General features: G+C 65.5%; 40 protein-coding genes. 22 read left to right on the forward strand and 18 right to left on the reverse strand.

What is annotated here, in order from left to right; genetic code table 11:
• Window positions 1-204 precede the first annotated feature (204 nt).
• The 5 genes from KF791_17745 to KF791_17765 are packed head-to-tail and all read left to right on the forward strand — an operon-like array spanning window position 205 to window position 5,210.
• Window positions 205-930: a CerR family C-terminal domain-containing protein gene (locus tag KF791_17745; GenBank protein ID MBX3734423.1), complete on the forward strand. Its 726-nt coding sequence runs from the start codon at window positions 205-207 to the stop codon at window positions 928-930.
• A 6-nt stretch (window positions 931-936) separates the two neighbouring features.
• The gene (locus KF791_17750) at window positions 937-2,076 is read left to right on the forward strand and encodes an ABC transporter permease (protein ID MBX3734424.1); all 1,140 of its coding nucleotides are present in this window, start codon (window positions 937-939) and stop codon (window positions 2,074-2,076) included.
• A gap of 1 nt (window position 2,077) precedes the next feature.
• Window positions 2,078-2,845 carry an ABC transporter ATP-binding protein gene (locus KF791_17755; GenBank protein ID MBX3734425.1) on the forward strand — a complete coding sequence of 256 codons (768 nt, stop codon included), beginning with the start codon at window positions 2,078-2,080 and terminating at the stop codon, window positions 2,843-2,845.
• Between the two features lie 7 nt (window positions 2,846-2,852).
• Complete coding sequence (locus KF791_17760; protein MBX3734426.1) at window positions 2,853-3,833, forward strand: efflux RND transporter periplasmic adaptor subunit; 981 nt, start codon at window positions 2,853-2,855, stop codon at window positions 3,831-3,833.
• A gap of 18 nt (window positions 3,834-3,851) precedes the next feature.
• The gene (locus KF791_17765) at window positions 3,852-5,210 is read left to right on the forward strand and encodes a TolC family protein (GenBank protein ID MBX3734427.1); all 1,359 of its coding nucleotides are present in this window, start codon (window positions 3,852-3,854) and stop codon (window positions 5,208-5,210) included.
• A gap of 71 nt (window positions 5,211-5,281) precedes the next feature.
• Here the strand turns inward: KF791_17765 and queD are convergent, their stop codons facing one another.
• Genes queD through KF791_17780 form a run of 3 tightly spaced genes read right to left on the reverse strand, consistent with a single transcriptional unit; the run spans window position 5,282 to window position 8,236 of the window.
• Entirely contained in the window at window positions 5,282-5,635 is a 354-nt protein-coding gene (queD, locus tag KF791_17770) for a 6-carboxytetrahydropterin synthase QueD (GenBank protein ID MBX3734428.1), read from the reverse strand.
• A 35-nt stretch (window positions 5,636-5,670) separates the two neighbouring features.
• A complete protein-coding gene (locus tag KF791_17775; GenBank protein MBX3734429.1) occupies window positions 5,671-7,098 on the reverse strand; it encodes a hypothetical protein in 1,428 nt (475 codons plus the stop codon).
• A gap of 4 nt (window positions 7,099-7,102) precedes the next feature.
• Complete coding sequence (locus KF791_17780) at window positions 7,103-8,236, reverse strand: hypothetical protein (GenBank protein MBX3734430.1); 1,134 nt, start codon at window positions 8,234-8,236, stop codon at window positions 7,103-7,105.
• A 200-nt stretch (window positions 8,237-8,436) separates the two neighbouring features.
• On the opposite strand from KF791_17780, the gene KF791_17785 reads away from it, so the two are divergent.
• The 4 genes from KF791_17785 to KF791_17800 all read left to right on the forward strand — a co-directional run bounded on the left by KF791_17785 (window position 8,437) and on the right by KF791_17800 (window position 12,075).
• Window positions 8,437-9,375: a bile acid:sodium symporter family protein gene (locus tag KF791_17785; GenBank protein MBX3734431.1), complete on the forward strand. Its 939-nt coding sequence runs from the start codon at window positions 8,437-8,439 to the stop codon at window positions 9,373-9,375.
• Window positions 9,376-9,453: 78 nt separating this feature from the next.
• Window positions 9,454-10,839, forward strand: coding sequence for a tRNA (N6-isopentenyl adenosine(37)-C2)-methylthiotransferase MiaB (gene miaB, locus KF791_17790; protein MBX3734432.1), 1,386 nt, complete (start codon window positions 9,454-9,456; stop codon window positions 10,837-10,839).
• A gap of 17 nt (window positions 10,840-10,856) precedes the next feature.
• A complete protein-coding gene (locus tag KF791_17795) occupies window positions 10,857-11,399 on the forward strand; it encodes a hypothetical protein (GenBank protein MBX3734433.1) in 543 nt (180 codons plus the stop codon).
• Between the two features lie 43 nt (window positions 11,400-11,442).
• Window positions 11,443-12,075, forward strand: a complete 633-nt coding sequence (locus KF791_17800) for a redox-sensing transcriptional repressor Rex (protein MBX3734434.1) — start codon at window positions 11,443-11,445, stop codon at window positions 12,073-12,075.
• Between the two features lie 16 nt (window positions 12,076-12,091).
• Here KF791_17800 and KF791_17805 read toward each other — a convergent pair whose 3' ends face one another.
• A complete protein-coding gene (locus tag KF791_17805) occupies window positions 12,092-13,513 on the reverse strand; it encodes a phosphoglucomutase/phosphomannomutase family protein (GenBank protein ID MBX3734435.1) in 1,422 nt (473 codons plus the stop codon).
• A gap of 190 nt (window positions 13,514-13,703) precedes the next feature.
• Between KF791_17805 and glgA the strand changes: the two genes are divergently transcribed.
• The 4 genes from glgA to KF791_17825 all read left to right on the forward strand — a co-directional run bounded on the left by glgA (window position 13,704) and on the right by KF791_17825 (window position 16,856).
• Window positions 13,704-15,161, forward strand: a complete 1,458-nt coding sequence (glgA, locus tag KF791_17810; GenBank protein ID MBX3734436.1) for a glycogen synthase GlgA — start codon at window positions 13,704-13,706, stop codon at window positions 15,159-15,161.
• Window positions 15,162-15,281: 120 nt separating this feature from the next.
• Window positions 15,282-15,785: a glutathione peroxidase gene (locus KF791_17815; GenBank protein ID MBX3734437.1), complete on the forward strand. Its 504-nt coding sequence runs from the start codon at window positions 15,282-15,284 to the stop codon at window positions 15,783-15,785.
• 118 nt (window positions 15,786-15,903) lie between these two features.
• Window positions 15,904-16,659, forward strand: a complete 756-nt coding sequence (locus KF791_17820) for a hypothetical protein (protein ID MBX3734438.1) — start codon at window positions 15,904-15,906, stop codon at window positions 16,657-16,659.
• Window positions 16,660-16,691: 32 nt separating this feature from the next.
• Window positions 16,692-16,856, forward strand: coding sequence for a hypothetical protein (locus tag KF791_17825; GenBank protein ID MBX3734439.1), 165 nt, complete (start codon window positions 16,692-16,694; stop codon window positions 16,854-16,856).
• A gap of 46 nt (window positions 16,857-16,902) precedes the next feature.
• Here the strand turns inward: KF791_17825 and KF791_17830 are convergent, their stop codons facing one another.
• The gene (locus KF791_17830; GenBank protein MBX3734440.1) at window positions 16,903-17,397 is read right to left on the reverse strand and encodes a hypothetical protein; all 495 of its coding nucleotides are present in this window, start codon (window positions 17,395-17,397) and stop codon (window positions 16,903-16,905) included.
• Between the two features lie 98 nt (window positions 17,398-17,495).
• Here KF791_17830 and KF791_17835 point away from each other — a divergent pair, with 98 nt between their 5' ends.
• The gene (locus tag KF791_17835; GenBank protein ID MBX3734441.1) at window positions 17,496-18,059 is read left to right on the forward strand and encodes an EamA family transporter; all 564 of its coding nucleotides are present in this window, start codon (window positions 17,496-17,498) and stop codon (window positions 18,057-18,059) included.
• Window positions 18,060-18,084: 25 nt separating this feature from the next.
• Window positions 18,085-19,314: an AMP-binding protein gene (locus KF791_17840; GenBank protein ID MBX3734442.1), complete on the forward strand. Its 1,230-nt coding sequence runs from the start codon at window positions 18,085-18,087 to the stop codon at window positions 19,312-19,314.
• A 26-nt stretch (window positions 19,315-19,340) separates the two neighbouring features.
• Here the strand turns inward: KF791_17840 and KF791_17845 are convergent, their stop codons facing one another.
• The 4 genes from KF791_17845 to KF791_17860 form a co-directional block, all read right to left on the reverse strand.
• Window positions 19,341-19,655 (reverse strand): Rieske 2Fe-2S domain-containing protein, encoded by a 315-nt coding sequence (locus KF791_17845; GenBank protein MBX3734443.1) that lies wholly within the window; start codon window positions 19,653-19,655, stop codon window positions 19,341-19,343.
• Window positions 19,656-19,687: 32 nt separating this feature from the next.
• The gene (locus KF791_17850; GenBank protein MBX3734444.1) at window positions 19,688-20,173 is read right to left on the reverse strand and encodes a hypothetical protein; all 486 of its coding nucleotides are present in this window, start codon (window positions 20,171-20,173) and stop codon (window positions 19,688-19,690) included.
• 94 nt (window positions 20,174-20,267) lie between these two features.
• On the reverse strand, window positions 20,268-21,002 hold the full coding sequence (locus KF791_17855) for a hypothetical protein (protein ID MBX3734445.1): 735 nt from the start codon (window positions 21,000-21,002) through the stop codon (window positions 20,268-20,270).
• Window positions 20,993-21,556, reverse strand: coding sequence for a YqgE/AlgH family protein (locus KF791_17860; protein MBX3734446.1), 564 nt, complete (start codon window positions 21,554-21,556; stop codon window positions 20,993-20,995). The genes KF791_17855 and KF791_17860 overlap by 10 nt, the downstream gene beginning before the upstream one ends.
• Before the next feature lie 247 nt (window positions 21,557-21,803).
• Between KF791_17860 and KF791_17865 the strand changes: the two genes are divergently transcribed.
• Window positions 21,804-24,290, forward strand: coding sequence for a hypothetical protein (locus tag KF791_17865; GenBank protein ID MBX3734447.1), 2,487 nt, complete (start codon window positions 21,804-21,806; stop codon window positions 24,288-24,290).
• A 36-nt stretch (window positions 24,291-24,326) separates the two neighbouring features.
• Here KF791_17865 and KF791_17870 read toward each other — a convergent pair whose 3' ends face one another.
• From KF791_17870 to KF791_17900, 7 genes are all read right to left on the reverse strand, one after another.
• On the reverse strand, window positions 24,327-25,121 hold the full coding sequence (locus KF791_17870) for a ParA family protein (GenBank protein MBX3734448.1): 795 nt from the start codon (window positions 25,119-25,121) through the stop codon (window positions 24,327-24,329).
• A 53-nt stretch (window positions 25,122-25,174) separates the two neighbouring features.
• Complete coding sequence (rplI, locus tag KF791_17875) at window positions 25,175-25,741, reverse strand: 50S ribosomal protein L9 (protein ID MBX3734449.1); 567 nt, start codon at window positions 25,739-25,741, stop codon at window positions 25,175-25,177.
• A gap of 38 nt (window positions 25,742-25,779) precedes the next feature.
• Window positions 25,780-26,241, reverse strand: coding sequence for a single-stranded DNA-binding protein (gene ssb, locus KF791_17880; GenBank protein ID MBX3734450.1), 462 nt, complete (start codon window positions 26,239-26,241; stop codon window positions 25,780-25,782).
• A gap of 44 nt (window positions 26,242-26,285) precedes the next feature.
• Window positions 26,286-26,612 carry a 30S ribosomal protein S6 gene (locus tag KF791_17885; GenBank protein MBX3734451.1) on the reverse strand — a complete coding sequence of 109 codons (327 nt, stop codon included), beginning with the start codon at window positions 26,610-26,612 and terminating at the stop codon, window positions 26,286-26,288.
• Window positions 26,609-27,268 (reverse strand): aminoacyl-tRNA hydrolase, encoded by a 660-nt coding sequence (gene pth / locus KF791_17890; protein MBX3734452.1) that lies wholly within the window; start codon window positions 27,266-27,268, stop codon window positions 26,609-26,611. Before pth ends, KF791_17885 begins: the two co-directional genes overlap by 4 nt.
• A 9-nt stretch (window positions 27,269-27,277) precedes the next feature.
• On the reverse strand, window positions 27,278-27,958 hold the full coding sequence (locus tag KF791_17895; protein ID MBX3734453.1) for a 50S ribosomal protein L25: 681 nt from the start codon (window positions 27,956-27,958) through the stop codon (window positions 27,278-27,280).
• A gap of 161 nt (window positions 27,959-28,119) precedes the next feature.
• Window positions 28,120-29,064 (reverse strand): ribose-phosphate pyrophosphokinase, encoded by a 945-nt coding sequence (locus KF791_17900; GenBank protein MBX3734454.1) that lies wholly within the window; start codon window positions 29,062-29,064, stop codon window positions 28,120-28,122.
• A 268-nt stretch (window positions 29,065-29,332) separates the two neighbouring features.
• Here KF791_17900 and accD point away from each other — a divergent pair, with 268 nt between their 5' ends.
• Window positions 29,333-30,271 (forward strand): acetyl-CoA carboxylase, carboxyltransferase subunit beta, encoded by a 939-nt coding sequence (gene accD / locus KF791_17905; protein MBX3734455.1) that lies wholly within the window; start codon window positions 29,333-29,335, stop codon window positions 30,269-30,271.
• A gap of 29 nt (window positions 30,272-30,300) precedes the next feature.
• Here accD and KF791_17910 read toward each other — a convergent pair whose 3' ends face one another.
• A complete protein-coding gene (locus KF791_17910; protein ID MBX3734456.1) occupies window positions 30,301-31,089 on the reverse strand; it encodes an MBL fold metallo-hydrolase in 789 nt (262 codons plus the stop codon).
• 129 nt (window positions 31,090-31,218) lie between these two features.
• Here KF791_17910 and rpoN point away from each other — a divergent pair, with 129 nt between their 5' ends.
• From rpoN to KF791_17925, 3 genes are all read left to right on the forward strand, one after another.
• The gene (rpoN, locus tag KF791_17915) at window positions 31,219-32,715 is read left to right on the forward strand and encodes an RNA polymerase factor sigma-54 (GenBank protein ID MBX3734457.1); all 1,497 of its coding nucleotides are present in this window, start codon (window positions 31,219-31,221) and stop codon (window positions 32,713-32,715) included.
• 132 nt (window positions 32,716-32,847) lie between these two features.
• Entirely contained in the window at window positions 32,848-34,254 is a 1,407-nt protein-coding gene (locus KF791_17920) for an NCS2 family permease (protein ID MBX3734458.1), read from the forward strand.
• Window positions 34,255-34,309: 55 nt separating this feature from the next.
• Window positions 34,310-35,209, forward strand: coding sequence for a prepilin-type N-terminal cleavage/methylation domain-containing protein (locus tag KF791_17925; GenBank protein MBX3734459.1), 900 nt, complete (start codon window positions 34,310-34,312; stop codon window positions 35,207-35,209).
• Window positions 35,210-35,262: 53 nt separating this feature from the next.
• On the opposite strand, the gene KF791_17930 is transcribed toward KF791_17925, so the two are convergent.
• The gene (locus KF791_17930) at window positions 35,263-38,625 is read right to left on the reverse strand and encodes a UTP--glucose-1-phosphate uridylyltransferase (protein MBX3734460.1); all 3,363 of its coding nucleotides are present in this window, start codon (window positions 38,623-38,625) and stop codon (window positions 35,263-35,265) included.
• 232 nt (window positions 38,626-38,857) lie between these two features.
• Here KF791_17930 and KF791_17935 point away from each other — a divergent pair, with 232 nt between their 5' ends.
• Both KF791_17935 and KF791_17940 read left to right on the forward strand, forming a co-directional pair.
• The gene (locus tag KF791_17935; protein ID MBX3734461.1) at window positions 38,858-40,171 is read left to right on the forward strand and encodes a mechanosensitive ion channel family protein; all 1,314 of its coding nucleotides are present in this window, start codon (window positions 38,858-38,860) and stop codon (window positions 40,169-40,171) included.
• A gap of 194 nt (window positions 40,172-40,365) precedes the next feature.
• A partial coding sequence (locus tag KF791_17940; GenBank protein MBX3734462.1) for a putative Ig domain-containing protein occupies window positions 40,366-47,631 on the forward strand: 7,266 nt, incomplete at its 3' end.

Here is a 47,631-nt window from a genome sequence, read left to right on the forward strand (position 1 = left end):
ATTCTACAAAGTTCATCTTCCCAATCCACCAGTCCGAAGGACTGGTGGGATTCTCCCGACGAGCCGTGCGCGCGTGGAGTCTCCACCATGTTCGTTCGCGGTTCCACGTACGGCTCGCGAGGACCCTCGTACCCACCGCCGCCCCCCCAACAGACCGCCCCCGCGGTTGACATTTCAAACAACCGTTTCAAACTGTTGCTTGAAATGAGTGTTTCAACGGGCAGTGCGCCCGGAGCGTCCCCTTCGCATGCGGCGACCCGCCGGGCGCTCCTGGATGCCGCGGCCGACGTGTTTGCAGCGCGCGGCTTCCAGAATGCCACGGTGCGCGAGATCTGCCGACGGGCGGGGGCCAACATCGCGGCGGTCAACTACCATTTCGGCGACAAGGCCTCCCTGTACGGCGCGGTGCTGGTCGAGTTGAGCAATCTGGCCCGGGACCGGTACCCGGCCGACGCGGGTCTGCCGGCGAACGCCACCCCGCGGCAGCGGCTCGCCGCGTTCATCCGTTCGTTCCTGCAGCGGGTCCTGTCCGAGGAACTCTCCGCGCGCCACGGCCGCATCATGGCACGGGAGATGGTGGAGCCCACCGGGGCGCTGAACCGCATGGTCCGCGAATACATCCAACCCCAAGCCGACCTCCTCCGCGACCTGCTGCGCGACCTGCTGCCCCCGGGCACCGATCCCTCACAAACGCGACTGTGCGGACTGAGCATCGTCGGCCAGATCCTGTTCTATGCCCATTGCCGGCCGGTCCTGCAGCGGTTGCAGCCGTCAGGAGCCTTCACCCATCCGCCGCTCGACACGCTCGCCGAGCACATCACCGCCTTCAGTCTCGCCGCCCTCGACGCGTTCGCCCGCGGCAAATCCGGGATCCCGGCCCCGGGCCCGGAACCGCGCCGCAAACGCCGCCCATCAGGGCTTCATGCCTGAGGCCCCATGTACCATCTCGCCCTCAAGATGTTGATGGCCGACCGGGCCAAGTACGCGATGCTGGTGGGCGGTGTGGCGTTTGCGTCACTGCTCATGACCCAGCAGAACGGCGTGTTCCGTGGCCTGCTCTCGTGGACCACCTCCCACATGCGCAACATGCGCGCCTCCATTTGGGTCGTGGAACGAAATGTCGAGCAGGTCAACGAGACCAAGGCGCTGCGGGACACCGATGTGAACCGAGTCCGCTCCGTGGACGGTGTGGATTTTGCGGTGCCGCTCTATTTGAACGTCCAGAAGGCCCGTGCGGCCGACGGCTCGGACAAGCCGATCCAGCTGGTGGGGCTGCATGGGGCGACCCTGGTCGGGCGTCCCCCGGTCGTGTTGCGTGGCCGCCTGGAGGAACTGCGGCTGCCAAACGCCGTGTTCATAGACGAACTCGCGGCGCAGCGGCTCAGCGCGGGACGCGAGCGTCCGCTCGACATCGGTGACACGTTCGAAATCAATGACCGGGAGGCCCGCATCGTGGGGGTGTGTCGCACGGAGCGGCAGTTCTTCGGATACCCCTATGTATTCACCGCCTATGATCAGGCCCTGCAATACGCCCCGCGGCAGCGCAAGATGCTGTCCATCATCCTCGCGGAGCCGAAAGCCGGCCTCGCCCCGGAGGAGGTGGCACGGGCCATCGAGCGGAGCACCGGGTTGAAAGCGTTCACCGTTCCAGAGTTCTCGGTGGCGACGATTGACTTCATCTGGCGCAACACCGGCATCCCCGCCTCGTTCATGACCACCATCATCCTGGGCTTCATCGTCGGCATCGCCGTATCCGCCCAGACGTTCTATTCGTTTGTCCTGGAGAACCTGCGGAATCTGGGGGCCCTCAAGGCGATGGGAGCCACCAACGGGCTCCTGGCGCGACTGCTCCTCCTGCAGGCGCTCGCGGTGGGCGCCATCGGCTATGGCATTGGCGTGGGCCTTGCCGCGGTGTTTGGGTTCGCCGTCCTCCCCATCGGCCAGCCGCCATTCTTCCTCGACCTGACCAGTCTTGCCGTGACCGGGGCGGCGGTCGTCTGCATCTGCGGGGCGGCGGCCCTGCTGGGGATTCTCAAAGTGTCCCGCCTCGAGGCAGCCATCGTGTTCCGTGCCTGATATGCCCGCAACGCCCCAGACTCCTCCCGACGCTGATGCCGTTGCCGGAACCCGGCCCGCCGTCCGGGTCCACGAGGTGACGAAAACCTACGGGACGGGTGACAGCCGCACGGTCGCGCTCAAGTCCGTGGGATTTGAGGCCCGGGCCGGTGAACTGCACCTGGTGATCGGCCCCAGCGGCTGCGGCAAGACGACGCTGCTCTCGGTGGTGGCGGGGACCCTGCGGTGGGACTCCGGCGAGATCGAGGTGCTCGGCACACGGTTGAACGGACTTCCCGATGCGCAGATCGCGCGATTCCGCGGACGCCACATCGGCTTCATCTTCCAGCAGTTCAACCTGATTCCCACCCTTGATCTCATCGAGAACGTGAGCGTTCCCCTGATCCTCAACGGGAGCCGCAGGTCCACCGCCGAGGCACAGGCGCGGACGGTGCTCGAGCAGGTGGGACTGGGTGACCGCGTGCGGCGGCGTCCCCGCGACCTCTCCGGGGGACAGCAGCAACGCGTGGCCATCGCCCGCGCGCTGGTCCATGAGCCCCGGCTGATCATCTGCGACGAGCCGACCAGTGCGCTCGATTCGCGGACCGGTCACACCATCATGGAACTGCTCGCCGCCATCGCACGGACTCCCGGGCGCTGCGTGCTGCTCGTCACCCACGATCCCCGCACCTACGGCTTCGCCGATCGCATCACCGAAATGGAGGACGGGCGGGTCCGGAAGGTGATCTCGGGAGCCGCCATACAGGACTTCATCGCCACCCACCACTGAATCCGACATGATCTTTCGTCGCCTGAGTTTCTACTGCGCCGTCGCCGGCATCGTTGCCGCGCTCGTGCTGGTCCGCCGCATGGACCGCAAGCCCCCCGCCCCGCCGCCGGTCACGGCGCCCGCCCGCTCCCCCTACGACAGCACCGTCGCCGCCACCGGTCTCATCGAGGCCGCGCGGGAAAATGTCCGAATCGCCTCCCCCAAGGGTGGTCTGGTGACGCGGGTGTTTGTCACGGTGGGCGACACAGTCCGGACCGGCGATCCACTCTTTCAGCTGGATGACCGCGAGGCCGCTTCCCGGGTCGTCACCATGGAGGCGCAACTGGAGGCGATGCGGGCCACGCAGGCGGCCGAGGAGGTGGCCCTTGCGGATGCCCGCGACCAGCTTGCCCGGGCCGAACGATTGCGACAGGACAACGTGACCACCGAGGAGGAGTTGAAGCGCCGCTGGTTTGGCGTTGAGGCGTCGCGGGCGCGGCTGGAGTCCACCCGGGCCCAGATCGCCGCGGCCCAACGGCAGCTGGAACAGGCCCGGACCGACCTGTCCGTGCTGACGGTCCAGGCACCCCGCGATGGCGAGTTGCTGCAGGTCAACGTGCGGGCGGGCGAATTCGCGCCGGCCGCCGCGCTGGCCGAGCCGCTCATGCTCCTGGGCGACGTCGGGAAGCTCCAGGTGCGGGCGGATGTGGATGAACAGGACGCCATCCTCGTCGAGCCGGAGGCGCCCGCCACGGCAACGTTGAAGGGTAATCCGGACCTGCGCATGCCCTTGCGCTTTGTCCGGGTGGAGCCCTACGTCATCCCCAAGCGCAGTCTGACCGGCGACAGTCTGGAACGGGTGGATACGCGGGTGCTCCAGGTGATCTACGAGTTCGATCGCCCCGCCTTTGCAGTCTATGTGGGCCAGCAGGTGGACGTCTTCATCCGGCGCGAAACCACTCCCAGGCCCCTTGAGACGCCGGTGGCCCCGATGGCGGCACATCGCTGATTTCATCACTCCCACACCATGACCAACCGAATCATTTCCCTGGGACTTCTGGCCCTGCTCCTCCTGCTGGACGCCCGCGCCCAAACCCGCGCCGCGGCGCCCTGGCCCGAGCATCCGCTCACGTTGAACGAGGCGCTCGACATCACGCTGCGCCAGAGCCCGGCCATCCTCAAGGCCAAGCAGGATGTCGAAGAGGCCTACGGCCTATCGCTGGAGCTGCGATCGGCGGTCCGTCCCCGCCTGACGGCCTCCGGTGCCTACCAGGCGGTGGACGAGGCCTCCATCGAAATCCCGCCGGGATTCGATTTCCGGTTTCAGAACGAACAGTCCTGGAACGCCAACATCCTTGTTTCCCAGCCGGTTTTTGCGGGTGGAAAGCTGCGCTCACAGGTCCGTGCCGGGATGCTGACCGAAGAGGCCGCCCTCGCCCAGTTCCAGGCCACGGTGGCCGATGCCGTGCTCGAGGTGAAGGTCAACTACGATGACGTTCTGCTGGCGGTCGAACAGATCAAGACCCAGGAGGCCTCGGTCGCCCTGCTGGAACAGGAGCTCACGGACCAGAAGCGTCGTTACGATGCCGGCACGGCACCCCGGTTCAACGTTCTGCGTGCCGAAGTGGAGCTCGCGAATGCCAGGCCGCGTCTGATTCGTGCCCAGAATTTCTTTCGCATCGCGAAAAACAACCTGGCGACCCGTCTGGGATGGGATATCCCCCCGGACACCAGTGAGGACATCCCACTGGAACTCGCGGATCGCCTGGAGGCGCCGCCCTTCGATCTGAGCCTGCCGGTGGCGATCGCCAAGGGACTGCAGCAGCGTCAGGAACTGGTGGCCCGGAAGACCGACGTCCGTCTCCGGCGCGAAGGGGTCAAGCAGGCCCAGGCGGACTACTACCCGGCTGTTGGCATTGGAGGCGGTTACCAGTGGCGCAGCACCATCTTTCGGGACGATCTCAGCATCAACTTTGACGGCTGGACCGCGGGCGCCCAGGTGAACTGGAACGTCTGGGACTTCGGGGCCACGCGCGGACGGGTGAAGGCGGCGAAGGCACGACTGGAGCGGTCGGAGGTCGTGGTGGACGACACCGCGCGCCAGATCGAGACGGAGATCCGGACTGCCTACTCGACGGTGATCGAGGCGCAGCAGGTCCTGGAATCGCAGCAGAAGGTCATCGAACAGGCCGAGGAGGCGGTGCGGCTCGCGATGGCCCGCAATGACGCCGGAAGTGGTACCCAGCTCGATGTCCTGTCGGCACAGACGGCGCTCACGGACGCGCGGACGATTCACGCCCTCGCGCTGCGCGACTACTCGGTGGCGCTGGCCAGGCTCGAACGGGCTGTCGGCGATGGCGCGCACCTCGTGCCGCCCAAACCGTAGCCGGCCGGCGGCGAGGGGAGGGCGACACGTTTGACGCACGGTCCGCGGAACGCGGCCGTGCGATGTTCCCTTCACCCTCTGTAGATGCAGGCCGCCGTGCAGGTTTCCGCAACGACGACCTCGGTGAGCAGCGGGAGGGCCGCTTTGAGGTGCGACCAGATCCATTCGGCAATCCGCTCGCTGGTGGGATTCTCCAGACCGGGGATTTCGTTCAGGTACTGGTGGTCGAGCTCCCGGTACAGCGGCGCAAATGCCGCCTTGATGTCGGCATAGTCCATCACCCATCCCAGTTCCGGATCCACCGGGCCCTCAATCACCAGGTCCACCCGGAAGCTGTGCCCGTGGAGCCGCGCACACTTGTGGTCTGGCGGGACGCGGGTCAGACGGTGGGCGGCTTCAAATTGGAACGTGCGACGGAGTTGCATGCGATGGAGCAGGAGGCGCCGGTCGGGAAGGGCGTTCAGGGACCCAGTTCGACGTCTGTCCAGGTGACCAGGCTGGCGAGGGGCGGGCGCCCGTCATGCCGCCACGCGAGCGGCGGCTGCTGCATGCGTCCCAGCGGACACACCCGCGTCACCCCCCAGCGGGCGAGGGCCGCGGCCAGTTCCTGCATCCGACCCTCTGGCGCGGCGACGCCCACCGTGCTCACCCGCCCGTGGACAACCTCTGCGGCTTGCAGGATCCGCGAGAGATCCGCACAGGGTTTGACGTAGATAAACCGGTTCAGGCAGGAGGGTCGAAATGACAGGTCGTCCTCGTACACCACCGTCCAGGCCGTTGAGTCCGTCGGACCCCAGACGCGGGTTCCCTGCCCTGGTGGATCAAAAAACGCACCGCGAGGCATCGTTTCCGCCCCTTCACGCTCCTGCAGATGACGACGGGCCCGCAGTTCGTGCAACGATCGCCGGGTCCGGATCTCAGCCGCCTCCTCCACGGTCAGGTTTCCGCGCGGCTCCGCCGCTTCGCGTTCCTCCAGGGCCCCCGCCAGCAGTTCCGCGAAGCCCTCGGGGGACATGGAGCCCCGTTCCTCCACATAAATGACATGGGGAGACAGGCATCCAAGCTGGTTCCAGGCCGTCACATCGGCAGCGGCCCGCGCCGCGACCTTGCGGGCGAGATAGCCTGAGAGCGCCTCATGGGCGACAAACCCGAAGCTGAGCCGATGGCCGTGTCCGATAAAACGCGTGCGGCTCCCAACCCGCGCCCGGATCGCCGCCACGGCCTCATCGGAACCCTCCACACGCAGGCAGTCGGCCTGCTCCCAAAGGGCCGCCTCAAGGGATTCGGTGCCCCCGGGCCATGTCGCCATCTCCAGACACCGGCCAAGCTTGGGCTCCAGATCCGCAAGGGAATGGGCAAAAAGTCGCGTCACGATGTTGCATCGCGAGGACAACTTAAGGAACTGCGCGGACTTCGTGAGCACGCCAAGAACCAGCCCCATGAGGCTCGAACTGGGGAGGGTGCCGGCGGCCACGTGCACGAGGAGTTCCGGCCCGCTTGCGAACGCCGTACGTCCCTGCCGGAGCTCGGGCGCCGGACCGCAGAACTCATCCAGACGCCGGACGTCGCCCAGGTCCTGGGTCAGCAACGCCGTCTGCCCCTCCACCGTCAACTGATGCAGGAAGTCGTCCAGTCCACGGGCCAATGTGGCCACCCCCATGCCGAGTTCGGCCGGTCCGCGCTCCAGTGCGAGGCGGCGAAATCCAAACTCCGGCTCCCGCCAGCGCTCCGCGGCATACGCGAGGAGTTCGACGAGCTCCTGAACCGGCCGCGTCGCCAGCCACGCGGCCCGGTTGCGCTTGACCGCAATGCAGGCATCGCGGACCAGCGACGGCGTCAGCACCGCCTCGCGGGGCAGGTCGGCAAGGAAAAGGTTTGGCAGGTTCATCGGATCAGTTTTCCCCGATCGAGCGCAGCGAACAACCCCGTGGCTCCGCCGATGGCGCCCGGCCGACCAGCTCGAACGCACCGCCACGTCGCACGGCAAGATCCTCCGTCTGGATCGCCAGCACCGACCAGACATTGGCAAGATCCATCAAGCGCAGGAGGCCGCTGCCCCCGTCCGGAACCTCGCGCCCGTCTTCGGGAGAAACCACCCATGCCCGCGCCCACGGCGGCATCTGAAACCGGCGGGGAACCGTCCGCCCTGCCACCCGGTCGTACCCCTGGGAACTGAGCTCGCTCATGCCGTACTCGCCGACAATCCAGGCCGGCGGAACACCCAGGATGTCGGTCAGGGCATGGTGAAGCTCCGGGCGGGCCAATTCGCGGGACCTCCCCTTGTAACCGCCCGTTTCCAGCACCCGCGATCCCGGAGCCAGTTCGAAGCGACGTCCAACCGCCGCCAGATGATCCAGCAGATGGACGTGGTTGAAGGCCGTTCCCAGCAGGAGGACCGGACGCCCCGTCGCGACGGCCTGCTCGAGACTGGCAACCACGGCTTCAACCTCCAGCCGCCACCCGCCCTGTCCGTCCACCCTTCCGTGGAACGTCGGCTCCCCGGGTCCCGCCCCGCGCCGGTTGAGGTGTTCCGCCACACATGTGAACATGTGCGCCAGTGAGGAGTGGGGCGCCTCAGGGACCCGGGGTGTCAGCGAGACCACCTGCCACGGAGGCAGCCGTGGTGCGCCGATTTCCGGCAGCAGGTGCCGCTGAAACCAGGCCCACAGCGAGGCCTCGTACAACGCGAGTGACGCCGGGTGGTGATGGTGCCGGCTGGGAACCTGGGCCGTGGTGCCGCTGGAAAAAAACGTGCGGGACCGCTGCCCGGCGGGAATGGCCGTCAGATCCCGCTCCTTGAACGCCGCCGCCGGAACCGCCGGAATGCGGCGCCAATCGTCCGGGCCCGGACCGGGCGTGAAAAATCCCGCGCGGTAGGTCTGATTCCGGTCCCTCTGGAGCCTGAAGAGCCGCAGCGCCTGCCGCGCAAAGGAATCGTCCTGCCCGAAGACGTCCTCCCAAGCCGCAGGCCCCCGGCGGATGACCGCCTGCAAATCGTCTGCGAATTTTTCGAGGGAATCGTCCATGCGCGGTTTGTTCTGGCCGGGACCACCGCCCCGTCCGGCTGGTTTGCCGCCACAGCCTGTGACCAAGGGAAGCGGAGCCAGCGCCTCCGGGCAAGCCGGACCCTGCCAACTCCCCGCGAAGACACCCGGAACTTCCTGACGGGGAAGCCCGACGTCACCTTGACCCGCAGCCCCGGCCTCCGTCTTCATTCGCCTCTTCCGTGCTGGCACGCCTCACGAATCTCTTCCCAGTGTGGGTCCTGGTCGGAGGCACCCTCGCCCTGGTGCATCCGCCAGGCTTCACGTGGTTCACCCCATACATCGTGCCGGGCCTTGCGGTCATCATGCTCGGCATGGGATTGACCCTCACCCTCGATGATTTCCGCCACGTGGTTTCGATGCCACGGGCGGTGGCGGTGGGCTTCGCAGCGCAATTCACCCTCATGCCCCTGCTCGGATGGTCGGTGGCGCGATGGATGAACCTGCCCATCCCCCTGGCCGTCGGGCTGATTCTCGTCTCATGTTGTCCCGGCGGCACCGCCTCCAACATCGTGGCCTACCTCGCGCGCGCCCATGTGGCCCTCTCGGTGGTGATGACGCTGTGCTCGACCTTCGGTGCCATCCTCCTCACGCCCTTGCTGACCAAGGGCCTCGCGGGCTCGCTCGTGCCCGTGGACGCCTGGCGTCTCTTCTTGGACACCGTGCGGGTGGTCTTGTTGCCGGTGATTGCCGGGGTCCTGCTGAACCGAAGTGCACCTGGCCTGGTCCGCCGTGTTCTCCCGGTGGCTCCGCTTCTGTCCGTCCTGGTGGTGGCGATGATCTGTGCCAGCATCATCGGCCAATCCTCCCAGGCGATCCTGGAGTCCGGAGGACGGCTGCTCGTGGGGGTGTTGCTGCTGCATGTCGGAGGATTTGCCGCCGGATATGCCCTGGCGCGGGTCCTGGGTTATGACGTCCAAGTCTCGCGGACCGTGTCCATCGAGGTCGGAATGCAGAACTCCGGGCTCGGGGTGGTCCTCGCAAGGGGCAATTTCGCCGACCCCCTCACGGCGGTGCCCTGTGCGATCTCCAGCGTCTTTCACTCGGTGATCGGAAGCCTCCTCGCGGGGCTCTGGCGCCTGCGACCGGTGCCCCGCGAGGTCATGAAACCGCTGCGCTAATCCCAGGGGAGCCGCGCCCGGGAAAAATGCCGTTGGCTCCATCGGCTTGTTTTCCTAGGTTCCCGGCGCTCGCGTTCGATGCCCAGCGTTTTCATCAAGACTTACGGCTGCCAGATGAACGAGCGGGACAGCGAAGCGGTGGCCGCCCAGTTGCTCGCTCGGGGTTACTCCCTGGCCCCCAGTGAACACGGCGCCGACGCGGTGCTGCTGAACACCTGTTCCGTCCGGGACCTCGCGGAACAAAAGGCGCTCGGCAAGATGCAGGCGCTGGCCGGTGCGGCCACACGGCGGGACCGCCCGCAGATCTTCGGGTTCATGGGATGCATGGCCCAGAGCCGGGGTGCCCAACTCCTGGGAGAGCAATCGCGGATCGGCCTCGTCCTGGGAACCCGCAAGCTCCACCGGGCCGGTGACCACCTGGATGCCCTGCTGGCCGGCCGCGAACGCCAGATCGTGGACACCGGAGACGAGCCCGGCTCCCTCGATGCCCTCCGCGAGCATCTGCCGCCGGGAACCAGCGGGCCCGTCACCGCCTTCGTGAGCATCATGCAGGGCTGCAATCAGCACTGCACCTTTTGCATCGTGCCCCACACCCGCGGCGAGGAGCGCAGCCGCGCCATCGCCGACATCGTAGAGGAGGTGCGAGGGTTGGTCTCCCGCGGTGTCAAGGAAGTCACCCTGCTGGGCCAGATCGTGACGAGCTTTGGTCGCCGCGAGGTGCCGGTCCGCAACGGACAATCCGGTTTTGTCCAGTTGCTAGGAGCATTGCAGGCGGTGGATGGCCTCGAGCGAATCCGGTTCACGTCACCGCATCCCAAGGGGTATGGCGACGACCTGATCGGCGCGTTTGGCCGCCTTTCGAAGCTTTGCGAGCACGCCCACCTGCCGGTACAGAGCGGGTCCGACCGCATCCTGCGTCGCATGCACCGGGGCTACACCCGGGAGCGCTACCTCGGAATTGTCCGGCGGTTGCGGGCGGTCCATCCGGATTTGGGGGTGACCACGGACCTGATCGTGGGATTCCCCGGGGAAACGGAGGCTGATTTCTCCGAGACGCTGTCGTTGTGCGAGGAGGCCGCCTTTGACCAGGCCTACCTGTTCAAGTACTCGCCACGCCGCGACACCCCCGCCGCCTCCCTGCCCGACCCGGTGCCGCAGGAGGTCATCGAGGAGCGGCACGCGCGATTGCTGGAGCGGATCAACGGCATCGCCATGGAGCGCTTTGTTCAGCGGGTCGGACGCACCATGGAAATCCTGGTTGAGGGTCCCAGTCGGAGGAATCCGTCACGATTCGAGGGGCGGACCCGCGACAACCGGATCGTCGTGTTCCCCGGATCCGAACGGCATCGCGGTGCGTTGCTTCCAGTATTCATTGAACGCTGCGGCGCATTCACCCTCTACGGGAATCCCGCGATCCCCGGAAGGGACGGGGATACGCCTTCGCCCACCCCAGTGCCTGCCTGAAAGTCCGCCCCCCGTTCATGACGTTGTCCCAGCTTTGTCTCTTGATGGCCGCCTTGATGGTCGTCACCCACGGTTTCGCGCTGCTCCGCCCGGACGCAACCGCCGACTGGCTGCAGCGGTTCCCGCGAAACGCCGCCCTCGGGGTGCCGCTCATGCTGCTGGGCACGGCGTGGTTCGAGTGGAATTTGTGGCACGAGACGCTGTCCGACATCGCGCCATGGAAGAACCTGATGCTGGTGGGGTTTGCCGTGGTCGGCATCGGGTCCTGTGTTTTCGTCCGCGACTACCTGTCGGTTCGCGGGTTGAGCGTCCTGCTGCTGATGGGCGCCTGGTATGTCTGCGAGAAGGCGCGGTGGCATCCGAGCCTGTGGCGGGATGCCCTGATCGCGTGGGCGTACGTCTGGGTCTTCCTGGGACTATGGTGGTCCCTGTCGCCCTGGCGGCTCCGCGACTGGATTCGTTGGGGGGTGGCCCGTCCGGACCGGCTACGGCTCGCGGCCGCCGCCGGAGTGGCCTGGGGTCTGCTGGTGGCCGGGCTTGGGCTGACCGTATTCCGCTGACGCCTCCTCCGGGCGTCCTTCGCAACCGTTGCCGACCGTTCCCGTGAAGAAGGCGCCGCGTCCCGTCATCCCTCCAAAGACCATCTACCGCATGTCGGTGTACCTGCGGTGTCTGCAACGGTTGAAGTCCAACGGCATTCAGACCGTGAGCAGCGAGGCGCTGGCCGGCGCGGCAGGGGTCAAGCCGACCCAGCTGCGCAAGGACCTCACGCACTTCGGTCAATTCGGCACCCGGGGACTGGGCTACGATGTCGCCCAGCTTTCCAAGATGATCTCCGACTTGCTCGGCACCAACCGGCTCCAACCGGTGGTGCTGATCGGCGCGGGCCACCTGGGCACGGCCCTGCTGAGCTATCGCGGCTTCGAGGAGGAGGGGTTCGAAATTGTCGCCGCCTTTGACGCGGATCCCGACCGGCTTCGGGACCGCGGACGAAAGGTCCCGGTGCTTGCGATGGACCGCTTGGCACGGACAATCCGCGATGCCGGGGTGCGTATGGCCATCCTCACGGTGCCCGCGGCGTCGGCCCAGGAGGTCGCCAACGCGCTGGTGGACGCCGGCATTGCCGGCATCCTCAACTTCTCCCCGGCGATGCTCTCGGTTCCCGACCATGTGATGGTCAAGAACGTCAATCTCGCCATCGAACTGGAGAATCTGAGCTATTTCCTGCAGCAGTAGCCGGGGGGGAGATGCGCTAGACCTGACGGGTGAATTTCACCCCCAGCTGGAGGAGTTTGTCGGCGTCCTCAGGTGATCGGGCCTCGGCGTAGATCCTGAGGATCGGCTCGGTCCCGGATCCCCGGAGCATCAACCACGTGCCGTCGGCGGCGACCATCTTCACGCCATCAAAGGTTTTGAGTCCCGCAACGGGTGATTTGAGGAGCTTCCCCGGGGTGTTCAGCTTGCAGTACTCCATCAGGGAGGTGCGTTTCTCCAGGGGAAACTGGGTGTCCGCCCGGGCATAGGCATGGGGCCCGAATTGGGCCTCCAGTTCGGCAAGCAGCACCGGGAGGGGGCGTTGCTCCACCGCCAGCAACTCCAGAAGCATCAGACCGGCCAGGATGCCGTCGCGCTCGGGGATGTGTCCGGGAAACCCGATGCCGCCGCTTTCCTCGAACCCCAGCAACACGCCACCGCGGATCATCTCCGCCGCCACATATTTGAATCCGACCCCGGTCTCGACGAGTTCGAGGCCGTAATGTGCGCACATGCGGTCCACCATGCTGGTGGTCGTCAAGGCCTTGACCACACGGCCGGTCTGTTTGCGATGAACCACAAAGTGCCGGAGTAGCAGACAGATGATCTGGTGGGTCGTGAGCGTGCCCCCGTCCCCAAGCATCCCTCCGACGCGATCGGCATCGCCATCGGTCACAAGGCAGAGGTCATGCGGATGCTCCCGGAGCCACGCGGCGGACCGCGCGTAATTTTTCGCGATCGGCTCGGGGTTCACCCCGCCGAACAGCGGGTTGTGGTCCGCGTTGAGCGTCGTGACCGTGCAGGTCGTCCCGGCCAGCAGCTCCTCGAAGCAGCCGGCACCCACGCCGTGCATGGCGTCGTGGGCAAACCGCAGGCCGGAGGCAGCAATCCGGTCAAAATCCACCAGCTTGCGGCAGGCCGCGTAGTGCGGCTGACGGAGATCCCGGACAACAATCTGTTTCCCCTTGATCGCGTGGTCATAGGCGGTCCACTTGACCGGGGAGGCGTCCACCAGTTCCTCAATGCCCTGGCAGACGGCGGTTTCCGCGGAGCCACCGTAGGCGGCCTTCACCTTGAATCCGTTGAACTCGGCCGGGTTGTGGCTTGCGGTGATCATGACCCCGCCAACGGCCTTTTGCATCCGGACCGCGAGGGACACAGCGGGAGTGGGCACCGGATCCGCGGAAAGGATCACAGAGAACCCGTTGCCCGCCATCACCTCGGCGGTGCGCCGCGCAAATCGGTCGGAGAGGAACCGGCGGTCGTACCCGATGACCACCCGGCGCTCGGCGCCGGGTTCCGGATGCTGCTTCCAGCGGTCCGCAGTGGCCTGAGCCACCCGGGACAGGTTTTCGAAGGTGAATTCGTCGGCGATGACGGCACGCCAGCCGTCGGTTCCAAACTTGATCTTTGCGGGCATATAAACTGTCCGGACGCAGATGAAAGCACATCCACGCCCGCTTTGGGAAGGGGCAAGCAGACGCGAGGACGGCGGCGTCCGCCACAGCCGTCCGAGGGGGTGCCCCCGCCCCTCCGGCGTATGGCGTTGCAGAATCCCGCGCTTTTCCCGCTTGTTCCGGTGAATCTTCGCCGGTGATGGTCTGCGCGCGATGCGCGTGTTGCACGCAGCGAGCGAGCTGCATCCATTTTCCAAGACCGGCGGTCTGGCGGACATGGTATCGGCGCTGGCGCACGCGCTGGCCAGTGCAGGACATTCGGTGGATGTCGTGACGCCCCTCTATCGCGGCCTGAAGGCCCGATTCCCCGGGCTGCAACCCGCCGGCTGGCAATTCGACGTGCGATTGGGCGGCTCGCTGGTTTCCGGGAGATTTCTGCGGCTGGACCCCGCGCCCGGACTGCGACTGTGGTTCGTCGAGCAGTCGGACTTCTTTGACCGGCCGGGGCTCTACAACGAGCACGAGGTGGACTACCCGGATAACGCCGCACGTTTCGCTTTTCTCAGCAAGGCGGCCCTCCTGCTCGCACGGCATGTGTCGCCACGGATGGATCTGATCCAGTGCCACGACTGGCAGACGGGCCTCCTGCCGGTCCTGGTGCATCACGCCCGGGTGACCGGTGGATGGCCGGCGGCGCCACGCACCTTGTTTACGATCCACAACCTCGCCTACCAGGGGTCGTTTCCCCCGGAGCAATGGGCGCTGAGCAACCTGCCCGGAAACTGGTTTCACCTCGAAAGCGCCCTCCACCATGGGTTCTGCAACTTCCTGAAGGGGGGGCTCGCACTGGCGGATGCCCTTTCGACCGTGAGCCCCACGTATGCTCGGGAGATCTGCACCCCGGAGTACGGGTGCGGCCTTGACGGCCTGCTGCGCCGTCGGGAGTACGAGCTGACCGGAATCCTCAATGGGGTGGATTACGGTGAATGGACCACGGTGAACAATCCGGCGCTGCCGCACGCCTACGATGCCGACCACATGGAAGGGAAGACCGCCAATAAGCAGGCGCTTCAGGAGGAGCTGGGCCTGGCCGTCCGGCCGGATCTGCCGCTCCTGGCGAATATCACCCGGCTGACCGGACAGAAGGGAGCGGATCTGCAATGGGACGCCATCAATGACCTGCTGGCTTCGGGCGGACGCTTCCAGTTTGCGTTGCTGGGGAGTGGGAATCCAGCGATGGAGGCTGCCTACGGCGATCTGGCCCGCCGATATCCCGGAGTGGTGGCCGCAACCATCGGCTTTGATCCCCAGCTTGCCCATCGCATGGAGGCAGGAGCCGATTTCTACCTCATGCCGTCGCGATTCGAACCGTGCGGCCTGAACCAGCTTTATTCGCTGAGGTACGGAACCATTCCCGTGGTGCGGGCCACCGGCGGGCTTCAGGACTCCGTGGTGGATCCCCGGGACAGCCCGGAGCGCGCCACTGGGATCAAATTCCAGGATCCCACCGCCCCCGCACTGGCCACCGGCATCCGCAAGGCCCTCCGACTCCACCGGGAGGCGGACCTGCTCCTGCATTTCCGCCGGAACGGCATGGAGGCCGACTTTTCCTGGGAGAAGCAGGCCCGCGAGTACGTTGAACTCTATGAGCACGTGATCCATGGGGTGTGATGTCTGCGGGCAGGACGCACTTCAGCGGGGTCGCACGGCCGTTTGACATTCGGCCCCGCCGGCAGGACGATCTCCTCCGTGAAACGACTCCGATTCCTCGCGCTGATCACCCTAGCCGCCATGTCCCCCGCCCTTGCCGCCAGCATTCAGGAGATTCCGGTCAAGGACATTGATGGCAAGGACACGTCGCTCAAGGCCTACGACGGCAAGGTCGTTCTGGTCGTCAATGTCGCCTCCAAATGCGGCCTGACGCCGCAATACACCGCGCTGGAGGCCCTGTACCGGAAGTACAAGGACCAGGGGCTCGTGGTTTTGGGCTTCCCCTGCAACGATTTCGGTGGCCAGGAACCGGGAAGCCCCGCCGAGATCAAGGAATTCTGTTCGACCAAATACGACGTCACGTTTCCGCTGATGGGCAAGCTGCACGTCAAGGGACCGGAACAGCATGCCCTCTACGCACAGCTCACCGGGAAGGACGCCCGATTCCCGGGCGATATCGAATGGAATTTCGGCAAGTTCCTGATTGGTCGGGATGGCGCCGTGCTCGTGCGGTTCAGCCCGCGAACCGCACCGGATGCTCCCGAGGTGACCCAAGCCATCGAGGAGGCTCTGAAGGCAAAGTAGGTGGTCGTCGTCACCCCGGGGATCGGGTTTCCGGCCTTCGACCGTTCACGCAGGGCAACGTTGACACCCCCGGCCAGACTCCCTAGCGTTTTTCGAAACAGCAATTCCTTCGCCGATCATGCTTCGCATCGCTCTTGTTCTTGCACTCCTGGTCGCCATCGGTGGCCTCGCGGTCAGTCAGTTCGTCGCCAAGCCGAAAGTGGATGAACTGAAGGACAACCTGGACACCACGACCCAAACCCTCCAGGAGACCACCGCGGCCCGCAACGCGGCAGAGACGGAGGCGCGCAACCAGAAAGCTTTGGCTGAAAAGGTGTCGCGTGAACTCACCGACACGCGGGACGCCTTGGAAGTCGCCGCCACCGACGCGCAGCAGCAGCGCGGCCGGGCGGAACGGCTCCAGACCGATCTGACGCGCATCACCGTGGAGCGCAATGAGGCCCAACAGGCCCTCGCGGCTTGGAACGTTCTCGGCATCGAGCCCGGCCAGGTCGCCCAGATCCGGGCTGAACTTCGTGCCGTGTCCGAGGAACGCGATACCTACGCCAGCCAGGAGAAAATCTTCCTTCGCAACATCGAGCTGCTTCAAAACCGTCTTTCCCGCTATGAGGGGGATCGCGAAAAACCGGTGGAAATGCCGGGGCTCAAGGGATCGGTCGTCGCCGTGGATCCTGACTGGGATTTCGTCATTTTGGACGTCGGTGAGGAACAGGGCGCCAAAGAGCGTGGCGTCGTCATGGTCCGGCGCGGCGACAAATTGATTGGGAAGGCCCGAATCGTCACCGTCGAGCCCTCCCGTAGCGTGGCGAATCTGCTCCCCGGATGGAAGCAGGGCGACCTCGCGATCGAGGTCGGCGATGCCGTTCTCTACTGAACACACCTCAGATTCTCCAGCCGTCCCGCCCCATGACTTCCCAGCATCTGAAAGTACTCTTTGGTGCCCTGCTCGGTGCACTGATGCTGGGGGTGACCGGCTGCAAAACGACGGATGACGACTACGTCGAGCGTCCTTGGAACGCGCCCAAATCCTGGGAGACAGGGCTGCCTGCCGGCATGATGGAAGGTCGGTGAGGAGGTCGAGGGTGGGCTGAAGGATGGCTGGGACGTCGGCTTGGATTCAAAACCGGTTCACGGGTCCGGAGGGAATCGGACCGGGGGAAAAAATGGTGTTGGACGGTGGGCTCGGGAGCATTTCCCACGAGGTGACCCGGCCGTCTCGAAAGACCAGCCGGGCGCTGATGTAATCCCGAAACGCGTAGTCTGTGGTCGTGAACCGGTCGAGGTAGCGGCGCCCATCGGGCCCCGGCACCTCCACGTAGGTCCAGCTGATGTACTGGTCGGTGGTGCTGCCTGTGTACAGCCAGAGTGTTTCCTCTCCCGAGGCGTCCCCGCGGCGGAGCGCCTGCGCCGGAGCGCCCCAGGCGATATAAACAGCGTCCTCGGGCATGCCGACCTGAACCTGGCCTCGATCCACGAGCGCCCGCTGTTCGCCGGGGAGTGCCGCATAGGCGGCGGGCCGTTCGGCACGCCGCTTCGCAATGTTTCTTGGGTCCGTGGGACTGCTCGCGCAACCCGCCAGACCCACCAGCAAGAACCACACTGCGGAGGACACCTTGCGAGCGCTTCCCGTTCCAAACTCCATGCGACTTCGCCAGTGAACGCGACAAACCGGTTGCTGACAAGGGGCACCACCGTAAGATCGGGGGCCGAATGAATCCGACCTCTTCGCCCGCCGTGGGAAACACGTGGTTCTACTACACGCTGATCACCGTGTTTTCGTGGGGGGTGTACGGGATCCTGCTGCACAAGGGTCAGGTGACGATGAACGACCCGGTGAACGGCCGCTACAAGGCGTTCCTGTTTGTCGGCATCGCCTACTTCCTCACAGCAGTCCTGGCTCCGCTGGTGCTGCTGATCGCCCGTGGTGCCGCATTCAGCGGATACACCACGCCCGGCTGGTCCTGGTCCCTGCTGGCTGGAATCCTCGGAGCCATCGGCGCCTTTGGCACGCTGCTGGCTTTCGGCGCCCGGGGCACCCCGGCCGTGGTGATGTCCATCGTCTTCGCCGGTGCGCCGGTGGTCAACGCGCTGGTCTCCCTATGGTTGTACCGGCATGACATTGACTTCGCCCGCGTGAACCCTGCGTTCTACCTCGGCATCGTGCTCGCCGTGGTGGGCGGTGGCCTGGTGATGAAGTACAAGCCCAATCCGATCCCAATGAAGCCGGCGGCCAGCCAGCCGGCGGTACCCGCCTCCACGACGGTCCGGGCCTGAGCGTTGCGACGCGCCCGCCTGAATCATGCGCATCGAGACGGCGCTCTCCGGTCTCCCGCAGCTTTGGGAGGCGGCGCTCTGCAGCCCGTTTCACCGCGACCGCCTCCTCAATGCCGGCCTCGGAACGCCTCCGACGGAATGGTCCGATTTCCAGACCCGGGTCCCGTTCACGACCAAGGGCGAGCTGGTTGCCGAGCAGACGGCGCATCCGCCCTACGGACGGTTCCTCACCGGGCCGTTGAATCGTTACACGCGCTGCCACCAGACCAGCGGCACGGCCGGCAGCCCTCTGCGATGGCTCGACACCCCGGAATCCTGGGACGCCATGGTCGCCGACTGGAACACGGTGCTCCGATTTGCCGGGGTGGGTCCCGGGGATCGGGCCTTGTTTGCCTTCAGTTTCGGCCCCTTCCTCGGGTTTTGGCTGGCCTTCGAAGCGGCCCAACGCGTCGGAGCGCTTTGTTTTGCCGGAGGCGGCATGAGCAGCGCAGTCCGGTTGCGGCTCCTGCTGGAGAACGGGTGCACGGTCCTCTGCTGCACACCGACCTACGGGCTTCATCTGCCCGCCGTTGCTGCGGCCGAAGGGCTCGACCTCTCGCGTGGACGGATCCGCACGTTGATCGTTGCCGGCGAGCCCGGCGGAAGCCTGCCTGCCGTCCGCAACCGCCTCTCCTCCGCGTGGCACGGGGCCCGGGTCTTCGATCACCACGGAATGACGGAAACCGGGCCGGTGACCCACGAGGATCCCGACGCTCCGGGAACTCTCAATGTGTTCGAAGGCAGCTTTCTTGTAGAAGTCATTGATCCGGCAGCCGGAACGCCCTGCCGTGCGGGGGACATCGGGGAACTGGTGCTGACAACTCTCCGTCGCCTCGGATCCCCCCTGATCCGCTACCGGACCGGCGATCTCGTCCGTTGCGACCCGGAACCCGATGGCCGCATTCGTCGCCTTCCCGGGGGAATCCTGAGTCGCCTCGATGACATGGTGATTGTCCGGGGCGTCAACGTCTTCCCGAGTGCTGTCGAAGAAATCGTACGTAGCGCGCCGGAAGTCGCGGAGTACCGGGTCACACTTGATTCCCGGAGCCCGATGGTGGAGCTCCACCTCGAAGTCGAGGCTCCGGCGTCGGTTGCCGAAGAGCTGGCACGCCGATTCCAGAACGCATTGTCATTGCGGGTTCCAGTGCGAAGTGTCGCTCCGGGGTCCCTGCCCCGGTTCGATCTCAAGGCCCGTCGCTGGCGGCGCGTGAAGTAGACGGCCAGGCCGGTGCCCGGCGCGGGTCAGTCTCCGCCAAGCTCGATCCACACCTGGCCGTCCCGGACTTCCACCCGGTGACAGTTCACCGGGAGCTCCGGACGTGTATCGCAGGCGCCCGTGGCGACATCGAATCCCCAACCATGCAGCGGACAATGGAGCGTCCGACCTTGGAGGAATCCGGCGCCCAGCGGCCCCCCCCGGTGCGGGCAACGGTCGGCCACGGCGAAAAATTCCCCGTCCACGTTCGCAAGGGCAACGCGGTGTCCGCGAACCTCAACTGTCCGAACCTGTCCCGGAGGCAACGACTCGGTGTCGGCTGCAGCAAACATGGAATTCATGGGTGTTCTTCCGGCGCCTGACCCGGGGCCCATCAACCGTCGGGGGCGGGATTCGACGAAGCCGCTCCGGGGACCTGTTTCTTCTTCCAGGGTTGACTGGGAAACTTTTCGGGCATTTTGAAGGGCTTCGGCTTCGGCTGTGCCATCTGAAGCTCGTTTTCCCCCTCCTTCGCCGCATCGGCACGCCCGGCCGGCGGAGTCAAATCCTGCTTCCAGGAGGCAATTCGTGCCTGCAGGCCGTGGTGTTCGGCGGTCGCCTTGTCGCCCGACTTCATGTAGAAGAGCGACAGGTTGGTATGCACCAACTGCTCGTGCGGACGCAGCGTCTCGGCCTTGTGCCCCTCGGCGATGGCTGTGGCGAAATCGCCAAGGCGGTAGTGGCACATGGCGACCGCCAGCTGTGCGTCGAAATGCCGGGGATCAGCGGCGAGGACACCCCGCAGCTTGCCAAGGGCCGCCTCAAAGTCGCCGGTCGAGTAATCGAACATCGCATCATCGTAAATCGCCTGCGCATCCATCGGTGAGGGACTCTAGGCGGCAGGGACTGGAATGGAAGGCCGTTGCCGTCCCGGCTGAACCAGGGCGTCCGTATACCGACGGCGCTGGGCGCCACTACGGCCGGCGGCTCCCCAATGTGTCCACCAAAACTCGTGCCAGAGCATCCGCCGCCGTGCGGAGGGTCCGGTGGAACTTCATCAATCGAGGAATGGACGCCGGCGACCTTGCCAGGCGCCACGTCAGCCGCAGGAGATCCAGCCGCTGATCCGCAGTCATCAGTGCGTTGAAGTCCAGCGGCAGGGTGTCTGATGCGGCGTCCGAGATCACACGGAGCGTCGTTGCAGATAGTCCGCGGCGACCGGCAAGCTTCCGCAGCGTGGAGGACTCCATCTCCACCGCATCCGCCCCGGAACCCGCCCACAGGTGCGCCTTGTCTTCCGGCGTCACCGCCACGCGGCTCACCTCGACAAACCGGCCCGGCCGGGCGCCCGCGCCAGCCAGTTGCCGACCCATCGGATGCGACGGATCAACGTCGAACACGACATCCCCGCATTGAAGCGACGGATTCAGGCCCCCGGCGAATCCCGCAGTCACCAATGCGGAGAACCGGCAAGGCGCCCCCAGGACCGCGTCCCCGACCCGCCCGGCATTTGCCGCACCCATCCCCGTGACATGGACCTCGACGCCGTCCAACTCCCACGCCGCCAGTCCGGGCCCGCGGAACGACCGGACCCTTGTGCCGACCCGGTGCATCCAGCGCCGGACAAACGGGCGCGCCTCCTCCGGAACGGCGAAGAACAGGATCACCGGCAGCCGGGCGGTGTCCTGCAGTTCAGGCGTCAATTCCACGAGAGATCATCCGGCGAATCCGCCAGGAGCCGGCTCTGCCAGTCCCCGCGTCCCTGAAGAATTCGCCTCCACAAATCCCCCGGCGGCGTTCCCAACACCAGTTCCAATGTCGCGGGTTCGGTAATCCAGGCCTGGCGCCGCAATTCATCATCCAGCTGCCCCGGGCCCCAACCGGCATACCCGGCAAACACCCGGAGGGATTTGAGCAAGGACGCCTGCCCGCCGATCGTGATGAGCTCCTGCAGGTCATGCCCGACGGCGAGGGACTCGAGCACCATTTCCGAGGCACCGCCCGGGGTGGTGTGGAGGTAGCTCAACGCCGCGGGCTGGACCGGCCCCCCGCCGAAGAGCGCCTGGTCGTGGAGCATCTCCGGCAGATCCGCCTCCAGAACGTCGCCGACCTTGTTGTCGCTGGGACGGTTCAACACGAGGCCAAACGCGCCCTCCGGGGTGTGCTGGCAGACCAGAACCACGGTTCGGTGGAAGCAACTGCCCCGCAGCTTGCCGCCATCAAGCAGCAGGTTCCCTTTCAGCGACTGGACCGGCTCCGGCATCAACAACGGCATGGTGCTGGAAGCTTGAGCGGCCGGCAAACCGGATTAGCCTGCCGGCCGTGAAGCACCTTCTGCTGATCCTCATCCTCGTCGCTCTTGCCGGTGCGGCGCCGGTCGGATGCAAGTCCGATGGAAGCCGCGAGTTCATTCCCGGCAGGGGCTGGGTGCCCAACTGACCCTGGGGTCTCAACCGGGTGACGGTCGGGAATTCCGGAACGTTTTTCCACAGACGCTGTCCAACCCCCCCGTGAACCCCCGCGCCCTGCTTCCCCTGTTACTCGGTGTTGGAATCGGCCTCGCTGGCGGATGGATGGCTGCGCGTCGCGCGAACCCTGTCCAAGGGGGTGACCGTCCCGCCCAAGGTGCATCCGCCCTGACACCAGATTCTCAACCGCGCTCACCCGGTACCGCCGCGCGACCAGCGGCTCCCGGCACCGCGGATCTTGCCGACCGGCTGCGGGCGATCCTCGCACAGCCCGCCAGTCGGCGATGGCGGGGCCTGGGGGAGCTGGTTCTGTCCCTGGATCCCAACGACACCCCCGGGCACCTCATCACGGCCCGGGCCATCCTTCCCAAGGAGCTGCACCAACAGTTCCGCTGGCAGATCGTGGGACGTTGGGCGGAGGCCGACCCGATGGCCGTGCTGGAGTGGGGAGAGCGCCTCACCGTCCGTGAGGAACGCGAACTGGCACTCAATGCCGCGGTGACCGAGTGGTCCCGGCGCGATCCTGAAGCGGCGCTTCAATGGGTGGAGCGTGTGCCCTCCGCACAGCAACGCCGTCAGCTCAAGCAGGCCGCAGTGAACGGCCTGGCGGAGTCCGATCCGGAACGGGCGCTGGCCCTTGTCGAATCCCTGCCCGCGGGCGAACGGTCCTGGCTTCGCAACAATGTCATTTCCGGAATGGCCGAACGTGATCCGCAGGCGGCCGCCGAACTGGCGTTGAAGCACACCCGTTCCCGGCGCTGGGGTGGCTGGGACGCCCCGCTCGGTCCGGTGCTCGCCACGTGGATGCAGAAAGATTCCGAGGCGGCCATCGCCTGGCTGAAGTCCCAGCCGGAGTCGGTGCTCAAGCGCCGCTCCATGACCGACGCGATGCAAAATGTCACCTGGAACAATCCCGAGGCAGCCGTGCAGGTCCTCAGCCAGTTGCCCGGCGGACGACGCCGTGATGACGTTCTCTCCCAGTCCCTCAGCCAGCTCGCCCGACGGGACCCGGAGGCGCTGAAGACCTGGATGGCCCAGCAGACGAATCCCTCAGACCGACTCCTGGGCACGGCGGCCATGGCTGAGGGACTCGCCGAAACGGATCCTGCCGGTGCGGCCTTGCTCCTCAACGCCCTGCCGGCCGACCCGGCGCGGTCCGGAGCGTTCCGCACGGTCGCTGGCGAATGGGCTGACCGCGATCCCAACGCCGCGGCCGCCTGGGTGCGGACGCTCCCCGAAGGACCGGGACGCGACCAGGCGCTGGCCGGGGTGCTTTCCACCTGGGGACAGTCGGACCCATTGAGCGCCGCCCAATACGCCCTCGGGCTTCCCAATGGCCAGGGCAAGAACCAGGCGATTGCCGAGCTGACCCAGCAATGGGCCGGCAAGGATCCCGATGCCGCCATCGCCTGGCTGAAGGAGGTGCCCAATCCGGCAACCCGCCGTGACGCCGTCCAAAGCCTGATGCACACCCTCGGGCGCGAAGACCCGGCGGCCGCCGCACGTTTCCTGGACCTCATGCCTCCGGGCCAGAGCCGGCAGCAGCTGGTGGGTCAGATGGCGGGCAGCTGGGCGGACAATGACATCGAGGGCGCCATTGACTGGGTGAAGAACCTGCCGGAAGGAAGGGAACGCAACGCCGCACTGGAACGGATGACCTGGTCGTGGGTGGATTCGGACAACAAGGGAGCCGCCGAATTTGCAGCCACCCTGCCGGCCGGGGACGTTCGACAGCGCATGCTGACCCAGGCGGCATCCAGTTGGGCCAACCGGGATCCCAAGGAGGCGGCGGACTTCGCTCTGAGTCTGCCTGCGGACAACTCCCGGCAGCAGATGCTGGAAAGCATCGCCGGGACCTGGGCGACGCGAAACCCGCAGGAGGCGGCCGCATTTGCCGCTGCGCTTCCCGAGGGCCGCGGACGGGACGATGTCGTCAGCCGCATCGCCGGCTCGTGGGCACGCGCCGATGCCCAGGGCGCCCTTGAATGGGTGGAAATGATGCCGTCAGGGCCCGGGCGCACCACCGCCATGGGCAGCGTCCTGTCGGCCTGGGCCGCCGAATCCCCCACGGAGGCGGCCCAATACATCGGCGGCCTGCCACCCGGACTGGAACAGGAGCGCGGCACGCGCTCGGTCATCGCCTCCATGACCACCGCCGACCCCGCCTACACTGCAAACTGGATCAGTCAGTTTCCGGAGGGCTCCCTGCGCGATGACGCGACCCGCACGCTCGTCAATCAGTGGGCGCGTGAGGATCCGGTCGCAACCGCCACATGGCTGAATACCATTCCGCCCGGCAAGGGTCGCGAAGATGCCGTCTCGTCATTTGCCAATTCCCTCGCGCCCCACGAACCCGCGACGGCGTGGGAGTGGGCGGGTTCCCTTGGCGACGCGGACCGGCAGCGCGCCGCACTGGAGAATGCCGGCCGTCAATGGCTGCGGGTGGATGAAGACAACGCCCGAGCGGCCATTGAACTCAGTCCGTTGCCGGACGACGTCAAGGACCGGCTGCTTCGCGGAGGTGGTTGAACCGGCACTCCACGGGCAGGCCGTAGTCCTCCGGCATCATCCACGCCCTGCGGCTGTCCATCCCAGGCGGTCCGCCAGTTCCCCTGCCAGCACCTCATAGGCGGCCGCCCCCGCGCTGTACCGGTCGTAGTGGAGGATCGGTTTCCCGAAACTCGGAGCCTCGGCCAGACGCGTCGTCCTTGGGATGGCCGTGTCGAACACGCGCGCACCAAAATGCTGGCGCACCTCGCCGACGACATTTTGCGACAGCCGTGTTCGCGCATCGAACATGGTCATCACGATGCCAAGGATTTCCAGACGCGGGTTGATGCCGGACTCCCGGACCTGCTGCAGGATCCGCGTGATCATCGCGATGCCCTCCAGGGCGTAGTACTCGCATTGCAGCGGGACGATCAGTCCGTCGGCCGCTGCGAAGGCATTCAGCGTGAGCAATCCGAGCGATGGCGGGCAGTCCAGCAGGAGAAGGTCGAATCCCTCTGACTGTCGCAGAGGTTCGAGGGCCCGCCTCAAGCGGTTCAGATGATCCGCGCCGCGCGCCAGCTCCACTTCGGCGCCGCACAGGTCGAACTCACCGGGAACGAGGGACAGGCCGGGGAAGGCCGTCTCCCGGATCCGGTCGGCGATGGTGCCGTCGCCCAGCAACGGCCGGTAAACGCTCCCGCCCTCCGTCTTTTCCAATCCGAGGCCGCTGGTCGCATTGGCCTGTGCATCGAGGTCCACCAACAGGATCCGACGTCCCTGGGCGGCGAGACATGCGGCCAGATTGACCGACGTGGTCGTCTTGCCCACGCCGCCCTTCTGATTGGCCACCGCGATGACGGGTACGGACATCCCTCGGACCGGGGCTTGGGAACCGCGGGCCAACCGGCCGCGAGAGGCCCCGCCTAGCTGCCCTTCTTCGCCGGTGCCGCGGCGGTTGGCCCGGGCCGATGACCCCGCTTCTCGGTCTTCTGGACCTCGGCCTTGGAATCAGGGGGTGGGGGTACCGGGAGCGGACTCGAGCTCTTCACCACGATCTTGAGCGCGCAGCGCACATCGGCGTGCAAACGCAGGTCCACCTCGTGTTCGCCGAGTGTGTGAATCGGTTTTTCCAGGTGGATTTTGCGCTTGTCGAGCGACACATCGAGCTGGGTCTTGAGCGCGTCGGCAATGGCCCCGGAGGTGATTGATCCAAAGACCTTCCCATCTTCGCCGGTCTTCACAAGCAGGGTCAAGGTCACCGCCGACATGCTGCGGGCCAGTTCGCTCATGGTGTTCAGGTCGTGCGCCTCCCGTTCCGCACGCCGGCGGCGCAGGTTTTCAACCCATTTCTTGTTGCCCTGGGTGACGGGAATCGCCAGGCCCTGAGGGATAAGAAAGTTTCGGGCATAGCCTGCGGCCACATGGATGTGGTCGGACTCGGCTCCCAGGCCGACGACGTTCTTGATGAGGATGACTTCAGATTTTGGCATAACGTTGGTTCGATCGGAATTGGGCAGTTCGGGAGAATTCAAAACGGGACATCGTCCTCATCGGGCGCCGGGCCCTCGGGACCGGAGTCCACCGGCCCCGGGGCTGCCGCGACGGCACCGGCAGCCGGCCCCGAAGCGGCCGGTCCAGGGCCGGGACGGGCATCGGCGCGTCCTCCGACAAATTGAAAGTTCTCCATGACCACGCGCAGCGCCGTTCGCTTCTGACCGGAGTTCTTGTCGTCCCATTGGTCCAGCTTGAGACGCCCCTCGAGGAACAGGGGGTTCCCCTTCCGGAGATACTGGGCGATGAGCTCCGCCTGCTTTCCCCAGGCATCAATGTCCACGAAGGTCACCTCCTCACGGGCTTCGCCCGACTCGGTCTTGTACGACCGGTTGACCGCCAGACCGAGGCGGGCCACCGCCATGCCCTTGGGGGTATACCGCAACTCGGGATCACGTGTGAGATTTCCGAGCAGAATGACCTTGTTGTAGCTGGCCATGATCTCTGGGGGGTTCGGGTTTTGGAAAGCGAACGGATTCCGGCTCAGGCGGCTGCGAGCGTCGCCGGTGCGGGATGGACCATTTTCGGCACGGCACTCAACTGGACGCGATAGACCTCCTCCACCAGGGTGAAGCGTCCCGGCATCGAGGCGATGACCTCGGGGGAGGCCTCGAAGATGAAATTCACGTAGTGTCCGGCGGTGACTTTCTTGTCGGTCACCCGGACGAACGGCCGCTTTTCCATCTTCTGCACGGTGTGCACGGTGGCGCCTGCGCCGGTGAGGATGGACTTGACCTTCTCAACGGCCTCATCGAGGCCGTCTTCTCGGCCGGCGAGATTCAGGATGAACAGACCTTCGTAACGTTTCACTGCGATTTCCTTTCTGCGTTTGCTGAGGTGTCCGGTCCAGCCGGAGCCGGACCGTTATAACGGTTCATTGCCACGGAGACTCCCTCGGTGGCCCAGCATTCCACCTGGCGGACGGCCCGTTGCAACATCAATTCCCACACCGGACCCTCTTCCGGCGACAACCGGCCGAGCACATGGCCGACCAGATCGCGTCGTGTAAACTGCGGCCGGGCGATGCCCAGGCGGAGCCGGGGATACGCCCGGGTGCCCAGGTGCTGCTCGACGGATTCGAGCCCGTGATGTCCGCCAGCGCTCCCCTCGGGACGCAGCCGCAACGTGCCCAGGGGCAAGTCGGCATCGTCCACCAGGATCAGAATCCGGTCCGGCGAAACCCGGTAAAAACCGGCAAGCCGCTGAACCGCCTCTCCGCTGGCATTCATGTAGGTCTGCGGACGACAGAGCAGCCATCGTCGGTCCGCAAACCGGCATTCCGCGAGACTGGCAAGGAACTTGTCCTCCTGACGCCAAATGGCACCCCAAGCCCCGCTGAGCCGTTCGGCAAGCATGAAGCCGGCGTTGTGCCGGGTGTCCCGATATTCGGAGCCCGGATTGCCAAGACCGGCGATCAAACCGGGGCCTTTCATGTCGAGACTGGCCACCCCCAGGGAGCGGCGCACGACCCGGGGTCATTTCTTTTTCGCCGCCGCCTTGTCAGCGGGGGCCTCGTCCTTCTTCTCCTTGATCATCTCCGGCTGCTTGGCCTCTCCCTCAGCAGCCACGGCCGACGCGGCCTCTGCGGTGAGCGGCGCCGCCACGGCGAACACCGGAATCTTGGGATCGCCGAGCAACTGGACTCCAGGCGCCGGCGTGATCTCACCAATGTGCAGCGTCTGTCCGACTTCCAGTCCGGAAACATCCACGTCAATGTGGTCCGGAAGGTCCTTGGGGAGGCAGCGCACGCGGACCCGAAAACGGACGTGTTCAAGGGTGCCGCCCCCGACCTTGACCCCTTGCGGCGTCCCAATCGCCTCGACAGGCACTTCGATGGTCACAAATTCGTCCGGCTTCACCTCATGGAAGTCCACATGAAGGGTTGCCCCGGTGAGGGGGTGGTGCTGGACATCCTGAACGATGGCCAACCGGGCGGGTTGGGGGTTGTCGCCCGAAATGGTGAGGTCCACCAGGATGACTTCCGAGTGCGCCTGATGCACCAGATGCTCGAACTCCTTTCCGTCCAGTTCGAGGGTCTGAGGTGGGTTGTGCCGTCCGTAGATCACCGCGGGGATCCGGCCCCCGGCGCGGACGCGGCGGGAACCCTTGCGACGGAACTGCGAGCGGGGGCTCGCCGTAAGCGTGATGGATTTCATGTCCAAGTCGTATCTGCCGGCGCCCAGCTCGTGTGCTCTGAAACCGGCACCCACCCGTGTGGACCCGGTCGCCAAGACCGGTGCCTGCTTCAAAAACCGGCAGCCAATGGACCGCCTCCCGTGAGGGACGTTCCACCCGCCATCGAGGCGGGGGGAACGGACTAGCTGGTACGCCCGCCCTTAAACTCAAACAAAGAGGTGACGCTCGAATTTCGGTGAATGCGTTGGATCGCCTCCCCGAGCAGCGTGGCCACCGACAATGTTGTGACGTTTATTCCGGGGTAACCGGAGCGCGCGACAGTATCGGTCGTGATCAGCTCGTCAATAGATGAATTCTTGATGCGATCCACCCCGAGGTCGTTGAGCAGCGCGTGGGAAACGCAGGCGGTGATTTTCCGTGCACCGCGGGACTTCAGAAGATTGGCGGCGCTCGTCAGCGTGCCCGCAGTCTCGGTCAGATCGTCCACAAGGAGGATGTTGCGTCCTTCAATGTCGCCAATCACCGCGGTGGCCTCGGTTTCCGTGGGGCTCTTGCGGCGCTTCGCCACGATGGCGAGCTCGGCATCGAGGCGCTGGGCGTAGGCGTAGGCCATCTTGATGCCGCCGACGTCCGGGCTGACCACGACCAGATTTTCAAGCGGCTTGCTGAGCAGGTACTCGTACATCACCGGCGCGGCGTAGAGGTGGTCCACCGGAATGTCGAAGAAGCCCTGAATCTGCTGGGCGTGCAGGTCCATCGTCAGGATCCGTTGCGCCCCTGCCGCCACCAGCAGGTTCGCCACCAGCTTCGCCGTGATCGGAACCCGTGGCTGATCCTTCCGGTCCTGCCGCGCGTAGCCAAAAAACGGCAGCACGGCAGTGATCCGGCTCGCACTCGCACGGCGCAGTGCATCCATCATGATGAACAACTCCATCCAGTGATGATTGGCTGGCGGGCTGGTGGACTGGATGATGTACACGTCCTCCCCGCGCACATTCTCCTCAATCTTCACGAAGGTCTCACCGTCCGGAAAGGTGCTCACCGTGCAGTGTCCGAGGGGCACCTGCATGGCTTCACAAATGGACCGGGCAAGCAGGGGATTCGAACTGCCGCTGAAAATCTTCACGATGGCGGGGCGGGGAGGAGGGTCCGATCCGGAGCACCGGCGGAGGCCCCCAAGGAGACCCCGTCACCGCGGATCGTGTGACGCCAACGTAACAACCGACCTCTGCGGGGCAAGGTCGTTTTTGCCGCGCGCCGCCCGGCCGGGGTGCGGGCCGGCAACCTTGGGAGGTTCCACGCGTTTCCCAAGGTGTTTCCCACGCTGGCCAATCTCCGGTGACTTTGATACCCCTGCCAACGCGCTGCCGGCCCCCGAGGCGCGCTTGAGTGAAATGCCCTCGCGCCCTGTGAAACGAAAGAGCGTCGTGACCGACCCGGTGGAGCCACGGGTCACGCCTCCCCCGCTGTCCACGGACACCACCTTCCTGTCCCGCCCCAAGATCGCCTCCCGCTCCCGAAAGCGGGACATGCCCGAGGGGCTGTGGACCAAGTGTCCCTCGTGCGAGTCACTGATCTATGACAAGGAATTGGACGACCACCTCAAGGTGTGTCCGAAATGCGGCCACCACCTCCCGATCGGCGCCCGGGAACGGATCCATTCCCTGGTGGAGACCTGTTCGTTCCAGGAGATGGATGCCCACATGGAGTCCGTGGACATCCTCAAATTCACCGGCACGGCCAGCTACGAAGCCAAGCTCGCTGCGAACCGGAACAAGTCCTCGATGCTCAAGGACGCCGTGGTCACGGGCATCGGCTCCATGGGCACCCACCGGGTCGCCCTGGGTGTCATGGATTTCAGCTTCCTGGGGGGCTCGATGGGGTCGGTGGTCGGGGAAAAGCTGACTCGCCTCATCGAGGCAGGCACCAGCAGGGGTCTGCCGGTCATCATCGTCTCCACCAGCGGCGGTGCCCGCATGTACGAGGGCATGTTCAGTCTGATGCAGATGGCCAAAACGTGCGCCGCCCTCGCATTGCATGCCCGGCAGCGGTTGCCCTACGTGTCGGTACTGACCAACCCCACCTACGCCGGGGTCATCGCCAGTTTTGCCACGATCGGGGACCTCATCCTGGCCGAACCCGGCGCCATGATCGGCTTCGCCGGTCCTCGGGTGATCAAGGACACCACCCAGGCGGAACTGCCCGAGGGCTTCCAAACCTCCGAGTTCCTTCAGCAGCACGGGCTCATTGACGCCATCGTCCCGCGGCGGGAAATGAAAACCCGCCTGGTGGGCTTCCTGGACTACCTGATGGGCGGACGACGCACGGCCTGAACGGAAGAACGCGGCGCAACAGCGGCGCTTCAGGCCAGTTCCAGGGTCGGGCACGGAGCCGACTGCGACGTCTCATGCACCTCGACCGACGTGGCCCCCAGCCCGCAAAGGCGTCGGTGAACCGCCTCGCGGGCCAACTCGGGCCGGTTGCAATCGCGGCTGAGATGTCCGAGGTAGATCCTTCGCAGCGGTCCCGGCGCCAACTGCGCGGCGACTTCGGCTGCTGCCTCGTTGGAAAGGTGCCCGTGCCGGCTCAAAATCCGCTGTTTGGTGCTCCAAGGGCGCCGCAAGTCGTTCTGCAGAAGCTTGAGGTCGTGATTGGCCTCCAGCAACAGCCAGCGGACCGAACGGACACGCTCCAGGATGAGTCGGGTCACATGCCCCAAGTCCGTAAGGACCCCCAGCTCTCCCGCAGGCGTCGCCAATACCAGGCCCACAGGATCCATGGCATCGTGGGGAACGCTGAACGTCCTGACCTCAAGGCCCCCAAGCGCAAACGTTCCGCCCGTCTCAAACACTGAAAACGCCATCCGTGCCGCGGGGAACTGCCGCTGGATCGCTTCCCGGGTGAGCCGGTTGGCGTAGACCGGGACCTGCAACCGGCCCGCAAGAACCCCGAGGCCCTGGATGTGGTCGCCGTGCTCATGTGTGACAACGATGCCCGTCAGCCCCTCCGGGGTGCATCCGATGGACGCCAGTCGCTCCCGGATCTGGCGCGCGCTGAATCCCGCATCAATCAGCAGCCGGGTCTCTCCGGATTCGAGGTAGGCGCAGTTGCCCCCGCTCCCGCTCCCCAGAATCGTAAACCGGCATGCCATGGTTGAATCAGGGTGTTCAAGCGCCGGGGCCGTTGGAAAGGATCGAATGAATTCGACCCTTGGAGAGCATGGCACTTTTCCTGCGTACCTTCCTTGTTTTCCGGGCTCTTGTGCGTAGCATCGTGGCGCGTGTCCCAAGGGCTTCATCTATCCCAGCGGTTGTCCCAGCAGCTGGTGTTGTCGCCGCAGCTGCAGCAGTCGCTGGCATTGTTGCAGGCGCCCGTGCTGGAGCTGAAGGCAATGGTTGAGCAGGAACTCCAGCAGAATCCAGTCTTGGAGGAGGCCCCGGGGTTGGAGTCAGGATCCGAAGATCGGGAAGACCGGGAGGGGCCCGCGCTCATGGCAGACCCGGCTGAACCGCCGCCCGACACCCGGTTTGACCCGGCAACGGAGAAGGCATCGTCGGAACCGGTGGACCGGCTGGATGCCGAGATGCAGCGTCTGATGCTCATGGACCAGGAGTGGCGCGATTTTTTCGGCGCCGCCCAGCGCGCCGGCAAGGCCTCCCCCGAGGATGAAGAACGCCGCCAGTTCCTGCTCGATTCCCTGACCGTAGGCACCTCGCTTCAGGAGGAATTGCTCGACCAGGTGCGCAACACGGACCTCGCCCCCCGGCAGCGGCAGGTCGCTGAACTGATCGTCGGCAACATTGACGACCACGGTTACCTCCAGTCGTCCATCGCCGAGCTTTCGTTCTCCACCGGCATTCCGACGGGCGACCTGGAAGCCGCGCTGGCCACAGTCCAAGGCTTCCAGCCGCCGGGGGTGGGCGCCCGCGACCTGCGGGAGTGCCTGATGCTTCAACTGGAACGGGCCGGCCGCGCCGGCTCCCAGGAATATCGCGTACTGCGGGATCACATGGATTGCCTCGGGAAGCGGCGCTTCCCGGAGATTGCCCGCCACCTGAACGTCAGCGTCGGCGAGGCCCAGGCGATTGCCGGGCGCATTGCCCGGCTGGATCCCAGGCCGGGACGCAGCTTCTCCTCCGAACCCGAACAGTATGTGGTGCCTGAGGTCATCGTGACCCGCGGCTCGGACGGCGAGTACACGGTGACTACGGTCAATGACCACCTGCCCCAATTGCGGATCAGCAACCTCTACAAGGATCTCCTTTCCCGCGCCGAAACCTCGGCCGAGGTGCGCGAGTACATCCGCGAGAAGATCAAGGCGGGGAAATTCCTCATCAAGAGCCTCCATCAGCGACAAAGCACCATTCTCGGCATCGCCCAGGAAATCGTGAAGCGGCAGCGGGCCTTCATGGATCACGGCGTCTCGCACCTCCGGCCCATGACCATGCTCCAGGTGGCCGAGGTGGTCGGCGTCCACGAAACCACCGTGAGCCGCGCCGTCGCCGGCAAATACCTCTCGTGTCCCCAGGGAATTTTCGAGCTCAAGTACTTCTTCACCTCGGGCCTCGCCACCGCCTCAGGCGAACAGGTCTCCAACAAGAGCGTGAAGACCGTGCTCGCCGAGTTGATTGCGTCCGAGGACAAGTCCGCCCCGCTGTCGGACGAGGAGTTGGTCGCGCGGCTTGTGGCGTCGGGCACCATGATCGCCCGACGCACCGTGGCCAAATACCGCACCGAGCTCAACGTCCTGCCCAGCCATCTTCGGCGCGTGTACTGAGGCCGCCCCGGCACCCCGAGCCTTGGGTGCCCGCCGGACGGCACTTCCAACGGCTGGCAGCCTTGCAGAACCCGGTGGAGGTCTCACGAAGGAGACTTGCAGGCCCGACCGGTCCCGAAGTTCCCTCACGCCATGACGGCTGGCTTGGGCAACGCATCACCCGCATCCATCCGAACGGAGATCCAGGGCGGGATCGCCATCTTTCTGGCCATCGCCTACATCGTCGTTATCGAACCGGCGGTGTTGTCCGGACAGGCGGTGGGCATGACCACGGGAATCCCGGCCGGCGCGGCGTTCACCGCCACCTGCCTTGCGGCCGCAGTGTCCTGCTTTCTCATGGGGGCCATTGGACGCCTCCCCATCGCCGCGGCCCCGTACATGGGGGAGAATTTCTTTTTCGTCACGGCCCTCATCCCGGCCGCGGCCGCCGCGGGCTATCCGGAGCCGTGGCGCGCGGCCCTTGCGACGACGCTGCTCGCGGCAACCCTGCTGCTGGTGGTGAGTGCCACCGGACTCCGCCGCCTGCTCGCCGGAGGGATTCCGTCGAGCCTCGTCCACGCCATCGGCGCCGGCATCGGTCTCTTCATCACCTTCCTCGGGCTCAAGGCGGCCGGCGTGGTGGTGGCGGATCCAGCGAACGGCGTGGGCTTCACGCGCCACCCATTGTCGCCGGACCTGCTGGTGGCCCTTGCGGGCCTGGTGACCACGGTCGCGCTGCACGCCCGGGGTGTTCGCAGCGCGGTGATTGCCGGCATTGCCCTCACCTTCGCCCTCGGCGCGGGAACTCGAATGCTCCTACCCCACCTGCCGGCGGCGATCGCGGACAGCACCGCCGTGACCGCGAGCAGGACCCTCGGCTCCCTGCACTGGCCGGCGACCATCGTTTCAATGCCTCCCTCCCCGGCGCCGCTGCTGCTAGGGCTGGACTGGACGGCCCTTGTGGACGCCCGCCTTCTCCCGGGCGCGCTGGTCCTGTTCCTGATGATCTTGTTCGACGCCACGGGGACGCTGCTGGCCGTCCTGGGCGTTCTGGCCCCCGCCGAAGGCCAAGAGCCTGGCACGTCCGATCCCCGGTTTCGGAGGGGATTGCTCGCCGATGCCCTGGGATCCGTCGCGGCCCCCCTGTTGGGCACCAGTGCCGTCGGCGCCTACATGGAAAGCACCGTGGCTGGGCCGATCGGGGCCCGGCGGGGCCTGTCGGCCATGGTGGTCGGGGTGCTCTTCCTCCTGGCGATGCCGCTCGCGCCGCTGGTCGCGAGCTTCGGGAGCTATCCGCCCGCCACCGCGCCTGCACTCATTCTCGTTGGCGCACTGCTGGCTGGCGGCGTCCGAAGAATCCCTTGGGACGACGCCACCGAGGCGGTACCGGCACTGGCCACCGTGGCCGGAATTCCGCTCACCTTCTCCATCGCACATGGCATCGCCTTCGGATTCGTCCTGTGGCCGCTGATGAAAGCGGCCGCCGGCCGCCGCCGCGAAGTCCGGAGTGTGGCGTGGATTCTGGGAATCCTGGCCGCCGCAAGCCTGGTCCTCCAATGACCTCTTGCCAAACCTCCACGCACGCGTCATCTGTATGCACATGATCAAACACCTCATGGATTCCGGCACGCTGGTTGCGGACCGACGCCGTCGGGGGTTCACCCTGATTGAATTGCTGGTGGTGATTGCCATTATCGCCATTCTTGCCGGCATGCTCCTGCCAGCGCTGGCGAAGGCCAAGTCCAAGGCGCAGGGCATTGCCTGCCTGAACAACACCAAGCAACTGACGCTCGCATGGCACCTCTACTCCGGGGATTTTCAAGACCGGGTCGCCAACAACTACGGCGTCACGGAAACCATTCAGGCCATTGATCGGCGGGTGTTCGACAACTGGGTCAACAATGTCATGTACTGGAATCCGGATAATGCGACCGGGTGGAGGAGCGTCACCAACAACGAGTGGGTGCTGAACGGTGTCCTCGGGAAGTACACGGGCGGCGCCATCGGGGTGTACAAGTGCCCGGCCGACGGCTACCTGAGTCCCCGCAATCGGCAGGCCGGATTCAAGCAGCGCAATCGGAGCCTCGCCATGAACGCATTCTTTGGGCGCTTCAGCATCGGCAATGACCCGACCATCAACGGGCGCAATTGGGGATTCCAGGACCGCAAACAATTCCTCAAGCAGTCCGACGTACCCAACGCCGCCAGGACCTGGTTGTTCCTCGACGAGCATCCGGATTCCATCAACGACGGGTATTTCATCAACAACCCCGATGCCTCGAATTGGCAGGACATCGTGGCCTCCTACCACAACGGGGCCTGCGGCTTCTCCTTCGCCGATGGCCATTCCGAGATCAAGAAGTGGACCAGCGGCACGTCGAAATACCCGGTGCGCTACCAGTATCCGGCCGTACGGACCTTCGATGGGGCGGGACGGAACGACTTCCAGTGGTGGCGGGAGCGCACCGGGTACATTGATGCCCGCACGGGACGCGGCCAGTACGGCTATGATTGAGGCCGTCGCGGCGAATTCTTGAGGCCATCACGAGGCGCCCAGGGACCGCGGCCTTACGCCAAGGCCGTCTGCGCTCCCCAATCGCACAACGAATCCACGTACCCGGCCGAGCCATCCCGGAGCCATCCATCGAGCTGGGCCTGATCCTTGAGCTGCTGCCCGCGAAGCCGCGGGACCACTACAAAGCGACACGGAATCTCCGGGAGCGCCGTCAGGTCGCCCCAGAGTTTCTCAAACTGCGCCACGGGAAACACATCCTCCTGCCCGTGGCCCCAGCGCTTTTTCACCTCCTTGAGGGTGACATACGTGGGCAACCGCGCCGCCAGAGCCCGGATGGCCTCCAGAATGCGGCTCTGATGCCCGGCGATCACGTCCCCGCGGGTCAGTCCCATCACGGCAAGAAAGCGGTCCACATGGACCCACGTGGTCATCGAGTTGTAGTAGCTCAGCTTGAACTCATCCTGCTCGCGGGGCATGGCGAGCCCCTCGACCAGCCGCACCCGCCCATTGACCCGGGCCAGACCGCCGCCCCGGTCTTCCAGCCGCCGGGTGATGACCTCGAACGTCAGACAGGCGCCGCCGTCAAGATGCTGCCCAAAGACCTCCGGATCTGCCGATGCACCCAGGGTGTCAATATTGTGCACCATGAGATGTTGCAGCGCCGGCTGCATCGCCAGCAACCGTGCCAGCATCCCGTTGCGCAACAGGTTCGGGACCTCAAAGAAATGCCCGACCGGGTGCAGGCACTGAAGCGGGACGTTGTCCGTGTAGTCCGCCGCCTCCCCGGTGCTGCGGGCCCAGCCGATCAGCGCCGCACGGAGACTGTCCCTCACCTTCTGCTGCTGAACGTCCAGGAGCTGCTGGGGCATCTCCTCCCACTGGAACCGCAGGTCGCGTTCGGTCGGAATCAGCCGCAACCCGACACTCCGCCCCGGCGACAGCAGCAGCGGCCCTTCGTAGCCGTAGTTTCCCACCCGGATGAGGAACGCCTCGGTCGGGTCGTGCGTCGCATAGCTCGTCGTGATGACGTGCGGCAACCGGACGCCAAGCCCGCGCGAGGTTTGTCGCGATTTGGCCAGATGCGTTTCGAGAAATGTGCGGTGGCGCCCGGACAGCCGTGCGTACGGATGCAAGGCCTTGCAGGTTCCCGCCCCGCCGGTCCAGCGCGACCCGGCACCGGCGGCCAGGGTGACCACCGCGAGCTCGCCCCGCCGCAGCGCCGCCTCCCCAAGAGACCGCAAGCGGTCTCGCGCGGCGCCCGCCGCCGTCCGGGTTCCATCCACAACATCCCCGGCCTGCACATCCTCGATGACCGCATCCGCCCGGAGGCGGTTTTGTGCCAGACCGATGCGGCCTTCACGCAGATCGGACCGGATAACCTCGTGCTGCGCGCGATCGAAGCCATTGCGTTCGAGCCACCCGGCCAGCGATCCCTCCGTCCCATCCCCGGCACGACCCCGCGGCAGCAGGGCGTCGAAGAGGCTTTGCACCAGGCCCCGAAGCTCGGGACGTGTCCGCGCAGCGGCACCCAGGGTGTCCAACTCCGCGCGGCGCGCCGGGGTCAATTCATGACGGCCCTGCCGGAGCAGCGCGGGGGCGATGAGCGCGTAGTAGCCCGGCGGCATGAGAGCCTGCCCATTCCGCAGGAGGTCCGCCGAGGTTCCCTCCTCATTGATCGCGTAATCAAAGACGACGGGGTCCATGGCAAACGGCAGTCCGCTCTGGAGTTCGCGCTTGGTCTCCACCATCAACGCCTGGAGACGCTCCTGCGCCTCGCCCTTGCGCCGCGGGTTGAAGATGAAGCCCATACCCCCACCCGACATGCCCCCGAGCATCCAGAATCCCCAGAAGTCGCCCTCAAAGGCCGTCTCACATCGGGTGATGATCTGCTCGGTAAACGCGTTCGATGCCCACGGGATGATCGTCTGAATTGGCTCGCGGAAATTGCGGGTGGTGGCGGCGGCCACGGCCCGGATGTCTCCGCGGCTGAGCGCGGCGACGACGTCATCCAGGACCGTCAGGGCCTCGTGCCGTGCACGCCATTCGGCTTCGCAGCGAAGCAGGTATTTCTCGGTCACCATCTCCAGAATTGGCCCGACGTTCTGCGCCATGCCACCGTGCACCACGACCAGGGAATCCATGAGCGCCCGGCGCGCCGTTTCGGGGATCTCCTCCCGGGTGAACACATGATGCGACGGCATGAGCCGGCCCCGCGAGATTCCGAACTCCGGGTCGCCCTCACCCGCCGCCACCCCGGTGATCAGCTTAATGCCGGGCCAGACGCCTCCGGAGTCCTGCCAGCCGCCCCCGCTGCCGCCCAACCACTCCCCAAGGAGGGCCCGGGCCAGCACAATCCGGCGGTCCGCCTCGGTCAACGGTCCCGTGAGGTTCGTTCCCCGGGTCTGTCCGGTCGCCCGCATGCAGACGCTGATCAGGCAGCCGAGGAGATTGGTGCTGACGGCAAGCCTCGATCCCTTCGGGATGTCATTGACACAGGAGACGATCTCAAGGCCGCGGCCGGGTCCGACCATCCGGGACAGCAGGTCGGCCAGCGACTGACCGGAGCCCTCAATCCCTGGAGGCACCAGACCCGATGCGATCACCGCCGCCTTGAGGAGTCCGAGGTAATCCCGGGCAAAATCAAACACCTCGGCCAGCGCGGTGAGATCCGCAGTGGCCCCAAGATCCACGGAGGTCAGTCGCAGCACCGGCTCGTCAAGGATCCGGAGCCAGGCACTCACCGGGGGGCGCGGCACGGCATCCCGTCCATGGACTCCCAGATCCACGGATACGTTGAGCACCCGGGCCCCCTCCGGAAAATCCATTCCCAGGAAGAAGATGTCGCTCCATGCGGAATGGGTGAGGTCCATCCGGACCGGGGTCTGCTCCCGCAGAATGGGTTGGGTGCCATCAGGCCCCCGCTCCAAAAGCTCGGCACGCACCCGCAGCGGCTGGTCCACCGGGTGGCCCATTCGAAACATCCATTGATTGCCCCGGACCATGCGGACGCTGCGACGAACCTGATCCGCCAGCGTCTGAAAACCGAGGCGGTAGTAGGCGGCAGCGAGGGCCGAGCAAAGGCCGTCCGACGCGCCCGTGGCGACCTGGTGTGCGAGGAAGGTGTCAATCGCCTCCTCAAACCGCCGATGCAGCAGCTGTTCGAACCCGCGGAAGGGAATTGCCGCCGGGGCCGCCCCGGCCGGGAGGCGCGCGGGGAGGTGGAACCGATGGAGGTCGTACAGGAAGAACAGGGCCCGCACCCGCTCATAGAGGTTGTCGGCACGGCGACGGAAGGCGTCGAGCTCTGCGGCGGCCGCCAGCAACTCCCCGGCGGCAAGGTCGCGACACACCGCGGCGATCGAGGCGTTTCTGACCGCGTCGTCGCGGGAGGTGATGAGGTCTACAAGGCGCGGCATAACCCGGCCGCAATGACGCCTGAATGACGAAGATCGCGTCAACGCCCACCCGGACATTTCATGCTCATCCCAGACTCAGGCACCCAACCCCGGGGCGGCAGCAGATCGAATTGCGGCGGCGCCGGCGCCCACGAGACGGTGCCCCGATGGCAGACACCGCAGCGGATGATCCGGGGACTGCTTCGCTTGCCACAGCCAGCGGCCGCGGTCCAGTCTTGGGGCCGCCATTGAGATGAAGCACCTCCTCCGCCCCGATTACTGGCTCCGGCTCTGGATCCTGCTGCTCGCCACCACGCTCGTTTGGGCGGTGACGGCGCAGGCGCCCGGGGACGCGTCCGGGACCAACGCCCCGGGCTCCGAACCCTCGCTGCTCACGCGCAGCCTGCACCTTGCGGATCCCCCAAAGGCCTTCGTCCAGGAGAACCGGTCACTCCTCACGTTCGGTCTCGACCGGGTCGAGTTCCTTCAAACCCAACTGCTCCACCGGCCGCTCTGGCAGTATCTCGCCACGATCCTCTACGTGATCATCGCCCTCCAGGTCTCCCGCTGGCTCGACTGGGTGATCCACACGAGACTCAAGCGCCTTGCCGAAAAGACGGCGACCGAATGGGACGACATTCTGATCGGGCTGGTGGACGGCCCGGTGAAGGTGGTGGCGTTTGTGCTGCTGCTGAACATCGGGCTCCAGTTGTTTGACTGGCCCGAGGGCCTCGAGTTCTGGTTCTCGAGGCTCACGCTGGTTGCTGTGGCGGTCTCCATCGTTCTGGTCGTGTTGCGCGCCGTGGATGCCGCGGCGGTGGTGTGGCGCAGGAAACTGCCGGACGATGGCGACCGCGCCTTCAACGATCACTTTCTCCGACTGGTGGCCAAGGCGGCGAAGATCATCATCACCATCGTGGCGGGCTTCACGCTGATGGGACACCTCGGCTTTGACATCCGCACGGCCCTCGCGTCGGTCTCGGTGCTCGGCCTTGCGCTGGGCTTGGCGGCGCAGGACACCGTGGGCAACCTCTTCGGCGCCGTGGCCGTGTTCCTCGACAAACCCTTCAAAATCGGCGAACGGGTCCAGATCGGGGAGGCGGATGGCGTCGTGGAGGAGATGGGGCTCCGCTCCACCCGACTGCGCACCCTGGACGGCTTCCTCCTAACGGTGCCGAACAAGGAGGTGGGCAACTCCCGGATCGTCAACATCACACGCCGCCCGAACATCCGCACCCTCTTCTCAATCGGCCTCACCTACGACACCCCGGCGCCGCGGATGCAGCGCGCTGCGGAACTGCTGGAGGAGATCCTGCGCAACGATCCCGGAACGCACGACTTCATCGTTCACTTTAATAAATTCGGCGATTACTTCCTCAACCTCGCCGCCGTGTACTGGTGCAAGACCACCGACTACCGTGAGTACACAAGGATCTATCAGCGGGTCAATCTGACCATCAAGGAACGGTTCGATGCGGAGGGCCTCCGCTTCGCGTTCCCGACCCAGACGATTCAGGTGGAAACGGGAACCGCGCCGCAGTCGGCAGCGCCCGAGCCCCGCACCTGACGGTACGTCGCGGGTCCGCGCGGGGACACCGGGTCGGGATGATCCCCATGCGACGCACGCTTTCGCCGGAAATTCCCGCGCCGCCGTGCCGAGGATGGCGCAGCCGCGGCCGCTTGAATCCGAAGCGAGCACACGCAAAAACATCTTGATTTCTCCTTGCAGGAATGATGGTGGGCGATGTTTCAATCCACCGCGTGAAGACTCCCAACCTACTTTGGCTGGCGTATTTCGTTGGGTCCGTCCTTCCGGGGTATGCCGGATTCGCCGCCGACAGGCTGCTGTGGCAGATCGGAACTTATGCGCCGGCCACCACGGCGCGAAACTCCGAATTTCCGGGCCAGAATAACAAGAACGACCCCCCACCCGGCTACGTCACCCGGGTTCCCGGGGATCCGGCGTTCGTGCCGGATGCCGTCACGCCGCTGGACGACGACCACTACACGGCGGGGTTCTACCCGGCGGGATTCAACCAGCTGGCTGGGCCGATCTCGGTGATGTTCGATGAACCATGGTCGGCATGGGAGAGCTCCCTCACCGCCGGGGATCGCACCAACCGGCTCCACTTCGTCCTCAGCCCCGACCAGGTGGCGCCGGGCTCGCGCCTCCGGATGGAGGTTCGATACCCGGCCGCGTTTCATTTCATCGGAGACGTCCGGCAGGGCTTCGGACTCCACGACATCGTCACCCGATTCCGAAATGGCTCCGGGGCGGCCGTCGTCCTGGATTCGCGGACCGTCACGGAGCCCACCACAGTGGTCATGGACGTGGATCCGGCGGACATTGGCGCCACGGCCGGGCCCAACACGTTTGAGCTGGTGCGGACCGGCCCTCCGTCCTTGACCGGACACTCGCACTCGATCGGTATTGCTTACGTCCGCATCGAATCCCAGCCGGTATCCGCAAATACGCCACCGCAGCTTTCCCCGGTCCCGCCTCAGCTGGCGACGGCGCTTCATCCGTTCGAACTGCAGCTTGGCGGCAGCGACGCGGAGACGGCACCCGAGAGCCTGGTCCATGCCCTGTTGAGCGGGCCCGCAGGCCTGACCGTAACTCCGGGCGGGCTGCTCACGTGGACGCCGCCGGAGGCGCCGTTCGCCATCACGTACCCCGTCAGCACCCGGGTCACGGATGATGGCGAGCCCCCGCTCAGCGCCACCAATTCCTTTTCGATCGTGGTGCCAGGCCTCGCCACGGCGGATCGGCTGCTGTGGCAGATCGGGACCTACGCCCCCACCACCACCTCGAGAAACTCCGAGTTTTCCCCCCAAAGCAAGGGCAACCCTGCTCCTGGTCTGGTCACCCGGGTGCCGGGAGATCCGGAGCATCAACCCGGGGCCAATCCCTCGCAGGATGATGACTACTATACGGCGGGCCATTACCCGGTCGGATTCAATGGACTCGATGCCCCGCTCTCCGTTTATTTCGACGAACCGTGGTCCGCATGGGAAGGCTCCCTGAGTGCCGGGGATCGAACGAACCGCCTCCACTTCGTGCTCTCGCCAGAGCAGGTCGCAGCGGGCTCCAGAATCCGGCTGGAGGTCCGCTACCCGGCTGCATTTCACAACATCGGCGACGTCCGCCAGGGCTTTGGATTCCACGATATCGTCACCCGTTTCAGGAACGGCGTCGGGGTGGAAACCGTCCTTGACGCACGGACCGTTTCCGAACCGCTCACCGTCTCCATGGAGATCGAGACGTCCACGATCGGCGCCACAGCCGGTCCCAATACCGTGGAGTTTGTGCGGACGAGCCCCCTGGTCACCGGGCACTCCTACTCCATCGGATTTGCCTACGTCCGTGTCGAATCCGCGCCAGCCATCAGCAGCATGCCGCCGGTGCCGACCGAAGTCCCGCCCCAGGCGACACCGGAACTCGAGTGGTTCGAACTGGCCCTCACGGCAGCGGGCGCAGGGCCGTCTGCGACGCCCCTTGCATGGTCGCTGGTCAGCGGACCGGACGGCATGACGGTCAGTTCGTCCGGACTTCTGCGATGGATTCCTGCCGAAACACAGGGGCCCGCGTCCCACCTCGTGACCGTCGCCGTTACCGACGGCGGTGCCCCTCCCCTCAGTGCCACTCTTTCGTTCTCCGTGGAGGTGTTCGAAGTCAATTTGCCGCCGCAGTTCGATCCGGTTGGCGATCGTTCCATCGCAGAGGGGGCCTTGCTGGAAATTACCCTCACGGCGTCGGATCCGGACCTGCCCCCCAACGACCTGACCTTTTCCCTTGAGAGCGGGCCCGCGGGCCTGACGGTCAGTCCCGACGGCCTGCTGCGCTGGACCCCGACCGAAGCACAAGGGCCCGGCACCCATGTAGTCACCGTGAGCGTCACCGACAATGGCGAACCGCCACTTAGTGCCAGCCACTCGTTCACATTGGACGTTCTGGAGGTCAACCGGTCGCCCGTGCTCCATCCGGTGGCCGATCGTTCCATACCCAAGGAAGAACCTCTGGAGATCACCCTCACGGCGTCGGATCCGGACCTGCCCCCCAACGATCTGAACTTTTCCCTTGAGAGCGGGCCCGCGGGCCTGACGGTCAGTCCCGACGGCCTGCTGCGCTGGACCCCGACCGAAGCACAAGAGCCCGGCACCCATGTAGTCACCGTGAGCGTCACCGACAATGGCGAACCGCCCCTCAGCGACAGCCTCTCGTTCACTTTGGAGGTTCTGGAAGTCAACCGTTCGCCCGTACTCCATCCGGTGGCCGATCGTTCCATACCCGAGGAAGAGCCGCTGGAGATCACCCTCACGGCGTCGGATCCGGACCTGCCCCCCAACGACCTGACCTTTTCCCTTGAGAGCGGGCCCGCGGGCCTGACGGTCAGTCCCGACGGCCTGCTGCGCTGGACCCCGACCGAAGCACAAGGGCCCGGCACCCATGTAGTCACCGTGAGCGTCACCGACAATGGCGAACCGCCCCTCAGTGCCAGCCACTCGTTCACATTGGACGTTCTGGAGGTCAACCGGTCGCCCGTGCTCCATCCGGTCGCCGATCGTTCCATACCCGAGGACGAGCTGCTGGAGATCACCCTCACGGCGTCGGATCCGGACCTGCCCCCAAACGACCTGACCTTTTCCCTTGAGAGCGGGCCCGCGGGCCTGACGGTCAGTCCCACCGGCCTGCTGCGCTGGACCCCGACCGAAGCACAAGGGCCCGGCACCCATGTAGTCACCGTGAGCGTCACCGACAATGGTGAACCGCCCCTCAGTGCCAGCCACTCGTTCACATTGGACGTTCTGGAGGTCAACCGATCGCCCGTGCTCCATCCGGTCGCCGATCGTTCCATACCCGAGGACGAGCTGCTGGAGATCACCCTCACGGCGTCGGATCCGGACCTGCCCCCAAACGATCTGACCTTTTCCCTTGAGAGCGGGCCCGGGGGCCTGACGGTCAATCCCGACGGCCTGCTGCGCTGGACCCCGACCGAAGCACAAGGGCCCGGCTCCCATGTAGTCACCGTGAGCGTCACCGACAATGGCGAACCACCCCTCAGCGACAGCCTCTCGTTCACTTTGAATGTTCTCGAGGCCAACGTGCCCCCACAGTTTGATCCGGTGGCGACTCCTTCAGTCGCCGAGGGCGATCTACTGGAGCTGACCTTGACAGCAACGGTTGCCGGTCAGCCGTCAGGCGGCCTTTCCTACTCCCTCGTGAACGGACCGGCCGGCCTGACGGTTGCCGCTTCCGGCCTGATGCGCTGGACCCCGACAGAGGTGCAGGGTCCGTCAGCGCACAGCGTCACCGTCGCGGTCTCCGACAACAGCGAGCCGCCCCTGAGCAACACGCTCACCTTCGAGGTGGTCGTTTCCGAGGTCAACGAACCCCCGGTATTTCAGCCGATCTCGGATCCCCACGTGTTGCCGCTTTCACCCCTCGCATTTCAGGTCACCGCAACCGATCCGGATCTCCCGCAGAATCTGCTCGCCTACTCCTTGGTGGCCGGGCCTGAAGGGTTGTCCGTATCGGCAGCGGGTCTGGTCACTTGGATCCCTTCTGTGGGGCAGGGCGGCGCCTCGCATCCGGTCACCATCCAGGTCACCGACAACGGGCAGCCACCATTGGCGGACACGGTTTCCTTCCAGATCCAGGTGCCCTTCAGCCGTACCGTGTGGCTTGTGGGCGTTGACGACGCGACGGGCGCCGGAAACTCCGAATTTTCGTCACAGAACAACAAGAATGATTTGGCGCCCGGCCTGGTCACCCGCCTCCCCAACGACCCCGCCTACGACGCCGCCACCAATCCGACCGCTGACGATGATCACTATCTCGCCGGCATCTATCCTGCAGGATTCAACCGGCTGACGGCTCCCCTGTCCGTGCCGTTCGATGAACCGTTCAAGGCCTGGGAGGGAGCCCTGACCCAGGGAGACCGGACCAACCGCCTGCACTTTGTCCTGCCGCCCGGCCAGGCGACACCGGACGGACGGCTGGAGATCCGATTTGAATTCCAGTCCGCCACCCAGACCGTGAACGGGACCAGCGTCGGCTTTGGAGATCACGACATCGTGGTCCGCATGCGCAACGCGACCGGATCGGAAACGGTGTTGTTCTCCGACCGGCTGTCATCCCGGTCCAACGTGGTCCTGACCCTGAACAACCCCAACGCGGGAATCTCAGAAGGCCCCAACACCCTGGAGTTCGTGCGTACGGGTCCCATCGTCAGCCAGTCCTCCATCACGTTTGACTACATCTCGATTGAGTCGCTGCCTGGAAACCGCCACGATCCCGTGTTCCCCATCCTTCCGGCGCTGGAAGTGAACGAGCATGAACTGCTCTCGGTGGACATCAGCGCCACGGATGTGGAAACCCCCAGGGCCCTGTTGATCCACACCCTGCTTTCCGGGCCCGCAGGCGTCCAGGTGACGCCGTCGGGTATATTGACCTGGACTCCCTCGGAGACCCATGGCGGCACCACCGCTGCGATCCTCGTCAAGGCGACCGATGACGGCCTGCCTGCGCGCAGCGCGACCAACGAGATCGTCGTCCACGTTCGTGAGACCAATGAAGCGCCGGTCGTGCCAGCCGTTCCGGCACTCGACGTGGATCAGGAGACCCCTTTGAACCACCAGTTGACCGCGAGTGATCCGGATCTGCCGCCCAACGTGCTGACCTGGGAAAAAATCTCGGGACCCACCGGATTGACCATCTCTCCAACGGGCCGCGTGCAATGGTCTCCCGACGCCTCGGAGTTTCCGTCAACGCACGTCGTCGAGTTCCGGGTCACCGACAACGGCCTGCCGCCAAGGAGCACCAGCTCCCAGTTCCTTGTGGTGGCCTCCGAAACGCCCGCACCGGGCGAACCGCCGGTCGCAGGACCCGTTCAAACGGTGAATGACGTGATGCGCACCTCCCTGCCCCTCTCCACCCACTGGAAGCGATCCGACATCATCCTTTCCTCCCGGGTGTACCGCCGGAAGCCGACCTACCAGATGACCTATACGGTCAACGGGACGAGCGCGCTTCTGGATCTCGACACTTTTGGTGCGGCCGATGCCTTCTTCGCGAACCGCATGGAATGGACCTACTGGTACCGTGCGTTTGACAATCAGATGCTCACGGAGGCCCAGCAACGCGGCATGACCATCAGCCTCACGGTGAACCCGAATCTGCCGGACCTCGCCTCCCAGGAGCCCCACAATGCGACGTACAACATCGGCCGCATCAAGAACATCAATAACGCGCCCGCCGGACGCGCGGACTACCTGCTCTCCGGCAAATACTCTGGATGCGCCCGCCGGACGGACTTTCGCTCGATCTGGATTGACCATGTGCGATCCCTCATCAGCAAGAACCCTGCCGTCGTCCAGTCCATCCAGATGGATGACGTGGACATGAACATCGGCTTCCTGAGCAATGGCGGATGCTACTGTGACGTCTGCAACACGGGCTTCCGCACCTACCTCGCCACGAACTTGACCCCGGCCGAGCTGACCGGTGCCGGTGTGACCAGTGTGAACAGCTTCAGTTACCGGGACTATCTCAGGAACAACGGCCAGGACCCGATCCGCATGATCAGCGTCGGCTCGTCGGTCCTCAAAAATGCCTACATTCAATTCCAGACCGCCAACACCCTGGAATTCTACACGGTCGTCCATCACGCCATCACCAACCACTTCCAACGCCGGATTGCCTTCTCGGCCAACACTCGCAGCAGCCCCAAGGTCATTGAAGACCGCCATGATATCTTTCTGCGTGAGTTCACGACCACCGATCCCGGGGCGATCTACGACACCTTTGTCACCCAGGCGGCAACCGACAACAAGCCGATGGCCCTGACCTACGACAGTTCCTACCTGATCCCGGAATACCGGCGGTTTGCCGCCTCCTGTTTCGCAGCGGGAGGTCACGGCCTTGTGCCGTGGGATGTATACGTCATCCCGGAGGATTACACCGTGCCAAGCGCGGGGCGGTTCTACGGCACCCAGCAGGACTTCTCGCCCATCTTCGGTTTCGTCAAGGCGATGAGCCACTACCTCGATGGCTACGAGGACGCAGGACTGTTCCAGACGGTTCGCGCCGACCTGAGGTATCAGGCGCAGCCGGTCTTCATTGAAAACAACCCCTCGGCCAGCTTGTTCATCCGGGCCAAGGGCGGCCCTCAGGATCCCGTGGTGATCCACATCATCCGCAAGGATCCCGCCAACACCGCCCCGTTCACCATATCGCTGAATCCGGACGCCTTCTTCGGGACACCCATCAAGAAGACGCTCTACACGATGCGCCCGTACAGCGCCACGGTTCACGACACCGCCCGGTCCACGAAAAATTTCTCAACCCTTGCGGTGGATGCCACCACAACGGCGATGGCCGATGTGCGTCTCACCCAGATTCAGATCCCCTCATTCGATCTCTGGGCCATCCTCATCCTCGAACCGGCGGGCGGCGGTCTCGTTCAACCGACCATCCTGACCCGGCGCGAGATGATTGAGGCCGCCCAGGAAGTGCGCATCGTCAACTCCGGCAAGGGAACGATCCGCTACACTCTTGATGGGAGCGACCCGGGTCCCACCTCAACCCTCTACAACGGCCCGTTCAGCATCGTTGGCGCCAGGACGATCAAGGCCAGGGCGTTCCTCGGATCGGAGGCGACACCGACGAGCACCGTCACGGTCCGGGGCGTTCCCTTCTTCGACATTGCGGCTAGTCCCGCCACCAAGCTGTGGCTGCGCCCCGAGGTGGACCTCAAAAACCTGCCTCACAATTCCCCCGTCTCCTCCTGGACACCGACGATCGGTCCACTGGTGCGTGCCCCGAACACCCTGCTGCCGACACTCATCCCGAACATTCCACCGGTCTACAGAACCAACGCGCTTCGGGGCGCTCCGGGGGTGTACTTCGATGGGACCAACTGCATCGCCGCCAGTGGCCTGATGAACAATGTCGGCATTCCACAAGCCTTCACGGTCGTCATGACCACCTATACCGACGACCCGGACTTTGGTCTGACCGGCAATGGA

This window comes from Verrucomicrobiia bacterium (genome assembly GCA_019634635.1).
Lineage (GTDB): Bacteria > Verrucomicrobiota > Verrucomicrobiia > Limisphaerales > UBA9464 > UBA9464.

Coding starts and splice junctions, on each gene's coding strand:
- KF791_17935 (MBX3734461.1), top strand. CDS start 38,858: ATGAAGCACCTCCTCCGCCCCGATTACTGGCTCCGGCTCTGGATCCTG.
- KF791_17795 (MBX3734433.1), top strand. CDS start 10,857: ATGACGTTGTCCCAGCTTTGTCTCTTGATGGCCGCCTTGATGGTCGTC.
- miaB (MBX3734432.1), top strand. CDS start 9,454: ATGCCCAGCGTTTTCATCAAGACTTACGGCTGCCAGATGAACGAGCGG.
- KF791_17805 (MBX3734435.1), bottom strand. CDS start 13,513: ATGCCCGCAAAGATCAAGTTTGGAACCGACGGCTGGCGTGCCGTCATC.
- KF791_17775 (MBX3734429.1), bottom strand. CDS start 7,098: ATGAACCTGCCAAACCTTTTCCTTGCCGACCTGCCCCGCGAGGCGGTG.
- accD (MBX3734455.1), top strand. CDS start 29,333: ATGCCCTCGCGCCCTGTGAAACGAAAGAGCGTCGTGACCGACCCGGTG.
- KF791_17895 (MBX3734453.1), bottom strand. CDS start 27,958: ATGAAATCCATCACGCTTACGGCGAGCCCCCGCTCGCAGTTCCGTCGC.
- KF791_17760 (MBX3734426.1), top strand. CDS start 2,853: ATGATCTTTCGTCGCCTGAGTTTCTACTGCGCCGTCGCCGGCATCGTT.
- KF791_17930 (MBX3734460.1), bottom strand. CDS start 38,625: ATGCCGCGCCTTGTAGACCTCATCACCTCCCGCGACGACGCGGTCAGA.
- KF791_17850 (MBX3734444.1), bottom strand. CDS start 20,173: ATGGATGCGCAGGCGATTTACGATGATGCGATGTTCGATTACTCGACC.
- KF791_17820 (MBX3734438.1), top strand. CDS start 15,904: ATGCTTCGCATCGCTCTTGTTCTTGCACTCCTGGTCGCCATCGGTGGC.
- glgA (MBX3734436.1), top strand. CDS start 13,704: ATGCGCGTGTTGCACGCAGCGAGCGAGCTGCATCCATTTTCCAAGACC.
- KF791_17920 (MBX3734458.1), top strand. CDS start 32,848: ATGACGGCTGGCTTGGGCAACGCATCACCCGCATCCATCCGAACGGAG.
- KF791_17910 (MBX3734456.1), bottom strand. CDS start 31,089: ATGGCATGCCGGTTTACGATTCTGGGGAGCGGGAGCGGGGGCAACTGC.
- KF791_17845 (MBX3734443.1), bottom strand. CDS start 19,655: ATGAATTCCATGTTTGCTGCAGCCGACACCGAGTCGTTGCCTCCGGGA.
- KF791_17860 (MBX3734446.1), bottom strand. CDS start 21,556: ATGCCGGAGCCGGTCCAGTCGCTGAAAGGGAACCTGCTGCTTGATGGC.
- KF791_17925 (MBX3734459.1), top strand. CDS start 34,310: ATGGATTCCGGCACGCTGGTTGCGGACCGACGCCGTCGGGGGTTCACC.
- KF791_17750 (MBX3734424.1), top strand. CDS start 937: ATGTACCATCTCGCCCTCAAGATGTTGATGGCCGACCGGGCCAAGTAC.
- KF791_17745 (MBX3734423.1), top strand. CDS start 205: ATGAGTGTTTCAACGGGCAGTGCGCCCGGAGCGTCCCCTTCGCATGCG.
- KF791_17825 (MBX3734439.1), top strand. CDS start 16,692: ATGACTTCCCAGCATCTGAAAGTACTCTTTGGTGCCCTGCTCGGTGCA.
- queD (MBX3734428.1), bottom strand. CDS start 5,635: ATGCAACTCCGTCGCACGTTCCAATTTGAAGCCGCCCACCGTCTGACC.
- rplI (MBX3734449.1), bottom strand. CDS start 25,741: ATGCCAAAATCTGAAGTCATCCTCATCAAGAACGTCGTCGGCCTGGGA.
- KF791_17840 (MBX3734442.1), top strand. CDS start 18,085: ATGCGCATCGAGACGGCGCTCTCCGGTCTCCCGCAGCTTTGGGAGGCG.
- KF791_17755 (MBX3734425.1), top strand. CDS start 2,078: ATGCCCGCAACGCCCCAGACTCCTCCCGACGCTGATGCCGTTGCCGGA.
- KF791_17780 (MBX3734430.1), bottom strand. CDS start 8,236: ATGGACGATTCCCTCGAAAAATTCGCAGACGATTTGCAGGCGGTCATC.
- KF791_17765 (MBX3734427.1), top strand. CDS start 3,852: ATGACCAACCGAATCATTTCCCTGGGACTTCTGGCCCTGCTCCTCCTG.
- KF791_17815 (MBX3734437.1), top strand. CDS start 15,282: ATGTCCCCCGCCCTTGCCGCCAGCATTCAGGAGATTCCGGTCAAGGAC.
- KF791_17835 (MBX3734441.1), top strand. CDS start 17,496: ATGAATCCGACCTCTTCGCCCGCCGTGGGAAACACGTGGTTCTACTAC.
- ssb (MBX3734450.1), bottom strand. CDS start 26,241: ATGGCCAGCTACAACAAGGTCATTCTGCTCGGAAATCTCACACGTGAT.
- KF791_17870 (MBX3734448.1), bottom strand. CDS start 25,121: ATGTCCGTACCCGTCATCGCGGTGGCCAATCAGAAGGGCGGCGTGGGC.